This is a genomic window from Novipirellula aureliae (assembly GCF_007860185.1).
GTDB classification, from domain to species: Bacteria; Planctomycetota; Planctomycetia; order Pirellulales; family Pirellulaceae; genus Novipirellula_A; species Novipirellula_A aureliae.
Genome location: NZ_SJPY01000005.1, coordinates 402,879 through 457,743, shown reverse-complemented (window position 1 = coordinate 457,743; position 54,865 = coordinate 402,879). Strand labels below are relative to the sequence as shown.

General features: G+C 54.0%; 62 protein-coding genes, 1 other RNA gene and 1 pseudogene (2 of these 64 only partly in view). 32 read left to right on the top strand and 32 right to left on the bottom strand.

Annotated features, from left to right (window positions below):
* The 4 genes from Q31b_RS16980 to Q31b_RS16960 form a co-directional block, all read left to right on the top strand.
* A protein-coding gene (locus Q31b_RS16980; RefSeq protein ID WP_231617639.1) for a hypothetical protein crosses the window boundary here: on the top strand, nt 1-110 show its 3' end. The gene continues 118 nt to the left of window position 1, outside the view; 110 of the gene's 228 nt are visible here — the last part of the coding sequence; its start codon lies beyond the left edge, outside the window; its stop codon occupies nt 108-110.
* 432 nt (nt 111-542) lie between these two features.
* Nucleotides 543-1,130, top strand: a complete 588-nt coding sequence (locus tag Q31b_RS16970; protein ID WP_146600833.1) for a sigma-70 family RNA polymerase sigma factor — start codon at nt 543-545, stop codon at nt 1,128-1,130.
* Between the two features lie 15 nt (nt 1,131-1,145).
* A complete protein-coding gene (locus Q31b_RS16965; RefSeq protein ID WP_146600832.1) occupies nt 1,146-1,400 on the top strand; it encodes an anti-sigma factor family protein in 255 nt (84 codons plus the stop codon).
* Between the two features lie 122 nt (nt 1,401-1,522).
* The gene (locus Q31b_RS16960; RefSeq protein ID WP_146600831.1) at nt 1,523-2,230 is read left to right on the top strand and encodes a Crp/Fnr family transcriptional regulator; all 708 of its coding nucleotides are present in this window, start codon (nt 1,523-1,525) and stop codon (nt 2,228-2,230) included.
* 1 nt (nt 2,231) lies between these two features.
* Here Q31b_RS16960 and Q31b_RS16955 read toward each other — a convergent pair whose 3' ends face one another.
* Both Q31b_RS16955 and Q31b_RS16950 read right to left on the bottom strand, forming a co-directional pair.
* Entirely contained in the window at nt 2,232-3,101 is an 870-nt protein-coding gene (locus Q31b_RS16955; RefSeq protein ID WP_231617638.1) for a glycosyltransferase family 2 protein, read from the bottom strand.
* Between the two features lie 225 nt (nt 3,102-3,326).
* On the bottom strand, nt 3,327-3,683 hold the full coding sequence (locus Q31b_RS16950; protein ID WP_146600830.1) for a zf-HC2 domain-containing protein: 357 nt from the start codon (nt 3,681-3,683) through the stop codon (nt 3,327-3,329).
* Between the two features lie 245 nt (nt 3,684-3,928).
* Between Q31b_RS16950 and nrtS the strand changes: the two genes are divergently transcribed.
* Entirely contained in the window at nt 3,929-4,204 is a 276-nt protein-coding gene (gene nrtS, locus Q31b_RS16945; RefSeq protein WP_146600829.1) for a nitrate/nitrite transporter NrtS, read from the top strand.
* Nucleotides 4,205-4,287: 83 nt separating this feature from the next.
* Nucleotides 4,288-5,187 (top strand): DUF547 domain-containing protein, encoded by a 900-nt coding sequence (locus Q31b_RS16940; protein WP_231617637.1) that lies wholly within the window; start codon nt 4,288-4,290, stop codon nt 5,185-5,187.
* A gap of 269 nt (nt 5,188-5,456) precedes the next feature.
* On the opposite strand, the pseudogene Q31b_RS16935 reads toward Q31b_RS16940, so the two are convergent.
* The 5 genes and pseudogenes from Q31b_RS16935 to Q31b_RS16915 all read right to left on the bottom strand — a co-directional run.
* Nucleotides 5,457-5,758, bottom strand: a pseudogene (locus Q31b_RS16935) (efflux RND transporter permease subunit); the annotation flags it as partial.
* Between the two features lie 162 nt (nt 5,759-5,920).
* The gene (locus Q31b_RS16930; RefSeq protein ID WP_146600826.1) at nt 5,921-8,977 is read right to left on the bottom strand and encodes an efflux RND transporter permease subunit; all 3,057 of its coding nucleotides are present in this window, start codon (nt 8,975-8,977) and stop codon (nt 5,921-5,923) included.
* A 217-nt stretch (nt 8,978-9,194) separates the two neighbouring features.
* Nucleotides 9,195-10,580 carry an efflux RND transporter periplasmic adaptor subunit gene (locus Q31b_RS16925; protein ID WP_146600825.1) on the bottom strand — a complete coding sequence of 462 codons (1,386 nt, stop codon included), beginning with the start codon at nt 10,578-10,580 and terminating at the stop codon, nt 9,195-9,197.
* Between the two features lie 324 nt (nt 10,581-10,904).
* Nucleotides 10,905-11,459: a TetR/AcrR family transcriptional regulator gene (locus Q31b_RS16920; protein ID WP_146600824.1), complete on the bottom strand. Its 555-nt coding sequence runs from the start codon at nt 11,457-11,459 to the stop codon at nt 10,905-10,907.
* 293 nt (nt 11,460-11,752) lie between these two features.
* Complete coding sequence (locus tag Q31b_RS16915) at nt 11,753-12,058, bottom strand: IS4 family transposase (RefSeq protein ID WP_231617666.1); 306 nt, start codon at nt 12,056-12,058, stop codon at nt 11,753-11,755.
* A 22-nt stretch (nt 12,059-12,080) separates the two neighbouring features.
* On the opposite strand from Q31b_RS16915, the gene Q31b_RS29670 reads away from it, so the two are divergent.
* The gene (locus tag Q31b_RS29670) at nt 12,081-12,245 is read left to right on the top strand and encodes a cyclic nucleotide-binding domain-containing protein (RefSeq protein ID WP_390622331.1); all 165 of its coding nucleotides are present in this window, start codon (nt 12,081-12,083) and stop codon (nt 12,243-12,245) included.
* A gap of 107 nt (nt 12,246-12,352) precedes the next feature.
* Here Q31b_RS29670 and Q31b_RS16900 read toward each other — a convergent pair whose 3' ends face one another.
* Complete coding sequence (locus tag Q31b_RS16900) at nt 12,353-13,354, bottom strand: hypothetical protein (protein WP_146600822.1); 1,002 nt, start codon at nt 13,352-13,354, stop codon at nt 12,353-12,355.
* 201 nt (nt 13,355-13,555) lie between these two features.
* The gene (locus tag Q31b_RS29075; protein WP_231617636.1) at nt 13,556-13,819 is read right to left on the bottom strand and encodes a hypothetical protein; all 264 of its coding nucleotides are present in this window, start codon (nt 13,817-13,819) and stop codon (nt 13,556-13,558) included.
* 109 nt (nt 13,820-13,928) lie between these two features.
* Here Q31b_RS29075 and Q31b_RS16895 point away from each other — a divergent pair, with 109 nt between their 5' ends.
* The 5 genes from Q31b_RS16895 to Q31b_RS16880 all read left to right on the top strand — a co-directional run bounded on the left by Q31b_RS16895 (nt 13,929) and on the right by Q31b_RS16880 (nt 19,109).
* The gene (locus Q31b_RS16895; protein ID WP_197171701.1) at nt 13,929-14,702 is read left to right on the top strand and encodes a TVP38/TMEM64 family protein; all 774 of its coding nucleotides are present in this window, start codon (nt 13,929-13,931) and stop codon (nt 14,700-14,702) included.
* Nucleotides 14,703-14,929: 227 nt separating this feature from the next.
* A complete protein-coding gene (locus tag Q31b_RS16890) occupies nt 14,930-16,462 on the top strand; it encodes a mercuric reductase (protein WP_146600991.1) in 1,533 nt (510 codons plus the stop codon).
* Between the two features lie 84 nt (nt 16,463-16,546).
* Complete coding sequence (locus tag Q31b_RS29805) at nt 16,547-16,792, top strand: hypothetical protein (protein WP_231617634.1); 246 nt, start codon at nt 16,547-16,549, stop codon at nt 16,790-16,792.
* Nucleotides 16,793-16,795: 3 nt separating this feature from the next.
* A complete protein-coding gene (gdhA, locus tag Q31b_RS16885; RefSeq protein WP_231617633.1) occupies nt 16,796-17,899 on the top strand; it encodes an NADP-specific glutamate dehydrogenase in 1,104 nt (367 codons plus the stop codon).
* A 94-nt stretch (nt 17,900-17,993) separates the two neighbouring features.
* The gene (locus Q31b_RS16880; RefSeq protein ID WP_197171699.1) at nt 17,994-19,109 is read left to right on the top strand and encodes a CBASS cGAMP-activated phospholipase; all 1,116 of its coding nucleotides are present in this window, start codon (nt 17,994-17,996) and stop codon (nt 19,107-19,109) included.
* Here Q31b_RS16880 and Q31b_RS16875 read toward each other — a convergent pair.
* The 3 genes from Q31b_RS16875 to Q31b_RS16865 form a co-directional block, all read right to left on the bottom strand.
* Nucleotides 19,062-20,753: a hypothetical protein gene (locus tag Q31b_RS16875; protein WP_146600820.1), complete on the bottom strand. Its 1,692-nt coding sequence runs from the start codon at nt 20,751-20,753 to the stop codon at nt 19,062-19,064. The two genes, Q31b_RS16880 and Q31b_RS16875, sit on opposite strands and share 48 nt — an antisense overlap.
* Before the next feature lie 23 nt (nt 20,754-20,776).
* Nucleotides 20,777-21,328, bottom strand: a complete 552-nt coding sequence (locus Q31b_RS16870; protein ID WP_146600819.1) for a hypothetical protein — start codon at nt 21,326-21,328, stop codon at nt 20,777-20,779.
* Between the two features lie 99 nt (nt 21,329-21,427).
* A complete protein-coding gene (locus Q31b_RS16865; RefSeq protein WP_146600818.1) occupies nt 21,428-22,291 on the bottom strand; it encodes a DUF547 domain-containing protein in 864 nt (287 codons plus the stop codon).
* 277 nt (nt 22,292-22,568) lie between these two features.
* Between Q31b_RS16865 and Q31b_RS16860 the strand changes: the two genes are divergently transcribed.
* The 4 genes from Q31b_RS16860 to Q31b_RS16845 all read left to right on the top strand — a co-directional run bounded on the left by Q31b_RS16860 (nt 22,569) and on the right by Q31b_RS16845 (nt 26,507).
* On the top strand, nt 22,569-22,862 hold the full coding sequence (locus Q31b_RS16860) for a hypothetical protein (protein WP_146600817.1): 294 nt from the start codon (nt 22,569-22,571) through the stop codon (nt 22,860-22,862).
* Nucleotides 22,863-23,018: 156 nt separating this feature from the next.
* The gene (locus tag Q31b_RS16855) at nt 23,019-24,194 is read left to right on the top strand and encodes a methyltransferase domain-containing protein (RefSeq protein WP_146600816.1); all 1,176 of its coding nucleotides are present in this window, start codon (nt 23,019-23,021) and stop codon (nt 24,192-24,194) included.
* Between the two features lie 87 nt (nt 24,195-24,281).
* Complete coding sequence (gene arsS, locus Q31b_RS16850; protein ID WP_146600815.1) at nt 24,282-25,328, top strand: arsenosugar biosynthesis radical SAM (seleno)protein ArsS; 1,047 nt, start codon at nt 24,282-24,284, stop codon at nt 25,326-25,328.
* Nucleotides 25,329-25,400: 72 nt separating this feature from the next.
* Nucleotides 25,401-26,507 carry an inorganic phosphate transporter gene (locus tag Q31b_RS16845; protein WP_146600814.1) on the top strand — a complete coding sequence of 369 codons (1,107 nt, stop codon included), beginning with the start codon at nt 25,401-25,403 and terminating at the stop codon, nt 26,505-26,507.
* 189 nt (nt 26,508-26,696) lie between these two features.
* Here Q31b_RS16845 and Q31b_RS29375 read toward each other — a convergent pair whose 3' ends face one another.
* Nucleotides 26,697-26,819, bottom strand: a complete 123-nt coding sequence (locus tag Q31b_RS29375; RefSeq protein WP_261343865.1) for a hypothetical protein — start codon at nt 26,817-26,819, stop codon at nt 26,697-26,699.
* A gap of 96 nt (nt 26,820-26,915) precedes the next feature.
* Between Q31b_RS29375 and Q31b_RS16835 the strand changes: the two genes are divergently transcribed.
* Nucleotides 26,916-27,587 carry a hypothetical protein gene (locus Q31b_RS16835; RefSeq protein WP_146600812.1) on the top strand — a complete coding sequence of 224 codons (672 nt, stop codon included), beginning with the start codon at nt 26,916-26,918 and terminating at the stop codon, nt 27,585-27,587.
* A 12-nt stretch (nt 27,588-27,599) separates the two neighbouring features.
* On the opposite strand, the gene Q31b_RS29370 is transcribed toward Q31b_RS16835, so the two are convergent.
* A complete protein-coding gene (locus Q31b_RS29370) occupies nt 27,600-27,734 on the bottom strand; it encodes a hypothetical protein (protein WP_261343864.1) in 135 nt (44 codons plus the stop codon).
* A gap of 295 nt (nt 27,735-28,029) precedes the next feature.
* Between Q31b_RS29370 and Q31b_RS16830 the strand changes: the two genes are divergently transcribed.
* Nucleotides 28,030-28,770, top strand: coding sequence for a hypothetical protein (locus tag Q31b_RS16830; protein ID WP_146600811.1), 741 nt, complete (start codon nt 28,030-28,032; stop codon nt 28,768-28,770).
* A gap of 261 nt (nt 28,771-29,031) precedes the next feature.
* Nucleotides 29,032-29,781 carry a glycosyltransferase family 2 protein gene (locus tag Q31b_RS16825; protein WP_146600810.1) on the top strand — a complete coding sequence of 250 codons (750 nt, stop codon included), beginning with the start codon at nt 29,032-29,034 and terminating at the stop codon, nt 29,779-29,781.
* A gap of 142 nt (nt 29,782-29,923) precedes the next feature.
* Here Q31b_RS16825 and Q31b_RS16815 read toward each other — a convergent pair whose 3' ends face one another.
* A complete protein-coding gene (locus tag Q31b_RS16815) occupies nt 29,924-30,379 on the bottom strand; it encodes a hypothetical protein (protein ID WP_231617632.1) in 456 nt (151 codons plus the stop codon).
* A gap of 777 nt (nt 30,380-31,156) precedes the next feature.
* Here Q31b_RS16815 and Q31b_RS16810 point away from each other — a divergent pair.
* Nucleotides 31,157-31,900, top strand: coding sequence for a DNA alkylation repair protein (locus Q31b_RS16810; protein ID WP_146600809.1), 744 nt, complete (start codon nt 31,157-31,159; stop codon nt 31,898-31,900).
* A 22-nt stretch (nt 31,901-31,922) separates the two neighbouring features.
* Here Q31b_RS16810 and Q31b_RS16805 read toward each other — a convergent pair whose 3' ends face one another.
* A complete protein-coding gene (locus Q31b_RS16805; RefSeq protein ID WP_146600808.1) occupies nt 31,923-32,429 on the bottom strand; it encodes a GNAT family N-acetyltransferase in 507 nt (168 codons plus the stop codon).
* Nucleotides 32,422-32,703, bottom strand: coding sequence for a type II toxin-antitoxin system TacA family antitoxin (locus Q31b_RS16800; protein ID WP_146600807.1), 282 nt, complete (start codon nt 32,701-32,703; stop codon nt 32,422-32,424). Before Q31b_RS16800 ends, Q31b_RS16805 begins: the two co-directional genes overlap by 8 nt.
* A 143-nt stretch (nt 32,704-32,846) precedes the next feature.
* On the opposite strand from Q31b_RS16800, the gene Q31b_RS16795 reads away from it, so the two are divergent.
* Both Q31b_RS16795 and Q31b_RS16790 read left to right on the top strand, forming a co-directional pair.
* Entirely contained in the window at nt 32,847-33,443 is a 597-nt protein-coding gene (locus tag Q31b_RS16795; RefSeq protein ID WP_146600806.1) for an HD domain-containing protein, read from the top strand.
* Nucleotides 33,444-33,452: 9 nt separating this feature from the next.
* On the top strand, nt 33,453-33,911 hold the full coding sequence (locus Q31b_RS16790; protein WP_146600805.1) for a DUF1569 domain-containing protein: 459 nt from the start codon (nt 33,453-33,455) through the stop codon (nt 33,909-33,911).
* A 388-nt stretch (nt 33,912-34,299) separates the two neighbouring features.
* Here the strand turns inward: Q31b_RS16790 and Q31b_RS16785 are convergent, their stop codons facing one another.
* Both Q31b_RS16785 and Q31b_RS16780 read right to left on the bottom strand, forming a co-directional pair.
* Nucleotides 34,300-34,926: an SOUL family heme-binding protein gene (locus tag Q31b_RS16785; RefSeq protein ID WP_390622332.1), complete on the bottom strand. Its 627-nt coding sequence runs from the start codon at nt 34,924-34,926 to the stop codon at nt 34,300-34,302.
* Between the two features lie 372 nt (nt 34,927-35,298).
* The gene (locus Q31b_RS16780) at nt 35,299-36,069 is read right to left on the bottom strand and encodes a nucleotidyltransferase domain-containing protein (protein WP_146600803.1); all 771 of its coding nucleotides are present in this window, start codon (nt 36,067-36,069) and stop codon (nt 35,299-35,301) included.
* 109 nt (nt 36,070-36,178) lie between these two features.
* Between Q31b_RS16780 and Q31b_RS16775 the strand changes: the two genes are divergently transcribed.
* The gene (locus Q31b_RS16775; RefSeq protein ID WP_231617631.1) at nt 36,179-36,760 is read left to right on the top strand and encodes a hypothetical protein; all 582 of its coding nucleotides are present in this window, start codon (nt 36,179-36,181) and stop codon (nt 36,758-36,760) included.
* Nucleotides 36,761-36,906: 146 nt separating this feature from the next.
* Here Q31b_RS16775 and Q31b_RS16770 read toward each other — a convergent pair whose 3' ends face one another.
* Both Q31b_RS16770 and Q31b_RS16765 read right to left on the bottom strand, forming a co-directional pair.
* On the bottom strand, nt 36,907-37,782 hold the full coding sequence (locus tag Q31b_RS16770) for a nucleotidyltransferase domain-containing protein (protein ID WP_146600989.1): 876 nt from the start codon (nt 37,780-37,782) through the stop codon (nt 36,907-36,909).
* Nucleotides 37,783-37,978: 196 nt separating this feature from the next.
* On the bottom strand, nt 37,979-38,314 hold the full coding sequence (locus Q31b_RS16765) for a polysaccharide lyase (protein ID WP_146600801.1): 336 nt from the start codon (nt 38,312-38,314) through the stop codon (nt 37,979-37,981).
* 167 nt (nt 38,315-38,481) lie between these two features.
* Here Q31b_RS16765 and Q31b_RS16760 point away from each other — a divergent pair, with 167 nt between their 5' ends.
* Nucleotides 38,482-39,351 (top strand): hypothetical protein, encoded by an 870-nt coding sequence (locus Q31b_RS16760; RefSeq protein ID WP_146600800.1) that lies wholly within the window; start codon nt 38,482-38,484, stop codon nt 39,349-39,351.
* Nucleotides 39,352-40,102: 751 nt separating this feature from the next.
* Here the strand turns inward: Q31b_RS16760 and Q31b_RS16755 are convergent.
* Nucleotides 40,103-40,549 (bottom strand): UPF0158 family protein, encoded by a 447-nt coding sequence (locus tag Q31b_RS16755; RefSeq protein WP_146600799.1) that lies wholly within the window; start codon nt 40,547-40,549, stop codon nt 40,103-40,105.
* A gap of 521 nt (nt 40,550-41,070) precedes the next feature.
* Here Q31b_RS16755 and Q31b_RS16750 point away from each other — a divergent pair.
* The 5 genes from Q31b_RS16750 to Q31b_RS16730 all read left to right on the top strand — a co-directional run bounded on the left by Q31b_RS16750 (nt 41,071) and on the right by Q31b_RS16730 (nt 48,244).
* Nucleotides 41,071-42,819: a DEAD/DEAH box helicase gene (locus Q31b_RS16750; RefSeq protein ID WP_146600798.1), complete on the top strand. Its 1,749-nt coding sequence runs from the start codon at nt 41,071-41,073 to the stop codon at nt 42,817-42,819.
* On the top strand, nt 42,816-44,747 hold the full coding sequence (locus Q31b_RS16745) for a bifunctional DNA primase/polymerase (RefSeq protein ID WP_146600797.1): 1,932 nt from the start codon (nt 42,816-42,818) through the stop codon (nt 44,745-44,747). The genes Q31b_RS16750 and Q31b_RS16745 overlap by 4 nt, the downstream gene beginning before the upstream one ends.
* 385 nt (nt 44,748-45,132) lie before the next feature.
* Nucleotides 45,133-46,587 (top strand): DMP19 family protein, encoded by a 1,455-nt coding sequence (locus Q31b_RS16740; protein ID WP_146600796.1) that lies wholly within the window; start codon nt 45,133-45,135, stop codon nt 46,585-46,587.
* On the top strand, nt 46,587-46,823 hold the full coding sequence (locus Q31b_RS16735; RefSeq protein ID WP_146600795.1) for a hypothetical protein: 237 nt from the start codon (nt 46,587-46,589) through the stop codon (nt 46,821-46,823). The genes Q31b_RS16740 and Q31b_RS16735 overlap by 1 nt, the downstream gene beginning before the upstream one ends.
* A 110-nt stretch (nt 46,824-46,933) precedes the next feature.
* Nucleotides 46,934-48,244 carry a DNA modification methylase gene (locus Q31b_RS16730; protein ID WP_146600794.1) on the top strand — a complete coding sequence of 437 codons (1,311 nt, stop codon included), beginning with the start codon at nt 46,934-46,936 and terminating at the stop codon, nt 48,242-48,244.
* Nucleotides 48,245-48,253: 9 nt separating this feature from the next.
* Here Q31b_RS16730 and Q31b_RS16725 read toward each other — a convergent pair whose 3' ends face one another.
* From Q31b_RS16725 to Q31b_RS16695, 7 genes are all read right to left on the bottom strand, one after another.
* Nucleotides 48,254-48,574 (bottom strand): hypothetical protein, encoded by a 321-nt coding sequence (locus tag Q31b_RS16725; protein ID WP_146600793.1) that lies wholly within the window; start codon nt 48,572-48,574, stop codon nt 48,254-48,256.
* 12 nt (nt 48,575-48,586) lie between these two features.
* Complete coding sequence (locus Q31b_RS16720; protein ID WP_146600792.1) at nt 48,587-48,808, bottom strand: DUF4314 domain-containing protein; 222 nt, start codon at nt 48,806-48,808, stop codon at nt 48,587-48,589.
* Between the two features lie 11 nt (nt 48,809-48,819).
* Entirely contained in the window at nt 48,820-49,053 is a 234-nt protein-coding gene (locus Q31b_RS16715) for a hypothetical protein (protein WP_146600791.1), read from the bottom strand.
* A 241-nt stretch (nt 49,054-49,294) separates the two neighbouring features.
* On the bottom strand, nt 49,295-49,528 hold the full coding sequence (locus Q31b_RS16710; protein ID WP_146600790.1) for a hypothetical protein: 234 nt from the start codon (nt 49,526-49,528) through the stop codon (nt 49,295-49,297).
* 9 nt (nt 49,529-49,537) lie between these two features.
* On the bottom strand, nt 49,538-50,032 hold the full coding sequence (locus Q31b_RS16705; RefSeq protein ID WP_197171695.1) for a winged helix-turn-helix domain-containing protein: 495 nt from the start codon (nt 50,030-50,032) through the stop codon (nt 49,538-49,540).
* Between the two features lie 29 nt (nt 50,033-50,061).
* Nucleotides 50,062-50,123, bottom strand: an RNA gene (locus Q31b_RS16700) — hammerhead ribozyme type II.
* A 59-nt stretch (nt 50,124-50,182) separates the two neighbouring features.
* Nucleotides 50,183-50,434 carry a hypothetical protein gene (locus Q31b_RS16695; protein WP_146600788.1) on the bottom strand — a complete coding sequence of 84 codons (252 nt, stop codon included), beginning with the start codon at nt 50,432-50,434 and terminating at the stop codon, nt 50,183-50,185.
* A 65-nt stretch (nt 50,435-50,499) separates the two neighbouring features.
* Here Q31b_RS16695 and Q31b_RS28385 point away from each other — a divergent pair, with 65 nt between their 5' ends.
* Entirely contained in the window at nt 50,500-50,649 is a 150-nt protein-coding gene (locus Q31b_RS28385) for a hypothetical protein (RefSeq protein WP_197171693.1), read from the top strand.
* A 67-nt stretch (nt 50,650-50,716) separates the two neighbouring features.
* Here Q31b_RS28385 and Q31b_RS16690 read toward each other — a convergent pair whose 3' ends face one another.
* The 3 genes from Q31b_RS16690 to Q31b_RS16680 all read right to left on the bottom strand — a co-directional run bounded on the left by Q31b_RS16690 (nt 50,717) and on the right by Q31b_RS16680 (nt 52,480).
* A complete protein-coding gene (locus tag Q31b_RS16690; RefSeq protein ID WP_146600787.1) occupies nt 50,717-50,926 on the bottom strand; it encodes a hypothetical protein in 210 nt (69 codons plus the stop codon).
* 132 nt (nt 50,927-51,058) lie between these two features.
* Entirely contained in the window at nt 51,059-51,334 is a 276-nt protein-coding gene (locus Q31b_RS16685) for a hypothetical protein (protein ID WP_146600786.1), read from the bottom strand.
* A 285-nt stretch (nt 51,335-51,619) separates the two neighbouring features.
* Complete coding sequence (locus Q31b_RS16680; protein WP_197171691.1) at nt 51,620-52,480, bottom strand: amidoligase family protein; 861 nt, start codon at nt 52,478-52,480, stop codon at nt 51,620-51,622.
* 249 nt (nt 52,481-52,729) lie between these two features.
* Here Q31b_RS16680 and Q31b_RS16675 point away from each other — a divergent pair, with 249 nt between their 5' ends.
* Together Q31b_RS16675 and Q31b_RS16670 are read left to right on the top strand one after the other, a co-directional pair.
* Entirely contained in the window at nt 52,730-52,936 is a 207-nt protein-coding gene (locus Q31b_RS16675) for a hypothetical protein (RefSeq protein WP_146600784.1), read from the top strand.
* Nucleotides 52,926-54,865, top strand: the 5' portion of a protein-coding gene (locus tag Q31b_RS16670; RefSeq protein WP_146600783.1) for a terminase gpA endonuclease subunit. The gene runs 322 nt beyond the window's last position; the window shows 1,940 of its 2,262 coding nt (coding positions 1-1,940); it begins with the start codon at nt 52,926-52,928; its stop codon lies beyond the right edge, outside the window. Before Q31b_RS16675 ends, Q31b_RS16670 begins: the two co-directional genes overlap by 11 nt.

Genomic DNA, 54,865 nt, shown 5'->3' with positions numbered 1-54,865 from the left:
ACGATGGCAAACCGGAGTTGCGGTTCTCGGCAAATTGTCCCGACGAAGCGGCAATGGTCGATCGACTGATTGAGACCGAATACGATTTGTCGGAGGGAATGTACAACTAGCACTTCGTAACAAAACGTTTCATTTCAACATGGAGACACGAAGTGGCCAAGAAGAAAGCAACCAAAGCAGCCGTCAAGAAAACGCCTGCCAAAAAGAAAGCGTCAACGCTCAGCGACATCTACAATGAAGAGTCGCCCGGAAAGCAGATACGGACGGTGTGAAAATCAACGTCGCTGAGACCAAGCGAGTGCTAGCGTGCTTTTTCGACGTTCTCGAAGACTACAAGCCAGCCGACGCGTTCGACTTTGTCGCCAAGGGATTGAAACGTGCAGGCACGCGCAGGCGATAACGGCAAGCAAAATTTGATTGGACGGAAACGCAGCCCCCTATGTTCGTCCAATGAGCCGCATATGTGAGTTGCCTTACAATGCAGGTGTGATTATTCCTGCTATATTTGGCGGATTGTAGATCTCTCTGCGCATTTGGAACTGATGAAGCAATCTGTAAGATCCGATCCCAGCCCATCCGCCGATGCTTCGGTGTGGGTCGACGAGTATGGCGATTCCCTCTATCGCTATGCATTATCGCGGCTGCGCGATCCGGAGGCATCGGAAGAAGTGGTGCAGCAAACGTTTTTAGCTGGCCTGGAGCATCAGGATCAGTTTTCTGGAGCTGGCTCTCAACAGGGCTGGCTGATGGGGATTCTGAAACGCAAGATCATCGACTTCGTTCGGCAGCGAAATCGCTCGTCGCAATCAGACGACTTAGACACCCGCGATCCACTGGACTCGTTTTTTGATCGCAGCGGAAGCTGGAAAAAGAACGTTCGCGAGACGTTGCTGGAACCGCTTGATTCGGTAGATAGGAACGAATTCTGGCCGATTTTCCAAACGTGCTTGGGGACGCTGCCGAAGCGGCAATCGGGTGCGTTTATGCTACGAGAAATGGAGAATCTTGAAACGGCAGGAATTTGTAAGGAACTGGAGATCAGTGCGTCTAATCTGTGGGTGCTGTTGCATCGCGCACGTCTTCGTCTCGCCAATTGCATTAAATTGCGTTGGCTTCAAGAAAACGAGTAATCTGGCTCTGCCGTTATGCTTTCCTGCAAAGAAATCACCAAGCTGGTCTCCGAATCACTCGACCACCCGTTGCCATTGCGCAAGCGGATGTCAGTCTGGATGCACCTGAGCATGTGCCAGCTCTGCTCTGCGTTTCGCCGTGACCAAGTTGTTCTGCACGAGCGAATCATGGATGAAAGTGAACGTGTGACGCACGCTGAGAATGACCAAAGCGTCAATCTCTCCGCCGAGGCAAAACAGCGAATCCGCAAGTTCATGGAATCACGTTAGCCAAAGTAGCGATTCTTCTTGTAAGGAATAGCACACTGGCCCGTCTACCGGGCAGATTCGCGAGCAAACGGGCATGATGTATGCCGGCTGCGCGACTCTTCCGTGGTGGAGAGGGGAATGGTGTGCCTCAACAAGTCTGGCATTTGAAGAACAACGAGCTATTCAGAAAATTGCAACCGGAACAGTTGGAACGCCTGGAATCACGCAGTCGTTCGCGATCCTTTCCCGCACACAGTCCGGTGTACCTGCCGAGTCAGTCCGCCGAAAGTGTGTTCTTGCTGGCGAGTGGCCTAGTGAAGGTTTGCAATCTGACGAACGACGGCAAGCAGTCGATCTTGGCGTTTGTTGAACCTGGAGAGCTATTCGGCGAGTTGGCAATCTTTGACTCTGAGCAAAGAGACGAGTATGTCGAAGCGGTCGAAAAATCAACGGTTGTGATGATCCCCGCCAGCGAGGTGCAAGCATTGTTGGCTGCGAACCATGATGTTTCCATTGCACTTACAAAAATGATCGGGCTGCGTCGCCATCGTGTTGAGCGACGATTGAAGAATCTGCTTTTTCTCTCCAATCGAGACCGCTTGGTTCACCTGTTGCTCGACCTAGCGGAGCAGTTTGGCGTTTGCGATTCCGAAGGGATACATCTGCGGATCAAATTGGCTCATCAGGAAATCGCTAACTTGATGGGAAGTACTCGCGAAACGGTCACGATACTGCTCGGGCAATTGAAATCCGAGGGGATGGTCGATGTTGGCCGGCAACGGATTGTCTTGGTTCAAGCGGAACAACTAGCGATGTCAGTACACCGGAAAGCGCCAAGTCTGAACTCGTAGCCTAGGGTTCCAGCTTGGGTACTGTATTCCCAGGCTGGAAGCCTAGGCTACGTCGGCGCATCAGCCCGTACTTCGCGATCGTATAGAGAATCTTGTACCCTGCCTTGATCGTGCCACTGACGGTGCCGCTGATCTTGCTGGTGCCAACTCTTGTTCGATAAGGGACGGGAATTTCAAGGAAACGCAGCCCAATCCTTGCCGCTTTGATCTGCATCTCGATCGTCCATCCAAAGTTCTCGTCTTGCATTTGCAGTTCGCAAAGTCGACTGTAGTTGATCGCTCGAAAAGGCCCCAAGTCGGTGTAGCGAACGCCGAAAAACCCACGCATCAGAAAGCACGCGAGCTTGTTTCCAAAAACACTTTGAGGAGGCATTGCTCCCGGCTCCCGCTCGCCAAGCAAGCGTGAACCGAGAACGAAATCTGCGGTGCCGCTTGCAAGCGGGCCGACCAAGAGCGGTAGTAGATCAGAGTGATCGCTGTAGTCGGCGTCGACGAATGCAACAACTTTGGGAGCCGCTTGCCCCGCATTGATCAGCTCACGAAGCTTCGCCAACCCACGTAGGCATGCAGCTCCGTACCCGCGTTGCGACTCTGGGACAACGATCCCACCTGCCTGCTCTGCAACGAAAGCGGTGTCGTCCGTACAACCATTGTCGACCACGATGACTCCGGCGACGCAGGGCAAGTCACGCAAGACGAGGCCGATCGACTTTTCTTCGTTGAGTGCTGGAATGACAACCCAAACCGAGTCTCGGATATAGCCGTCAACGTCGATTGTTTTTTCAGCTTCGGTCAAGTGGACCGGTTGTGTTCCATTGCACATCTCTTCATCGTCGCATGAATGCAGCTTTGCGTCTGTGAGGTCAATCACATTCGCGGGCGGAATTCTTTTGCCGAACCGTATGCAGGCTCACGAAGTTGTGCGTTGCTGTTGGACGATTTGAGTCGCAAGGATCAATTGCAAGATTTGTGAGGAATCGACGGGCATCTCTATTGACGAGCTTTGGTCTTGTCAAATCGCTTTCGCTTTTCACGGCGGAAAGAGTCAATCAATCGCAATTGCTCAGACAACAACGTTTGCAACCAACACCATCGATCAACAGAACCACCAGGTCATCCAAACCGGACACTGCTGAAGGTGAGAAGTAAATGCCTGTTGTTGGTCTGGTGTCAATTGTCCCATCGCAAACTGCTGCATGGACGCTTGGACTGCGCTGCACGTCACGCCACCGAAGTTGAACTCTCGAAGCTGTTCTCGGTGAGCCGGTGAATTGGCTGATCCACCGAAGTTCCAAACGCCCAAGCCTAGCACTGCCATCACAACGATTGGAGCGCCAATGCGAACAATGGACTTACGTCGACGATCGGCGTTAAGCCGATTCCGCAAATCGCCGATGGTGCCTGGCGTGCATTCCTCCCAACTTGAATGAGCTTCAATATTTTGGCGGACCATGGACTCGTTCCTCTATTCATTGTGGAGGTGAACGTAGCCTGGGTTTCTAGCCTGGGTTTAGTGCGGTCCCAGGCAGGAAGCCTAGGCTACGTGATTGCATGTCTCTATCGTCGCCTCGCATCTGCCAAGCGTCTGTGTTGAATCTCACATGGCCTGGTTTTTATTTGCTGATCGACGATTCTGTAAGGAAAGCGTGACTCTTGCGTCGTCATTCCGTAGGATCACGCAATTCATAAAGCTCACGCATGAACTCTCCCATTGAAACACTCAAACAGTCAACCAGAAGCTCTAACACGAGCAATTGGATTCAACTCGCCTGCAACCCGTCCGTCGTCAGACGCGGAGTTGTGTATAGCTTGGTCGTTGGAACCCTGTTGGCCATCATCAATCAAGGTGATGTGATCATGCAGGGACGTCTGACTTGGTGGCACGGCTTGAAGATTGCTCTGACGTACCTCGTTCCCTACGCCGTCTCGACGCTTTCGAGTGTCGGAGCGATGCAAACTTCTGTAAGGAGTTGACCACTTCGGCGTCTCCTCTGGCACCTAGGGGAGCGACGAGTGTTGCTTCCAGTCAGCACGAAACCCCAGTCAGTATGCCCATCATGGAAATCGCGAATAACCAACCCGCAGGACGCTCAATCCCCAACAAGCGGCGCACAGTGATTCTAACCTGCGTTTCTCTATTGCTGGTCACTGCGGGAACCTTCGCTTGGCTCAATTTGGGAGCAATCGAGCGATCGTTGATTGGGTTGTTCGGACCACCTCAAGTCGATCTACGCGAAGCGTATTCCGCCAACGCCGCTGGACCAACCATGGATCATTCGTCATTTGACTCGCTGCTCAAGAAGCATGTCGACGACGATGGCTGGGTTGACTACGAAGGGCTGAAAGGGGAGGAATTGAAACTAGACAGATACCTCCAGTCTGTGGCCGCCGCACCGTTTGATGAAATGGGGCGAGACGAAAAGCTGGCTTTACTCATCAATGGCTACAACGCATCGACGTTGAAGCTGATCCTCGATCACATGCCAATCGACTCGATCCAAGGCATCTCCGAAGCGGATCGCTGGGACGCAGTGCGATGGAATATCGGTGGCAACCAGTGGAGCTTGAACCAAATTGAACACGAACAAATCCGACCCAAGTTCGCCGAGCCTCGTGTGCATTTCGCGTTGGTTTGCGCCGCCATCGGTTGTCCGCCACTGCGAAACGAAGCCTACGACGCGACTCGCGTCAACGATCAACTTCAAGACCAAACCGAGTACGTCCATGAGCATCAGACCTGGTTTGCGTTTGCTCCAGATTCAGGAGAGTTGCAACTGACAAAGCTCTACAGTTGGTACGGCGGCGACTTTGAACAAGCAACTGGAAGCGTATCCGCCTTCGCTGCAAGATATTCACCGGCACTGAAGCAGGCGATCGAATCCGGAGTCGCTTCGTCACCCTCATGGTTGCCATACGACTGGAAGCTGAACAGTCGAAAGAATAAGCAACCGCGATAGTCGCGAGGCATGCCATCTTCTGCGATGGACGTCGATTCTATTACGGTCGTATTGATGACGTCAGGGAGGCTCCTACCGCCATGACGTAGCCTAGGCTTCTAGCCTGGGAACCACAGCACCCCCAGGCTGGAAGCCTAGGCTACGTTCAGTCGAGGCGAACGATGTCGCTTTTTGCGAACAAGAAGCGTGGAACAGCCAACTTCATCGCCGAATAGAGTTGCCACCTCTGCCCGCGAGATCAATCACATTCTTGCCGTGAAACGAATCGCCTAAGATGGCATGCCGGACAACTTGGCGATGATAAAAAAACAACTGGTGCGAGGATTAGCACGAGTACGGTTCCGAAAATCAGTCCGAAGCTAAGACTGGTCGCCATCGGGATCAAGACTTGAGCTTGGCGTGATGTTTCCAGTAAGATCGGGAGCATGCCGCCGATCGTCGTGAGCGACGTTAGCAGCACGGGGCGACATCGCCTGCGACCGGTGTCGATGATGGCATCATTGAGTGACAGTCCATCGCCCAAGCGGCGGTTGATGAAGTCGATCAAGACGATTGAATCGTTGACGACGATAAAGAACCATTGATCCTGCCGCAGACGATAGACGGAATTTACAAACTTGCGCAGAAAAAACCAAGACTCGTCAAAAAGCCGACTGATCATTGTGACGATCTGCGATCCTTTGTGAATAACGGGAAGTGCTTGCGAGCGAGGTTCGTCGCCGTTACGGATCGATCACGCTTTGTTTTCGTCTGATTTGATTCGGAACATCAAAACGTAAAACAGCGGCACGACAAGCAGCGTCAAAATCGTCGACCCGATTAAGCCCGAGGCAACGGTGACTGCCATTCCCTTATAGAACGGATCCCAAATCAACGGCAACATACCAAGCACCGTCGTCCCAGACGCCATGACCACCGGTCGCAATCGACTCACCCCCGCATCGAGCACCGCCGTGTAGGGCGTGGTGCCGCTGGCCTTGTTCGCTTCCACTTCGTCAATCAGCACGATCGCATTCTTGATCAACATCCCGCTCAAACCAAGGTATCCCAGAATCGACATGAACCCGAACGGAAGCCCTGTCAGCAACAGCCCGGTTGTGACGCCCACGGTAATCATGGGAAGACACAAGAAGATGATGATCGGTTGGCGAAGATCGTTAAACAGGACGATCAAAATGACGAACATCCCGCCTAGACAAATAGGGAACATTGCCGCCAGCGGTTCCGTTCCATTCGCAGATGCCTCGAATTCACCGCCCCATTCCAGTTCGTAGCCTGCGGGCAAATCCATCTGCTCGATGCGCGGCATTACCTTTTTCAGCAACACCGATGCCAGTCCGCTTTGCGGGTTGCACTGTGCCGTGATTTCCCGTTCGCGGTGACGGCGGTGAATCAATGAGTCTTGCCAAGTGGATTCGCGAGACCAGTCCGACACGACCACATCGAGCGGCACGGATTCATTGTGAAGCAGGCTCCACGTGTAAATCTGCCTCGCATCCTGATAGGTATCGCTTTCCTCGCTATTGGATCGAAGAATCATCGGCAGCAGATCGTTTCCCTCACGATAAACGCCAACCACTTGCCCTCCGAAGTTCAGTCGCAACGCCTGGGCGAGATCGTTTCGAGTCAAACCGGTTTGACGTGCGGCTGCCTCCGAGAAATCGGGTCGCAACACGGTCGTCCGGTTCCGCCAATTGTCTCGAACGACGCCAGCCCCTTCTTCTCGCATGATGCTTTTTGCCTGTTCCGATAAACCACGCAACACTTCCGCGTCCGGACCTCGAAAGCGGGCCTCAATCGCATAGTCATACGGCGGCCCGTCCTTCCATCGCTCCACTACATACTCCGCGTCCGCGAACTCGGCATCCAAGTAGTCGTTGAGACGCTCCAGCACATCGTACATGTTTTCAAGTTTGTCGACCGACACAATCAGACTTCCAAAGCTTGCGTTGATGTCTTCCGGTGTGTACGTCAAGATGAATCTCAACGTTCCTTGGCCAATGAAGGCGGAAACTCGTTCAACCGAAGGCTCCTCGCTGAGGTGAGCTTCAATCTTCCGAATCGAGTCCGATGTGTGCGTGATGTGAGTTCCCTGCGGACGAAACAGCTTGACCGTGAACAACGGTTGGTTCGACTCGGGAAAGAAAAAACTTGGGACGTAGCCAAACGCGATCACTGCTGCGATGACAGCCCCCAAGATAACGGCAAGTGTTGCCGGCCAATAGCGAATAATGCGATCGAGAACGCGACGATAAAGGCGAAAGAACGGCATGTCATAGGGGTCAACGTCTGCACTCGAATCGGAAGACGCTTTCAGCATCCAAACGCAGAGCATTGGGGTGATCGTAACTGCGGTTAGCCAACTGATCATCAGCGAGCTGGCAAGCACCCAAAACAGCGAGACACAAAACTCACCGACGTTGCCTGGAGCAAGCCCAATCGCTGCAAAGGCTAACGCGGCGATAAACGTAGCACCCAGCAGCGGCCACTGAGTCTGTTGCACCGTTTCAATCGCAGCCGTCTCGTGATCGACGCCTCGTTTGAGTCGAACCAATACGCCTTCCACTACGACGATGGCGTTGTCAACGAGCATTCCCAGCGCCAACACCAAAGCCCCAAGTGATATCTTCTGTAACGTGATTTCGGCAAGCCACATGTAGATAAACGTGGCGAGAATAGTCAGAACGAGAACGATTCCGATCAGTAACCCGCTGCGCCATCCCATGAAAATCAGCAGCAGTGCAATCACAATCAACACCGATTCAATCAGATTGATCATGAAATCGTTGACGGCAACATTCACGGTGGCCCCTTGGTCGTAGAGAATCTCTACATTGACACCCGCCGGTCGCATCGACTGAAGCTCATCCAATCGGGCTTTGACCGAGTTTCCCATCACGACGGCGTTACCACCGGCAACGGTCGAGATCCCCATGCCGATCGCGGGTCGTCCGTTGAATCGCATGATCGACACGGGTGGATCCAAATATCCACGGCGAACTTCCGCAATGTCCCTCAGCCGCATGCCCGCGCCGGTCACGGGTGAGACGATCAGCAAATCACCGATGCGTTCTTCGGAATTGAACTCGCCCGTCGGTTCAATGCGAACATAGTTCTCGCCGACCATAACGTTCCCCGATGGTTGGACGATGTTCTGGGATTGCAGTAGTTGGAGTACCACCTGTGGCGAAATCCCAAGTTTAGCAATCCGAGCCTGAGCTACCTCGATGTAGATCACCTCAGGCTGTGTCCCCGAAAATGAGATCTTTGCCACGTCGTCGCATCGCAGCAATTGCTTTTTCAGCGATTCACCGTACTCCTTCAGATCTTCATACGAGTAGCCTTCACCGGTGATCGCGTAAAACAGTCCATAGACATCACCGAAGTCGTCATTCACAATCGACGGGCCGGCGCCGCTCGGTAACTCTGCCTGAGCATCGTTGACTTTTCGCCGCAGCTTGTCCCAGATTTGCTGCAACTCTTTTTCGCCCTGGTATTTTTCCTTCATATCGGCGTGGATGATCGAAAGCCCATCCTGTGATGTCGAGTGAATCTCGTCCAATTCGCCAAGCGACTGTACCGCCTCCTCCAATACATCGGTAACTTCCTGTTCAACCTGCTCAGAGGAAGCCCCAGGGTAAGGAGTCACGATGACGGATGTCTTGATCACAAAGTCGGGGAACTCCAGTCGGCCAAGATGAAGGTAGGAGTTAATCCCCATCCCAATGACAAGCAAGGTCAACACCAACGTAGTCGTTCGGTTCTTGAGTGCGATTTTTGCGGGGTTCATTGCGAGTACTTCAGGTCAATTCACTCAAAGGACATCGACCCAGCGTGGTGTAGGCTTGGAAATTTGAAATAGAGATTAGACGGACGACGGCATGCAATTGTGTTGCGATATTCTTGGTTTTCTGTTCTGTGGCCAACGGCCTTTTTCAACATAGCCAGGGGCTACGTTAAAAATGGCCTTTGGCCAAGAAGACGCCTGTTGCCAAACGTCCCTTAGTTCACTGAACCACCGCAACCGCCGTGGAAGATTGACTTTTTTCCTGCTCTCGTACGCTCACCTCTGCACCATCGTGCAAAAACGAGGCACCACCGGTAACGACCTTTTCACCCGGCAATAATCCCTCGGTAACCGCTTGCCGGATTCCGTCGACCAGCTTGCCCAATCGAATCATGCGCCGGTGAACCGTATTCCCCTCAAGTACCCAAACGAATCGGGACGCGGAGTGCTGGCTCTGCACAGCAGCCACAGGGACCGTCACGACCGCGTCGCTCGTTGCGCCTCCCGCCAGCGACGGAAGTGTTACATCAGCAATCATGCCCGGAAAAATGTTCACATCCGTGGGAGCGAGCATCGAAAAAGTAACCAAGTAGGTGCGGGTCGCGGAATCCGCTTCGGTATTGATTTCCTTGAATTGAGCTGACCATGACTGCTGGGGGATCGCGACCAATCGCACTTCGACGTCGACCGGATTGTCAATCGAACGATGCACAATTTCCTTTTCAGGCAAAGCCACATCGATCTCTAGCGTTGAAACATTGTGCATCGCTAAAACGACTTCCGAAGGGCCAACTTGTTCGTGGTTTTCGATCGACTGGCGGGTAATGATCCCATCAAACGGGGCTCGCAGAACCGTGTCTTGCTGTTGGTCTCGCGCGATCTTCAGTTGCGTTTCCATGATCCGAATGCTGGCTTCCTTGGCAGCGATGTCTTCTTGTCGAGCGCCGGCTTTTGCCTTCCGGAACTCTTGTTTCAACGCACGAAGCTCTGCCTCGGTGGAAAGCAACTCACTTTGAGAGCCATCAAATTCTGTCTGGGAAACTGCGTTCTGGTTCAACAAGCTTTGATTGCGCACAAAGACGGCTCGCAAATAACGATCGCGTGACTCCGCTGCATCAATTCGTGCTTGCAGAGCAAGTAGATCTTCTTCACGAGCACCTTTCCGCATGGCGGCTAATTCGGCCTCAGCCGACTGAAGTGTCGCGGTGGCGGCAGCGACTGCGTTGTCAAAGTCTCTGGGGTCAATCCTCATCAACACATCGCCGCGTTTTACGTGATCGCCTGGCTTCACATTGACCTCAACCAATGGACCACCAACGCGAAAAGCAAGATCGACCGACGCAGCCGCCCGAATGGATCCAGGATACGTTGTGACGGCCGCGAACGTTTCCGATCCGACCTCAACCACATCCACGGCATGAGGTTGCCGTGTTTCGGTCAGGGCAACCCCCTCCGCGTTTGCCGATCGACTCGATCCAGCGTACCCGTCGCTCACCCCAGCGAACCATTGAAAGGCAAGTGAGCCGATGCCGATCACGGTCATCGCGGAAACGAGCTTCCATCGTCGCTGAATGAAGCATCCAAGTTTTGTGTTTTGTAATTTCATTTTGTACGTCTGTCAATGTCGTCGAATGCCAACGAAGTGCTGGCGGGTCGTGTTCTTTATCGTAGTGGAGCTTGTTAATGCTCCTTTGCTTACCTTAAGGCGGCTTCGCCGCAACCAATACAAGCATGACGCGCAAGCGAGTGCGTCCGTATGTGTTTCGATGGAACGAACACACTCGCTTGCGCTTCGTGCTTGTATTGTGTATTGATCGTGTCGGAATCACATCAAACCGCGTGCTAACCGATGTAGTGGAGCTTGTTAAACCTCCTTTGCGCCGTCGGATCTTTAACAAGATTCACTGCAGATTGTTACTTGTGTCAGGTGCTATCGCTCAGGCTTCTGCAACCCACCCAAGCAAAACTTGAGAGTCGTCTTAACGAGTTCTTTCACCGGCAAGGGTTCGTCTTGTGCGACGTAAACTTCACAGAGTTCACAAATCGCTCCAAACAGCAACGTTGCATGAATCGTTGGATCGCAACTGCGAAAGACACCTTCTGTAATCCCTTGGTGAATGATCTTTGCCAGACGCGGAATGCCTCGCGAACGCGGCGGCTCGCTCGTCTTGTCGCCAATGTTCTCAGCAAAGAGGAAGTCGAACAGCCCGCGATTGGTCTCCAGATAGGCAAAGACAAAACCGAGTGTCTGACGAAGCTTGTCGACTGCCGCCACCTCCGATGCCAAGATCGTATCAAACTGAGAATCCATGGGATCAACCGTTTTCTCGTAAACGAAAACCAGCAAATCCTCTTTATTCTCGAAGTAGTTGTAGAGGCTCCCTTTGGAAACGCCCGCTTGTTCGGCAACGCGATCCATCGTTGTCGCCGCCAGCCCCTCATTGGTCAGAACTTGGACCGCCGCCTCATAGATACCTTGCTTCATGGCATCCCGGCGTCGTTCGGAAAGGCTCCTCTTCTCCACTGCTGTAAATCTCCCAAAAATCTTCCGTACTGGAACTGGATCAAACCTGCCAGCCACCGACAGGGGAACGGGACAGCAACAAATGTGACTCTCCAGTCCAGTTTTTGACCATGCGGTCAACTTGGCAAGGGCGAACACGAAAAAAAGCAGTGAAAGCGACGATTTGCCGCAGGCTTCTGGGTGCAGAACACTGACTACGCGGCGACGCCGCTTTTCGTAGTGGACGAGGCCACGAGCTGTTGATCACCCACAAGTCATTGGTCAGGTCCGAAGGCTCGCCAGCACATTGCAAAGTCTAGCATGCGGCGAGTGCCGCGCCAGATCACTTCGGCTCCTGGAGGACCATCGCCTTGGCGGTCATTGTAGCCGCCCAGGGTGGCTAGCACGGGGATGAACCTCGACAAGGTTGGAGCCTGCTTCGGTGGATCTTCGTTTTCGACCACCTTCCACACCGACTTCCATTCCGCTTCGCTGAACACCACGTCGCACGGAAGATCTGGACACTCGCGTCCCAGGAATGTCACGAACATGATCCGCCAAGCAATCACCTTGTAGAACATCAACGCGCGGATCCGCCGATCCTTGGCGTTTGTTGAACCTGGAGAGCTATTCGGCGAGTTGGCAATCTTTGACTCTGAGCAAAGAGACGAGTATGTCGAAGCAGTCGAGAAATCTACAGTTGTAATGATCCCCGTCATCGACCCGGACGTGTTGACCGGTTATCCATCTCGCCTCGTCACCGAGTAAGTACTCAATAACTCCGGAGATGTCATCGGGATGACCGAGTCGTTTGAACGGAGACAGTCTTGCTAGCTGTCACAGTTTCGTCCGTAAAATTGAGCTGAAATAGGTTGCTACTGATTACCAATAGTGGTTCGCATTAGAACCAGATTGTCATGCACGAGATTCGATGACCAAATGAATTGCGCATCCGAATCAGGTGCGTCAAACAAGTCTGTGAAATTAGTGTACGCCGGTTTGTTATCGACTCCGACAAAATCGTTGGTATAGGTAACTGCGTTCGGCCAACCACTATCGTCAAAGTCAGAAGCGGCCCAGTTTTCAGGAATCGGCCAGTGAGCCGCGAAATAGTTGGTTCCGTCTGCCGTGTCTTCGGTACTGCATTTCGAGCTGTCCCGAATGGTTCCCTTGCGAACCAGACATTCCTTCGTCTTGAGGGGTGCCGTGTAAAACGTTTGTGCTTTCCAGTTCGCATCGGTCACCGAAACGGTTTCGTCTGCTGCGTCTTTGACAACCGCTACCAATCCGGCGTCCCCTTGGTGAAACGGAGCACCTTTGAATTTCTCAAAACCCAGTCCCAGACGTTCCTCCCAATCGACGCCCATGATCCCAATGGTGAACGGTCGCTGCGTCCTGAAACGAATCACGCTACTGTTAAACGGCGTCATGGGAACGGCATCGACCGCCAACAGTTTGCCATTCACGGAGAACTCGAAATAGTTGTCGCCAAAAACGTAAGCCGTGAATACCTCGTCGCCGCCGGCGTCGATCACCGGAATCGCTTCCAGCTCAACGTCGGCAATGCCCTCAGGCTCGACCCCGTTTGCTTCGTTGTACAGGTCCGCCGCTTTGGTCGCCGCGTGGAAATGCGTCTTGGCAGGCACCGTCCACTCAGCCCCATCTGCCGACTTGATCGTTCCAACATTTGCCGTACGTGGATTGTTTCCCTTCCATTGGTAAAGCATGGTAATGCCCGACTGAGCTTCACCCTGTGTAAACGAAGGCTGAACGGGCGTAGCGTCCCGTTCTTGCGCGTCGGCAATTGGAGGGGTTGCCGCGATGACGCCGAGCAGAACTGAAGTCGCGACCGCGATCGAGAAAGACTGACGATTCATGAATTCACCCTAACGGACAAGTCGTAATATGAAGAGTTTTTTGGTCGATGCAGATTTTACGGAATCAGAGAATTCCGAGTACGTATCCATAGAATGACCAAAGAACATAAGCTACCGACGCTACGTCAGCCGTCAGCGACTCGCCGATTGCACCTGTGGTAGGGATTTCAAATACAGGCGTCTTAGATTGGTCATGCGTTCTTACTCTTGAGAGACAGTCGTAGCGACCATGCCACCGAGGAAATGGGGATCAAGCACAGAGACGAACCGCGAGCCTTTGAATGACCACAAACTGATCCAATCCGCCTGCAGGCTTATCCAATCTGAGCGTTCTGGCGTGGCATCAAGTCCGGTTGCTTGGGCAAACGAACAGCCAACGGTCTTGCTAGCGGAGGAAGTCGCATTCGCAATAGCAACTCCAGGCTGCGCGATATTCCCCGAGAATTCTACTCGTAGAAGCAGCATCTTGCTGTAAGGAGTCTGGACTTTCAACGTCACCCTTACGCAACGCCCGCTTCGAAACGAGTGCGGCGGAGCGTTCTGGGCGGTAAACATCTATAAATACGGAAAACCAATGACCACTGAGATTGAACAACCACGCGAGAACAGCAAGTCCGGGATGGCGAAGAAGGCTGGCGTCTTTCTAGTTGTCGCCGCCATTATTCTGGTTGCGTACACGCAATTCGGTGATCTGCTGAGTCTTGAAACTCTTGCAAAGCAGGAGTCTGAGCTGCGGGCGTTCCAAGCCGACCACCCGGTTTTAGTTTACGGCGCAGCGTTCCTCGTTTATGTCGTTGTGACTGGGCTTTCGTTGCCCGGTGCCGCCGTGCTGACACTTGTTTACGGATGGTATTTCGGGTTGCTTCGAGGTGTTGTGTTAGTCAGTTTTGCATCGACCGCCGGGGCGACAATGGCGTTCTTGCTAAGTCGATTCTTGTTTTGCGACGCGATTCAAAAGCGGTTTGGCGATCGTCTGCAAAGCTTCAATCAATCGTTGGAGAAAGAAGGCCCGTTCTTTCTGTTCACAATGCGGCTGATTCCGGCAGTGCCGTTCTTCGTGATCAACGCCGTAATGGGTCTAACACCGATCCGTACTCGAACGTTCTGGTGGGTTAGCCAACTGGGCATGCTTGCTGGTACCACTGTTTATGTTTACGCAGGATCCAGCGTTCCCGATCTGCAAACGCTCGCTGACAAAGGCATCGGTGCTGTCTTTACTCCAAGTCAGCTCACGCAAATTGTGATTGCCTTTGTGTTACTCGGTGTCTTCCCGCTGATCGTACGATTTGCGATGAAGTTCATCCGTCGTGCAAAAGCACAGCCAGCAGCCGAAAATCCAGCGGTGTAGCTTGCTTCATTCCTCAAGGCGGCTTCGCCGCAAAAAACGTAGCCTAGGCTTCCAGTCTGGGACCACGACACAACCCAGGCTGGAAGCCTAGGCTACGGCCAAATTACCCCAGAACAACATTAATCGCGGCGATAACTGATATAGAATCACTTGCTTCAGAAAGCTCAGGTATGAACTCTCCCATCGAAACTCTCAAACAATCATTCAAAATCGAAAGCGATACGTCGATGTCATCCGAACTTGTCCAGCTTCAACCAAACGACGAACACAATCAGAAACTCGAAGCGAACGTCCACCCACCCCAGTGGACCAATCCAACACCGAGTCGCCCCTACCATCTGGTAGTGATTGGCGGCGGAACCGCGGGTCTTGTGACGGCAGCCGGGGCGGCGGGACTGGGCGCACGCGTCGCGCTGGTCGAACGAGAATTGATGGGAGGCGATTGCCTGAACGTAGGCTGCGTTCCATCAAAGGGGATCATTAGTGCGGCGAGAGTCGCAGTGGGGGCAAAAGACGCCAGCGAATTCGGAATTGACGTGCCAGAGGTTTACGTCGATTTCGCCGCGGTAATGCAGCGGATGAGAAAGCTGCGTGCTGGGATTAGTCATAACGACTCCGCGAGTCGGTTCCGCGATCTCGGCGTCGATGTCTTCTTTGGCCAAGCCAGTTTTCTCGATTCCAACACGATCGAGGTGGGTGGCAGCGAACTCCGTTTCAAACGGGCGGTCATCGCCAGCGGTGCTCGCGCGGCCGCGCCGCCCATTGCTGGCCTGAATGACATTGAATATCTGACTAACGAGTCGGTGTTCTCGTTAACAGAATTGCCTCGCCGGTTGGGGATCATTGGAGCGGGGCCAATCGGTTGTGAAATGGCGCAATCGTTCGCCCAACTTGGCTCGGAGGTTTTTCTGGTGGAATCGGAGCACGGCATCATGCCACGTGAGGATCGTGAAGCCGCCGAAATCGTTCAAAAGGAGATGGTGCGTAACGGAGTGAAATTGCTCTGCTGCGGTCGTAACCTCGTCATCAAGAACGAAGGTGGGATCCGGCTGACCGTCGAGTCTCATGGAAAGAGCTACGACGAGCCCGTAGACCAACTGCTGGTTGCAGTGGGACGAGCACCGAACGTTGAAGACTTGAATTTGGAAGCTGTCGGTGTTGATTTCGACAAGAAGGGCGTCAAGGTCAACGACAACTTGCAGACCACGAATCCGCGTATCTACGCTGCCGGCGACGTTTGCTCAAAGTACCAATTCACGCATGCGGCTGACTTCATGGCCCGCATCGTGATCCAGAATGCTCTATTTGCAGTCGGACCGTTCGGCAAGAAGAAGGCCAGCGATTTGGTGATTCCTTGGGCGACCTATACGTCCCCTGAGATCGCTCATGTTGGCATGTACGAAAACGAAGCCGAGGAAGCAGGAATCGAAGTCGACACCTACGTCCAACACTTCAGCGACATCGACCGAGCGATTCTAGAAGGCCAAGACGACGGGTTCGTGAAAGTTCACACCAAGAAGGGGACCGATCAGATCATTGGCGCAACCATCGTTGCTGAGAACGCGGGTGACATGATTTCCGAAATCACGGTCGCCATGACGGGTGGACTGGGACTCGGCAAGATCGGCAGCGCCATTCACCCCTATCCAACTCAAGCCGAAGCGATCCGCAAGCTGGGCGACCAGTTCAGCCGTACGAAGCTAACGCCGCTGAGCAAGAAAATTCTCGGGCTGCTTCAACGACTCAATGTCGGCAGCTAATACGCATCCTCAATCACTGAACGCCAATTCGGAATCATGGTTAAACTCTTTGAATACACTCAAACACAAACTCGGAAAAGCAAAATGTGGAATGAACCCTGCAAAGAAACGGAATGCTTCATGAGCGGACTCGAACGGCGGAATCCAGGTGAACTGGAGTTTCACCAAGCAGTACGGGAGTTTACCGAAACCGTCATGCCGTTCGTTCAGGAAAACCGAAAGTACAAGGATGCTCAAATACTCGAACGCATGACGGAGCCGGACCGAATCGTCATTTTTCGTGTTGCGTGGGAAGACGAGAAAGGCAACATTCGAGCCAACCGAGCGTGACGCGTGCAATTTAATAACTCCATCGGACCGCACAAGGGCGGCATGCGGTTTGACCCTGACGTGACGTTGAGCGTCCTCAAATTCCTCGGCTTTGAACAAGTATTCAAGAACAGCCTGACCGGGCTGCCGATGGGCGGCGCAAAGGGGGGAGCCAATTTTAACCCGAAGGGCAAGAGTGATCGCGAGGTCATGCGATTCTGCCAGTCGCTGATGACTGAACTTCATCGCCATATCGGTGAGGACACGGACGTTCCAGCCGGAGACATCGGAGTCGGTGGCCGCGAAATCAGCTACCTGTTTGGGCAGTACAAACGACTCGAAAATCGTTTTGTGGGAAGCCTAACCGGCAAGGGATTGACCTTCGGCGGCAGTCTCGTGCGAACCGAGGCCACCGGTTATGGTTGCGTCTACTTCTGCGAGAACATGCTCAATCACGCAGGCGATAGCCTCCAGGGCAAGACGTGCGTTGTCTCTGGTTCGGGTAACGTAGCGATCTACACGGCTGAGAATGCGATCGAACTGGGAGCAAAAGTCGTCACTCTTTCCGACTCATCCGGTTTCGTTCACGACCCGGATGGCATTGATGCCGAAAAACTCGTGTTCATCAAGAGCCTGAAGGAAGTTGACCGCGGTCGGATTTCTGAATATGCCGATCACTTCAGCCGAGCCAAGTTTTATGCTGGTCAGCGGCCCTGGAGTGTTTCATGCGAAGTCGCGTTTCCATGTGCGACACAGAACGAACTGAGCCTTGACGACGCGAAAACGCTCATCGGCAACGGCGTCCTCGCAGTGGCCGAAGGGGCAAACATGCCGACCGAATTGGCGGGCGCTCACGCCTTCGTGAACTCCAAAGTTCTCTTTGGTCCCGCCAAAGCAGCCAATGCCGGTGGTGTTGCCGTATCGGGACTAGAACAAAGTCAGAACGCATTGCGACTGTCATGGCCCCGTGAGGACGTGGACACGAAGCTCAAGTCCATTATGAGCGATATTCACCAGAAATGCGTTAAACATGGACAGGCAAATGGTTACGTGAATTATGTCCGTGGGGCCAACATCGCTGGCTTCATCAAAGTCGCCGACGCGATGTTGGCGTATGGTGTCGTTTGACCAAATGCATTGGCGACTTTCTCGAATCTGTTCAATCACATCCACGACACACCGCTCGCTTTTCCGCCCGCCAATAAATTGTCGTAACACAACCATGGCACGTTTTCAGATTCTATCGTTGGCCGGAGGCGGCATTCGCGGTGCTTTCATCACATCGTTTTTGAATGACCTCGAACAGAGACTTGGTCGCCCGATGGCCGAATCGTTTGATTTGATCGCGGGTACTTCGACCGGAGGAATCATTGCGGCTGGATTGGCGATGGGGCTCCCGGCCTCGAAGATGCACGATTTCTATGTGCGACACGGCGCGGGAATCTTCTCAGCAAGACCACCCTATCGTGGCAAGGGGCTGATGCGATTCCTTTTCCCTTCAGCAAACTGGGTATTCAAGCGCAAGACAGGCAGCGGACTCGACGCGGCCTTTCGTTCTCGCTATTGCCCGCATGCGCTGCAAGAAGCGTTCGACGAAGGGTTCGGCGAATCGACCCTGAAGTCGGTCGAGTTCACACGCCTTGTCATTCCCTCGGTCAACCTAACCAAAGGTGAACCCCATGTCTTTCGCTCACGGCATCTGCCCAAAGGCGTGCGAGACCAGGATTTCAAGATTTCGGATGTGGTCATTGCCGCGACCGCTGCTCCTACCTATTTTCCACACCGACAAATTGGGGACTGCAGCTACGTGGATGGAGGTGTTTGGGCGGCCGATCCAAGCATGCTGGCCGTAGCAGAAGCGATGCGAATTCAGCAATTCGGTGGATGCGAACTCGACAAGACGTGCTTTAGCACCGACGACGTTCCTCTCCTTTCCGTTTGCACAGGTTTGGCCGAATATTCATTGACGCCTCCTGACTCTGATGCAGGCACATTGATTTGGGCACCGCGCATCGCTGATTTGATGGGCATGGCGCAGGTTCAAGGGATCCATCTGCCTTTGAGATTTTTGCTCGGCGATCGCTATCGGCATATCAATTTTAGGATGGCAGAAAAGTTCGGGCTCGCCGATGTCCAGCACATCCCCGAACTTTTTCGTCTCGGTTCAGCGCGGGCTGTCGAAGCTTTTGACACGATTAATGAAGAATTCTTCCAGCACAAACGCGTTCAATTCGAGCCATTCACCACCACGGACGGAGAAATCAACCTAGATGAGTTTGGGGATCGTAGCCTAGGCTTCCAGCCTGGGTACTATTTTTTTCCCAGGCTGGAAGCCTAGGCTACGCCACATCAAAACAACGAACCAAGGCGCGAACTCGATCCAAGTGATGATGAAGTCATAGAAGGCGACTCCCGTGTATCGTGTTCCTAGCACCGCCGTCGTTGGGAAATGGTAGTCCAGCCAAAACCGCAGATAGTAAATGGGAACGAGTCCACTGACGGCGAGCCACGCGCGGCCTCGGGCAAACGGCAACAGAGGCAAAGCCCAGGTCCAATACCACGGATTCAATGTCGGGCAAAGCAGCCAAAACCAGGCGATCGTCAGGAATGCCGCTTCACAAAAATGCGCAGAATCCTTTGCCGCGGTTCGCCAAGCGAGAGTGATCGCGAAGATAAAGAAGATAGCCGCGGTCATTGCACGCGCTATCATGAACGGGGCTTCGCTAGGATCAATGTCGAAACCCGCGGCAACCGAATCCACCATCGTGACGCGAACCGACTCGGGAATCACGGTGAACCAGGCGGTTTCATGGGGACCGCGCCCGGCGGTCGGCTTTATGTTCTCGATGATGATAAGGAATAGAAAATCGTTCATTTCCCAACGTCGAAGGAACGTCACCACGCCGAGACTGGGATCATGAACTTGCTCTCGATCCGAGACAGATCTTTCACCTGGAAGCATTGCTGATAGTAGTACCGCCGTCGTCACAGCAAATGCCACAGTCGGTGCGACGGTGAAACGCCAGCCTAATTTTCTCGCGAGGGAGAAAAAGACGAGCGGGGCGAGGATGATGGGGTAGAGCTTCGCACCGACCGCCAACGCGAGCACAATACTCGCCAGCACGGCGTAGCCTAGGCTTCTAGCCTGGGTCTTTTTGTTCCCAGGCTGGAAGCCTAGGCTCCGGACGACTAGGTACAAACCGAGCGTGGTCAAGAACACTGCGATGGCGTCCAAATGCCCACTGTTGGCAACCTCTTTCATGAGTAGCGGACACCACGCATAGATCACACAAAGTCCGATCGGTTTTGCGCATCGACGAAGGAGTCCAATCACGACGAATAGCGTCGCGATGTCGAACCCGATCAACCACGCCTTCATGATGAACACTCGCGTCATCACGGACGACGAATGTGGTGTTGTGAGATTGGCTGCTGCAAACACGGTTTGACTGGTCGGCGGATAGATCGTCGGCAGTTCAGGGAAATGCACACGATTCAAGATTTCTGCGAGTGCCGGATCATCGTCTCGCATCTTGGCCAATCGCGACAGATCCTCATCCTCGTTTGACGCTAGGTCGACAGAGCTCACTTGCCCAGGACTGTAACGAAACGGACTCACGCCGGCGGTGCTGACGGCTCCGTCCCAAAGGTAGCGATAGATATCGACTTCCTGGATGGGCAGCGAGAACAGCATCACCACGCGGAACACGATCGCCGATCCGATCACCAGTCTCAACATCCGCGCACTATGTCGCGTCCGCCATGCGATCCGGATCGCACCCAAATAGATCGCGAACGCGACTGCAAACAGGCAAAGGACTGCGATGATGGGCCGGTCCGTCGTCACGCTGTCAAAATCGAACTGCCAGCTCAATACCGCGATGATTCCATAGACGCAGATCGACAGACCAGCAAGTGCCGCCAGCAAGCCAACGCCTGTGTTTGGCTCAATCTCTTCATTGTGCGTCGAGTCTTCCGCCACATTCGTGCTCTGCGTTTAGTAGCCTAGGCTTCCAGCCTGGGTTTGATCGGCTCCCAGGCGAACTGGAAACAAGTGAAGTGTTCGTCCCCGTAATTGAATTCATCCGCTTTGGGATGCGAGGAATCGCGATACCCGCCCACGCCAAGGGTTTGAAGTATCTGGTTGTAGGCTTGCAGCTCGACCGGAATCCCGAACACACTCAGTTCCAAGTAAGCCAGTGTTCCATCGCTGGGAACGTGATCTCGCAATTGTGACAGCGGAACACCTTGACGCATTGGCAGCGATACGGCTGCAAGATCGTCCGATTGCCGACGTCGAATACGAATTTTGTCGTACTTTCCCCAAACCGTCTTCCCGGTCTCGTTATCGACCAGCCGCGAACCCAGCACTCCCGGAATCACGATCACTGGATTGCGTTCATAGTCTGGCCGCTGGGCAAGCGGGTTGTAGATCGCAGCGAGCGACGCGTTGGGTGTTTGAGCCACACAACTTGGTCCATGAGCGAACCAAGCAGTGATGGCGATCACTACCCAGGCAGCACGAATTGCATTGTCTTTTGTTTTAGGACGCAACATCGAGGTCATCCTTGACCAAATGAAGGGGACTGTAGCCTAGGCTTCCAGCCTGGGTTTCGCGGGGTTCCCAGGCTAGAAGCCTAGGCTACGTTTTGTGCATCAGTGGCGCGCTGTTCGAGCGGATGCCTGGTCGTTCAAGCCCCAGTCGTAATCGAGATGGGAGACTGATACCGAGTTCGCGATCGCTGCATCGTAGGCTTCGCGTGATGGCAAGTAGGGTGCAATTGTGCGGAGCTGGGCGGCTTGGTCGCGACCGAAATCTTCGCCGAACCAGTCAAGGATCGACGAGAGCTGGAACTTGCGGCCCGCTGCGTCGTGTTGAAAGTTGCCTGGGTTGGCAAAGAAGACTTTTGTGTTTGCGGTTAGCTGAGCATCCAGCTTCTCGGCCGTATAGGCTTCGGACAACAGTCGCGGACAACTACGTGAGGCACAAACGATGGCGAAGTGAATTCGTGGCTCGCCCATCTTTCGCAACACTTCATGTTCCATCTGGTTCAGAGAGTACGGCTTTCCGCCAACCGTTAACAGCAGGTCGTCCCAAATGTTGTAGCCAATCAGTTTCGCGGTGTGATTGCGAATGCTGGTCGTGGGATACTCACGGAGAATTCCATGTACCGTCACTGCGTTATAGGCGTTGATCCAAAAAGCGAGTTTGGCCGACTGGCTCGCCTGTGCGTTCGGGTTTGCTGACGAAAGGTGTCCCAAAAACGCTTCAAGTGCCTGTAAGTCCGCAGCGGACTGTTTCCACGCCGCGTAATTGACGTTTCCGTTCTCATCAACGTACCGGTTTAGCAAGGCATCCCAATTGCATGGGTCGATCTGGTCCATCGAAACTTGCTGATTCGCAGGCACACTGGCGCCAACGGTAACCTTTGGCCCGGCCAAACACGGGTGAGTCGACAGCAGCGTAAGGGCACCAGCGGCCAACGCGATCATGGTGTAAGAGGCAAAGGGTTTTCTCATTGGGAGTCTCCGTTCGTTCATTGAGGCAACTGAAAAGAATGGCTTCCGCTACGCCATTCGCTATTCAATGGCCATCGGAATGCATTTTCCGCCCAAGAGTCGCATTTGCAGACGGACGTGTCTGTGAGTCTCAATACAATTGCCGGTGAAACGACAAGTTGCTCCATTGCTAACAGACATTTCGCCGATTGAACTACAACTGATCCGGAACCGTGTCCGCCATGAATTCGTCCGGTGCGAACGCAACCAACTCAGGGTCTTGCCACGAAGGGATAAAATGAAACGATTGAAGAGTCGTCGATGTGGCTGGCTGATAGGTGTACCTGTCTGTGCAGCCGCATTCGCATGTGGTTTCGTCGTGTGGTCGCTGCTTTTGCCCCAAGTACCGGCTGTCACGGCGGAGCCCTTTTCAACGGACGCGGACGTCGACCTGATCTACAAACATCACGAGCCGGTCGGTTGGGTGTTTGGTCGGGTGGTCGGTTTTCAAGGCGCAGACAAGCCCATGCTCCCGCAGCGATCGTATCCGCCAATGACTGGTGCACCATTAGCCCGTTCTGCGAACCGCTAGAATCGCATTGTCTGGTGTTGTGGCGACGCAAAGTGACTACGAAAAACTTTTCTTGATTTCTGTAAGTTTCTTGTAGGTCAACCGTCTTCCCTTGCGAACTGCCTCGCGTTTCTCAGTGCGGCAAACACAACTCGCATCCGAAAGGAAGTCGGTCCTATGAAACTAGCCTTGTCCAGCGATCAACAAGTCGCCGAGTCGTCGGTCTACCAGCGGTACGCCGCTGCCGCTCAAGCCGTCGAACCTGCGCTTTGCTGCCCGGTCGAATATTCGACCGACTTGCTGAAGGTGATCCCCGAAGAAATCATCGAACGAGATTATGGATGCGGCGATCCCACGCCCTTCGTTCGCTCAGGCGAAACAGTGCTGGATTTGGGTAGCGGAGGTGGCAAATTGTGTTACATCGCTGCCCAAGTTGTTGGTCCCGAAGGGCGTGTAATCGGTGTCGATTGCAACCGTGAAATGCTGGGACTCGCTCGCAAGCACGCGCCGGCAGTGGCCAAGCAACTCGGCTACGCAAACGTAGACTTTCGGTATGGCCTGATTCAGGATTTGGCTCTCGATCTGGATCAACTTGCTGGAGAATTGTCAGAACACCCTGTGAACGATCCGGCTGGCTATCTGGCTCTTCGCCACACCGAGGAACGTTTACGTCGCGAGCAACCACTTGTCTCTGACGATTCAGTCGACTGCGTTTTGTCGAATTGCGTTCTGAATCTGGTGCGGCAGCAGGACCGCCGACAATTGTTCGCTGAAATCTTTCGCGTCTTGCGTCGCGGAGGCCGCGCGGCGATCAGCGATATTGTGAGTGACGAGAGTGTTCCGGAGCGATTGCAACAAGACCCGGAGCTTTGGTCTGGATGTATCACCGGCGCGTTTCGCGAAGATGAGTTTTTGAAAGCGTTCGAGGACGCAGGCTTTCACGGAATCGAGATTGTCAAACGACAAGCTGAGCCATGGCGGACTGTCGAGGGAATCGAATTCCGCAGCGTGACGGTCGTTGCGCACAAAGGAAAGCAAGGTCCTTGCTTGGAACGCGGGCAAGCGGTGTCGTATCGCGGCCCATTCAAGAAAGTTCAGGATGACGACGGTCACACCTATTCTCGGGGCGAGCGGATGGCCGTTTGTGACAAGACGTTCCAACTGCTTCAGCAAGAGCCTTACGCAGAGATGTTCGACGCAATCGAGCCACGCGAGATGGTTCCACTGGAAGACGCGAAGCCATTCGATTGTAGGCGTAATGCGCGACGACATCCAAGAGAGACGAAGGGTCTCGAATACCACGCGACGACGGACGCCGTCGATGGTTGTAGCGACGATGGCCCGTGCTGCTAGCGAACGTAGCCTAGGTTTCCAGCCTGGGTATTCTAAACATAATCAATCGTCCCAGGCTGGAAGCCTAGGCTACGCAATGGAACCAACATGCAATTATCTCTTCTACGACAAAAAAGCGAACTCGCCAATGCAGCCATGCAGCGAGAAATACTCGAAGGCGAGACGACGCCTCGACAGCCGTACTTCGATCAGCAATTACGAACGAGCGGATTGTCGCCGCTTCGCGCCACCGGCATCGAGGTCTTGCAGATCAATGTTGGCAAACTGTGCAATCAAACCTGCACGCATTGCCACGTGGATGCGGGTCCGGATCGCCGTGAGAGCATGACGCGCGAAACCACCGAAGCCATCATTGAAGTGCTGGGAAACAACGACATTCCGACGCTGGACATTACCGGTGGTGCACCGGAGATGAATCCCAATTTCCGTTGGCTTGTCGAGCAAGCTCACAAGCTTGGACGCCGCGTGATCGACCGTTGCAATCTGACGATCCTGATGGCCAATGGCTTCAAGGATCTTCCCGAATTCCTTGCCAGGCATGACGTCGAAGTGGTTGCTTCGTTGCCCTGCTATTTGGAAGAAAACTGTGATAGCCAACGTGGCGATGGAGTTTTCAAACGCTCGATCAATGCGCTGCAGCGGCTCAATGCACTTGGCTACGGGCATCCGGGTTCAGGGCGAAAGTTGACTCTCGTTTACAACCCGACTGGAATCTCGTTGCCACCTTCGCAAGACAAACTCGAATCGACGTTTCGTGACGAGCTGAAATCGCGATACGACATTGTCTTTTCGGAACTGCACACGATCACCAATCTGCCCATCAGCCGGTTCCTCGATGATCTGCTTCGTAACGATCAGCTCGACGAATACATGCAGAAACTGATCGACAGCTTCAACCCGGTTACTGTCGAGGGTGTCATGTGTCGCACAATGGTCTCGGTCGATTGGCAAGGAAAATTGTTCGATTGCGATTTCAATCAGATGTTGCACATGGGATTGCCTGCGAACGTTTCGCAACACATTTCTGACTTCGATCCCGCCAGACTTAGCGACCGAGTGATCCAAACCGGCCGACATTGCTTCGGCTGCACGGCCGGATGCGGGTCTGGATGTCAGGGAGCGGTCGTAGCCTAGGCTTCCAGCCTGGTGGCACATTTTTCACTCGTCCCAGGCTAGAAGCCTAGGCTACGTTTTCGGAGTTTTTGTATGATCGTCTTTCTTGCCCTCGTTGCCGGCATCTTGTTAGCGTACGCCAACGGTGCGAACGACAACTTCAAGGGCGTCGCGACTTTGTATGGCAGTGACACGACGACGTACCGCCGAGCGCTCGTGTGGGCGACGGCTACGACAGCGGCCGGTTCATTGACGGCGGTTTGGCTCGCTCGCGAATTGCTGGCTCGATTCTCCGGCAAGGGGATCGTGCCGGATGCACTTGTTGCTCAGAGTGAATTCGGCGTTGCAGTCGCGTTGGCTGCGGGGGCGACGGTCATGCTCGCTAGCCGCTTTGGGTTTCCGATTTCTACAACCCACGCGCTCGTAGGCTCGATGGTCGGAGCGGCTGGTGCTTCAACCTACAGCGTTGATTGGCACGTACTTTCGTCAAAACTGATGGCACCGCTGCTGCTGAGTCCCCTGATCGCGATCGCTGCAACAGCGGCTCTCTATTTGACTTTTCGTCGAACTCGGATCGCGATGGGGATCACCAAAGAAACATGCCTTTGCAGCGGTCGTGAAGTCGTTGAGGTCGTGCCGATCGGGGCGGGAGTAATGGCAATGGCTCGTGCAGACGAGCTTTCGATTACGCTAGGGACCAGCGTAAGCTGCCGAGATCATTATGCCGGTAATCTTGTGGGTGTCGACGCTCGTCAGTCGCTCGACACCATGCATTTTCTTTCCGCCGGAATGGTGAGTTTCGCGCGTGGCTTGAATGACACGCCAAAGATCGCCGCGCTGCTATTGATTGTTCCAGCCCTGAATTCACTCACCGCGACAGTCTTCTGCGGCTTGGCGATCGCGATCGGTGGCTGGTTCGGTGCGAAGAAGATCGCCGAGAAACTGAGTCATGGGATCACCGAAATGAACGCAGGCCAGGGGTTCACCGCAAATCTCGTCACGTCGGTCTTGGTCGTGTTCGCAAGCCGCTGGGGGTTGCCCGTATCGACCACCCATGTTTCCTGCGGTGCACTGTTTGGAATCGGAACCGTGACAGGTCAAGCACACTGGAAGTCGATCGGTCAGATTCTGCTTGCCTGGATCACGACGCTACCTGTGGCCGCAACAATCGCTTGGATTGTTTTCCAGTTGCTCGTATGAATATAGCCCAATTCGGAAGTCAACTTATTCGACAGCCTATAGAGAGACTCGCTGTTTCGCAGCCGTATCGTGTCATTATATTCTCGCGGTTTCCCGAACCAGGGTTGACGAAAACTCGAATGATCCCGGCGCTCGGACCCGAGCGTGCGGCACAATTGCAGCAGGCACTCACAACGCCAAGGCGTGTTGTCAATCGTAATACCGACACTCAATGAGGAGCGATGGATCGAACCAACGCTGGAGCGAATCGGCGGATGCTCCGATGTTGAAGTGATCGTCGCGGACGGCCTCACAGACGAGAAAAGTTTTCAAGACAAAACTTTCTGTTGTAAGGAAACCTCATTGGTTTCGTCTTTCTTGTGCTGTAAGAAAACTACCTCGTCACTCGATTCTTCAAAGAGAAACAAGATGAACCGCATCCAACCAAAAACTCGCCGGTCGATCACTCGCCCATTCGTGATCGCCTTGACCGCACTGGCGTTCAGCTCGCTCCTCGCGATTGACGCTCATGCTCAGTCAGGTACGCGAACTCAACCGTCAGCTAGCCCTTCAACCGCTCCGTCTGGTAGCAGTACGAAGACGAACGCCAACTCGGTCGGACTGCAAGGTTATTGTCCAGTGTGCATCATCGAAATGAAAAAGTGGGTGAAGGGGGACGCACGGTTTGCGGCACAGCACGATGGCAAGACCTATCTGTTTCCAGGTGAAGAACAGAAACGAATGTTCGTCAATGCCCCGGCCAAGTACACGCCAGTTCTCGGCGGCGACTGTGTCGTTGCACTCGTAGAAATGGGAAAACGTGTCCCAGGCAGCCTCCAATTCGCTGCATTGCATGAAGACCACCTGTACCTTTTCTCCAACGAGAAAGCGAAAGGCATGTTTCAAGCGAACAAGGAAAAGTACGCCCACGCCGATATCGCACTCGGAGGCAAATGCTCGGTGTGTCGTATCGAAATGAACCAAGATGTTGACGGACGGGCCGAGTTCACCAGCCTCTACAAAGGCATGCGATACCTGTTCCCTGGCCAAGAACAGCAACAGATGTTCAATCAGAACCCGAGTAAGTACGAAGTCAAGTAACGTCGTCGGCTATTAGTTTTCAAACACGTCCGTGCTGGGATGCATCGCGTACCAAGCAAACCAGAACGCATGCATCCAGTGCAGCGATGGGTCTGCGTCGACAACTCGCAGTGTGTTGGTCTTGCGATCAACCTGAATCACGATCATGGCCTCACCCAACGAATCGCGTCAATCCATCGGCTGGGGCTCGCTGAGCCATCGTATTGGCCCGCGATTTCCCGTCCTTTGTCCAAACGCCGAGAAAGGGCGTCTTGGGCGGGAGTTGATTGTTTGTAGGTGTTGCCGGGGATATCAATTGATTCGTCGCAAAATACCGTGCATACGAATTCAGTCGGTAATTGCGACGATGGGTGAGCAACGAGGACTCGAACACTTCGACGGCAAAAACCAAGATTCAATATCTGCCTTCTAGAACAACTTAGTTCAAACTGCGAGCATGCCAATGAGTTCCTTTGTCCGAGTAGTCCGCCGCTGGCCGAACGCGGGATTCGGATCCTATCTTCTCACGACGATTGATACCGTTGCTGCGATTTTTGAGGCAGATTTGATTCCTGTGGTGAACTATCGCCACCGAAAGTCGATGCAACTGTACCGCACTTACGAGGGTGAGAACGTCTGGGACACGTTCTTTCACCAGCAACATTCTGTTGCCGAAGCAGTCGAGTGCCCTGAACTAACCGTTGATTTTGGAAAAAGGCAGAAGGTACCATGCCTGACCTACTATGAAGCGCGGTCCACCTTTCAGTCATTCGTGCAGCCGCGAGAGACGGTCGATCACTTTGCTACTCAACGAATGAACTACCGAATCGGACAGGGTGTTGAGTACGACTGCATCTATTTTCGCGGCACGGACAAAAAGAAAGAGCGACGTCTGGTCCCCTTTGAGCGATATGACTCAATCCTTGATGCGACCAACGGCCCGCTGGTCGCACAGACGGATCAGCAGTCCTTTGTCGACTATGTAAAAAAACGGAAGCCGGACGTGATCATCTTTCCAGAGTTGCGGTACTCCGCGACCGAGTCACCGCTCCACCAAGACTCTAGCCCAGGATTCCGAAAGGGCCTGGAGGCGTGGACTGTTGTTCGTATTTTGGCAGGAGCCCGACGACTCTATGCCAGTCGATCGAACATTACGACAGTCGCCAACCTCATGCGGAAGAATCCCGCTGAACACTTGAATTAGAGCATTTTGCAAAAAGCCGTAGGCTGCTTATTTAGTGGCTGTGGCTTCCAGCCGCAGCGTTCTTCTCAACTGGGGCTGGAAGCCCCAGCCACGTCAAAAATCAAAATGGTCTAGAAAAGCGAACCTCTTCTTAACTCCGCTGCTTCACAACAGTAGCAATCGCGGCGTCGTCAGATCAATCGCTGCATCTCCATTCAATGACCCATCGGGCAATGAGTCGCTGGTAAGAAACCATGTCGTTCAAAAAAGGAGGGAACCTCTTTGGCAATCCGAACGTCTGACATCACATTCTGCATAAAAACGATACACCGTCCGTGGTCCTGCCACCGGTTGGTCCAGTCGCTGCGCGAACACATCGCCGAGCCCACCATCGTCGTCGTCGATGACGGTCGGCCCGAGCTTCGTTTCAGCGAGAAGTATCCCGAAACCGCTAAGCACTGCACGGTCATTAATCTCGACCGGCGCGATGTGGGTGTTGGAGTCGGGCGTAACACAGCGATCGACGCGGCGCAGACCGAGTATATCTTTCTGCTCGACGATGATCACGTTATCACCGCGGACTTTCACATCGACCGCGTTTGCGAGTACTTCGCCGAACACGAACTCGACATCTTGGCAGTGCGTCAAGGAGGCGGCGGTCGACCTATGATGTTATCACCATTGATGAACGGCAAACGCATCTGGATGCATCGTGGTGAGAAGAGACGTGTCGGCACCGTCGCCTGGTGCGACATGGTCAGCAACGCGTTTCTGGCTCGCAAGGAAACGATCGGGACGCTCCGTTGGGACGAAGCCCTAAAAACCTACGAGCATTGGGAGTTTTTCTACCGAGCGAGCCACCTTGCCGAACTGCAAATCGCGGTCGCCACCGATTGTTCTGTCGTCCACGCACGTGTTGCCGGCACTGGCTACCGCGACCTGCGTGGAAGATCGAAGTTCCGTGCGATGGGACTTCGCAAACACGGTTTCCGATTATTGCGATATCCAGGAGGTCAAATCGTCCGTGCATGATCAAGCTACCTTCTGCATCAAGACGATTCATCGACCGCAGTGTTGTGCCGCGCTCGTTCGTAGCATCTACGACCACTAAGGCGATGCACAAACGAGAGTCCGGATACTGAGACGGTCTAGAAGTGACACAGCAATGCGGCTCTTAGCTCAACTCCGATGGGTCTGACTCTATCGGTAGTGCGTTTAGACGTCGGGTGCCGCTGGTGAAGATGCCAAAAGCAACCGACACACCAACAATCAATCCGATCATTACAATCGCTGGTCCTTGCCCATACGGACCAGCGAATAGAAACAAAACGCCAGGAGGCAAGAGGACGGCAAACGCAGAGAAAAGAAGCTGGCGATGAGGTATTGTTGGGTCATGCGGCCAGTTACGTGAGCGAAAACGGTAGACCAAACCGCCAAGAATACATCCTAACAGAACAACGGCAAATCCAATCGGATTCTGAAGTGCAAGAAAAGGTACCGAACCGAAGCCACCGACAAGCCCAAATCCGGCAATGTAGAGTGCAGGTCCGCGGCGAAGTCGCGAAGCTGCCACGTGTGTCTGATCTTTCGAATTCACCGTTGTTGGTGGTGCGTATGGATTGCTGGTCATAAAGATGAAGGATCAAAGAGCGAATTATTATGGATTTGGCGGCACTGTTTTGGTAGTTCGTGAATTCAGAAAGTCAAAGCCTCAGCGGTACTGGTGTCATCTTCACGAATAGCAAGGAATCTGATCGCAAACTGCCTTATCGAGTTGGATGAGGTCCCTCGTGATTCTGCCTGCGACTGAGCTCGACACTTTCGGATCCGCGGTTAAGTAGTAAGACGTCCGGCGGCGGCCCCAGAACGGCCCACAGCATATAGGGAGGACCGTCCCGCTTTGACCATGTCGAGAAAGGGAGCACTTCGGTGGAACTTTGTAGAACAATTGGATCTCCGGTCAAGTGATGTGGGCCGCGTAGTCTGATGACCAATACATTCTTATCTTCAACCCACGCCTCGATCGGTTGGTGCGGGCCTAGGTCACAAGCGGCGGGAATGGAATACTCTGTGACGAATATTCCTCGCTGCTTTGCCTGTGCGATCGAATTTGAAGAAGAGCCCACTGTGGGTGAGTTGCAACCTAGAAAAAAAGTCACAAGCAAAAATGCTGTCGCGGAAATTTGTCTCACATAAAGCTCTCTGAATAACCAGGTCGTCCCGGCACGGCTTTTGGTAACTCGCCGCTGCCGATTGGTGGCGATTCTGCCAGTGACGCTGCCGATCAAACCACCAAGGGAACTAGGACTATGCAGTCGTTCGTGCCTTTCGAGGATAGTCCACGACCAGTATAACTCAGACCTCATGTCGACTTCAACACTCACTCTAAGACAGCGGAGATCATAGCGTGACGGCGAAGCAGGTTCTTTCGGCGCTTCGTGAGGTGGCTCGCGAAGATAAGGCTGCGTTTCTGCCTGGGTTCTTTCAGGCTGTGCCCGGTGGGTACGGCGAAGGCGATCGGTTTCTCGGTTGCGTGGTTCCGGATCAGCGGAAGGTGGCTCGGCAGTTTCGTGATTTGTCACGTGACGATCTTGTAAAACTGTTTGCTTCGCCTTGGCATGAGTGCCGGCTGACGGGAATGTTGATTCTGGTTGGTCAGTATGAGCTGGCGGCGAAGCCGAAAAATCCTCATCGCGATTTTGAATGTCGAGAAATCGTGGACTTCTACTTGGCTAACCTGGACGCGGTGAACAATTGGGACATTGTTGATACGACGGCTCCGAAAATTCTCGGAGCTTGGCTGGTTGAAAACTACGATGAACGAGGCGTTCTCGATCGGTTGGCGGCGAGCGATGTGTTGTGGGAGCGGCGCGTGGCGGTGTTAGCTACTTTCTCGCTCATCAAGAACGACGAGTTTGAGGAGATCATCGAGCTTGCCGAGCGTCTGATGAGCGATGGGCACGACCTGATGAACAAGGCGATCGGATGGATGCTTCGCGAAATGGGCAAACGCGATCAATCGCGATTAGAAAAGTTCTTGAAGAAACATGCCAAGACAATGCCGCGAACGATGCTGCGTTACTCAATTGAAAAGCTGTCGAGGGAAGAACGAACGAAATGGATGGATAGAAGTTTGAAGGGTGAGGGGTGAACAGATCGCCGTTTGACCGACGCTAAGAAATGGAGTTGCGGATATCCTTGAGCAACATCATTAGATGAAGGTCGTTCGTGGGAGACGATTCAAATCCGAACTTCCTGTAGAAGGCCTGGGCTTGCTTATCCTTGGCGTGAACTAGCATCGCTCGCAGTCCGCCAATCTCCGACGCTTGCAACGTTCTTAGTACTGCGTCCTTGAGTAGCCCTTTGCCGATTCCGTTTCCTTGTTCGGTTACATCAACGGCAAGTCGCGCGAGCAGCATGATCGAAATCGGGTGCTGCGGCAGTCCCTTGGCGACTCGCGAAGTGGCAGTTCTGACTTCGATACTGCCGAAGGCGAGTGAGTAGAAGCTGACGACCTTTTTTCCTCGACAGGCAACGTAAGTGCGGGCAGATCCTGATTGATGGTTCGTTCGCGCGAACCGCACTAAGTACTCATTCAATGAAGCATCGCCACAATCAAAGCCGTCGAGCCGGTGTGATTTCAGTAGCGGAACCGGTGCTTCGAGTTGCGGTTCAGTCATCGAAAACGCCCGACTCCAAAAGCAGTTTCCTCATTGCAGGAATCTTTTTGGGCGGGGCATCGAGCGCCTTGCAGAACCTCTTCCATTGCTTCTCGTCCAAATGAAACTGGCTTTGGTCAGCAAGAATCGCCTGAGCTTCCGCGTAAGCTCTCTCTAGCACAAAGCCGCTCACGGTCGCTCCGGTGGCAATCGCAGCTCGAGAAATCACGTCCTTCTCATGCTCACTGACACGGATATTCAATCGTGTGGATTTACTATCACTGACGCTTGACATTTTGAGCCTCTATGCTGAGTCTACTGGCGTGAGTACATTGTATGCACGCGGTATCCAGGAGTCAACTGAAGTAGTGGATCTTGTTAAAGATCCTTCCAGTCCAGGATCTTTAACAAGATCCACTACAAGCACAACGAAATTCAATGATCGACCAAGTCGAAACAATCGTGCGGGAACGCATGGACGGACAGGCCGCCGGTCATGGCATGGATCATGTGCTTCGGGTGCTGGTGTCGGCTCGGGAGATTCAGGCTGATGCTGGTGGTGACTTGGGCATTGTCGAGTTGGCGGCTTTGCTGCATGACGTCGGCGATGCAAAGTTCCATGACGGCGTTGAACGGAGTGCCGAGTTTGCTCGCGAGATTCTGAGCGGCCTGGGTGCGGACGATGATTTGATCGAACATGTCGCTCACATCGTCGACAACATTTCGTTTCGCAAAGGGGAATCGGCCAAGCCGCTATCGCTAGAAGGCAAGATTGTGCAAGACGCGGATCGGCTGGACGCACTTGGTGCGATCGGGATCGTGCGGACGATCGAGTACGGCGCGGCATTTGGCCAGCCGTTCTATCTTCCTGATGCCGGCGATGCGAAGACGGGTGTTGGGCACTTCCACGAAAAGCTGTTCAAGTTGAAGGATTTGCTGAACACCGATGCGGCTCGGCGGATGGCGGAAGAACGAGAGTCGTTCATGCGAACGTTCTTGGACCAGTTCTTGCGAGAGAGCGGCGTGTCGCGTTAAACTGACCGCATGGAACAACTGCGTGAACTACACTTCGACGATCTGAACGCGGCGGCTGAAGAGACGCGGTCGCTACTGAAGAGCGGATACAACCGCAGTGGCAACTGGTCCCTGGGGCAAATCTGCCGTCACCTGACACTCGTGCAAGATCCGAGCGTCGATGGTTATCCGAAGTGGATGTCGCTCTTCGCGTTTTTGCGTCCTGTGATGCGGCGGATGCTCTTGCCGAAAATTCTTAGCGGCGATTCACCTCGTGGAATTCGTACAGCGTCGATGTTTGTTCCGCCGGCCGATCTGGATGACGCGCGAGAAGTTGAGGCTTTTGCTGCAAGCGTGGCTCAGTTCTACGCCCACGTTGGTGACTATGCTCCGCATCCAGCGTTTGGGCGATTGCCGCGTGAGCGGATTGAGCAAATCCATACTGCACATGCCGCTCACCACTTGCGTTTTCTAACACTCCGCGACTGATGTTTTTTCGCGTCCTATGAGTACCTTCGAGCTTGAGCGGTGTTTCATGTTCGTGTGACGTATCGTCGGCCGAAAATGTTTTTTGCAGAAGATGAGATTTTTGGCGAACCATCGGGATGCGAAAGCGTCTAAGCCCTCACACGCTTACGATGTTCCGCACGAGGGTAAGAGCTATCCGCCGCCCGCAATTGTCGCTTTGGCCGCACGGATACTTACCGGATTTCTTCCTGAGCCGGGTTTTCGAGCTGGAAAGGGGACGAAGTGCTTTCAAATACTTGAACGAAATGGCTTTCAGATTTCTAGGAAGAAAGCGTGAAGGTTAAGTTGCCAAGTCGATCATCCAAGTACTCGGTTGGAAAGGAAATAGGTGGTGCCGTTTACTCATGAACTACTTCAACCGGATGAGGATTTCGTTGCGACGCATTGGGCCGGGCGTCCAAGGTGGGTCGTAGGACGCGGATTCAACTCCGTTAGATTCGGGTGAGTCGTCGGGAACGAGGCCTTTCGAATCCATCCAGGCGCGAAGTTTGGCTTCGTTCTCTTTGGCGAGCTTGGCGTTGAGTCGGCCAGAGAAACGGACGACCGCGAAACGGCCGCCAGCTCGCTTGTGAACGTCGACGTCGGGGCCCGTGGGCGATGGCACGCCTTCGACGGCGACCTCCTTCGGCATCACGAATCCCATTTGGACTTCCGAATCGGTTTTGTCGTTCTCCATGAGCGGTTTGCTTTCCATGAAGACCGGCGTTGTCATGGAGATCTTCTGTTCAGATTCGTTCGCGCCCGATATGTAGCGGAACAGTTTCATGAAACTGCCGTCGCGACCCTGGGCGTCGATCTTGGTGGACGTGGCGACCAGCATCAGGTCGGGGTATTCCCGGACTTCAAAGTTGTCGTCGGATTCGATGACCTTGTATTCGGCTGATTCATAGGCGGCTCGCGTGGTTCTGTTCCACGCGAACACTCCCATTAAAACCAATACCGCGATACTCGTGAAATACACCATTCGTTTTCGCATCATCTAATCACCTGACGAAAATTATGTAGTGACGATTCAGAAATCGAATCGTTCACTATGGAAGGATAGATGTCTGGCAAGGAGGGATGAAGTTTTAGGGGTGAGGGGTGTCCAAGTCGGTTTATCGAGTGCGTCGTACCAGTCTCGCCAGGTCATGGAAGGAAGTTTGAAGAGTGAAGGGTGAAGTTTGAAAATCTAGCTTTCGAATTTGCGAAACTTGCTGCGAAAGTGGTCGCGGATTAATAGGTAGTGGATCTTGTTAAAGATCCGGTGGGGGAACGGGATCTTTAACAAGATCCACTACGAAGAGGGGAACGGGATCTTTAACAAGATCCACTACGAAGAGGGGAACGGGATCTTTAACAAGATCCACTACGAAGAGGTTGGGCTAAAGTTTCCAAGACGCAGGCGAACGAGCAAATCGTTCAGAGCCGGCCTTGCCGTAGGCAGGTCGCGTAGATTGGATACTTCATACGCGGCTTCCAATTCAGCGGTCAGTCGTTCGTACTGCGTCGTGTGAAAGTCCAGATCAGCCGCACTGAGCGTTCCCTTCTCGGGGCCGGATTGCTTTTGGGCAATCAGGTCTCCGAGGAATGGCAGCTTGGCGGTTTCGTTACGCTTGACAAGGTTGGCTTCGACTTCGCCGGTGCGCATCAGATGGATGCCCGTCAGCAGGACGCGGTAAACGTACAGCAGCGGTTTGACCCTTGGCGGTGATTCTTTGCCGAACAGCTTCCACTGGGTTGCGGCGAAGCCGAGGTAGTGATGGGCGTGATGCTTGGTGATGCAGTCGGCGGCGATCGACTTCAATTCCGCGAACTCGTCGGCCTCAAAGACGACCAGAGGCGAAAAGATCTGTTCGAGCACGTAGCCGTTTCGGCGGAGCATTAGAGCGAAGAATTTTGATGCGTCGTGTGTGACCAAGTCGATTTCTAACCCATCGTAGATGCCTTCCTTTTCGACGGTTTGGTCGCCATCATCCAGTCCCAACACCGTTTCAATAGGCAGCAGATGAACGCCGCGAAGATCGAAGTCGGAATCGGGCGATGGGAAGCCGTACAGATGCGCACCGCTGATCGTGGCGAACAACAGCGGGTGAGGATGCACACTGACGTGCTGCATCATTTTGTCGTAGTCGATCATAAGTGTAGTGGATCTTGTTAAAGATCCTGGGCGTGGGGAAAATTGGTATAACGGTGGGATCTTTAACAAGATCCACTACGGGTAATACGGGTATTACGGGGGATTGAGGATGTCGAAGCGTGATCATTTGAAGCGACTGCCTCTGGAACGTTACCGTGGACAGGCGATGGTCCATTGGTCGCTAACCATTCGCGGACGAAGAACAGGTTGGTTGACGGTTCCTTTTTATTATCGCTTTCGTGAATTGTTGGCACACGCTTGCTTCAGGTATGGGTTCGCTTGTCCGATGTTCTGTTTGATGCCGGATCACTTTCACATGCTTTGGGCGGGATTATTCGATGGCTCGGAACAGTTGTTGGCGATGAAGCATTTTCGTAAGTCGGTGAATCAGTCATTGAAACGGATCAAGTTTGATTTGCAGGATCAAGCGTACGATCACGTCCTGGCGGAATCTGAACGGATCGATAATTCGTTTCGCGAGGTTTGTGACTACATCGCTCGCAATCCTGAGCGAGCGGGGTTGGTTCCAGTCGATGAATACGCAAGCTACCCGTTTACCGGAGTAGTGGTTCCTGGGTATCCGCGGCTTCGACCGTTTGACGCGAGCTTTTGGGACGAGTTTGATCGAACGGTGTCCTATCTTATAAAGGAAGGTTTGCTGCGGTTTGAGATGGGTAGTGGATCTTGTTAAAGATCCTGAGGGTTGGAGAAATTGGTATAACGGTGGGATCTTTAACAAGATCCACTACGGGTATTACGGTATAACGGTGGGATCTTTAACAAGATCCACTACGGGTATTATAACGGTGGGATCTTTAACAAAATCCACTACGGGTATTACGGGAGATTGGTGTCGATAGCTCGCTGGCGTGCTCGGATCAGAAACGCATTGGCGCGTTCGTAGTCGGGGCGGTCGGGGAGCGTGGTGGTTTTGAACGCGGATTCAAATTCGGACTGCAGGCGTTTTCGCCATCGGTCTGCTTCGTCGAACGACATCTCGCCGCGTTTGATCGTGAGTAGGCTCTCGCGATGCTCGCCGACATCGACGATCATCACGCCTTCGCGAAGAACATATGTGCCTGACAGCAACAGTCGGATCAAATGCATGACGTGCTTCCACTTCACGCGGCCTTGATTGCGAATGTCGGTTTGCATCTTCTTGAATTGTGACGCGACGTAGCCTGAGAACGTTTGGAAAACGAGCTTCGACAGGAACGCTTCTCGCATCGCCAGCAGTTCTTCGCCGAGCGGCGTAACGTTTTCGACGATGGGTGAATAGAGACATTCCAAGACGTTCGGGTTCGCCTTGAGCGCCAACACGATGAACTTCTGCAGCTCCCAGTACACCTCCTGCGTTTCATCGTTCTCGAGTTGCTCGGGAACGCCGTACAACGACCAATGCAAATCAGCCGGCGGCAGATAGACGCCGCGGCGGTCTGTGTCGGAGGCTTCATCGTCGAGACCGTATGCCCGCGAGCCGATCACGCAGCGATAGATGACTCGTTCGAACAGCCCATCGCTGGCCAGCGGTGCACTACGATCGCGAATTTGGCTGGCTTTGAATTCTGACAGACGAACGAGTTGGTCGTGATGAATCGGAGCCTCGAACCCATCGCTGAACTTCACGCGATAGGCGTGCGTGCGATCAACAGGCGAGCGAACAATGACTCCAACCGCACCTGCCGGATGTGCAATACGATCATTCACAGCCATCACGTCTTTTTGGGCCACGACCTGAGTGCCAACGGAGTAGATTAGGTTTTCGTTCAAGATTCTGATCCGTTAGCCACGGTTGCTTGGGCCAATTTGAGTTGTTTGACATAGTCAAAAATGCGGTGATCCGGCTCCATGCCCGACCAGTGCAAGCAGCGATTTGACACTAAATTGTAAGTTGTGGTTCAGCGGTTTCTCACAATGATCGTGTTGCAGCAGGCATTCTACCAAATCGACGAATTGCTAGGCCGGTCATATAGACGTGGTAGTCGAACTTAGCAGTCCAGGTGCCGCCGTAGTAGAGGTTCAGCCAGGCGGTTTCGATCTTAAGAGTATCCGCGTCGCGCATCCGCACATCGTTCTTCTCGAAGACAAGTTTTTCATCGACCCAGCCTTGCAGAATCCCGTCGTTCTTCCCGAGCGTATTCTGTCGCGTTTGCTGCTCGATGCAATAGGGTTTTTGGTTTATAGATGGTATCGTGTTCGGAGCCTTGTGGTCGGCAGGGATCATCTGGAAATAGACGAATACCATGTCCATTTCTAATAATCAATTGCCGGGCGTCGCAGCCCAATCCGCAAGGTGACAATGTTTACGTCGCGGTTGGGGTCAGCGTATCGAACGTCTCGATGATTGTTGGCGATGACGGCGGCGAACCGTCCCACTCATTCACAGCTCCTTTTTCAAAAATCAGTCACCAAATGCAAACTTTTCAAACAACCATTGGCAGACGGTCTGGGTGGCCGTGGCTCTCGACGCTGCTCTTATCAGCGTTGGCGATCAGTTCGGCAAAAGCGGATCCGAATGAAATCGATGCGGAAAGCTGGCGGAACCAAAAGTTGAAGGAAATTGCCACGAAAATTCAAGATGCTCAATCAAGCGAGGATCGGCTCGAATACGTTGCGAGACGGTCTTGGCTTCAGCAATGGGAACCTGGACAGATGCTATCGGCGCCGACACAAGCACCCGCCGAACCAGCCTTGGTCGAGGAACCGTCGCTGGGCGAGTTAGAAGGGCCACCAGGAATCGAACCGCAGGTTTGGCAGCGGATGATCTCGTCCCAGACAGAATTGTTGGCGATTGATACAGACGATTCTCGGAAGGAAAACCTCCGCAGGATCATCGCGTCAGCAAGCCAACTGGAAGAGTGGCTGTCCAACAAGCTTCCTGTTGAATCCCAGCAATTGCCCGCACCAACAGCATGGGTGCTTGCCTTCACTCGATACCGACTCGGCCGAGCGTTGGCTTATCGAGAACTACCGAGCGTGAGAGAGCGATGGCCGATTTCAGAACCAGTTCAGTATCAGAAACGACTCTTGGAGGCTTACCAGAGGTTGCTGGATCAGACAAAAGGCGTTCGTCCGGAGTTCATTCTTTTGGAGGATCGGATTTTGCGGCGATCAAGTAAAAGAGGTCGGGCCTTGGAATTGCTTGAATCGCATCAGGGGGTAATTCAAGCAAAATGGTACCTGAAGAAGAGGCGAGATTTGCTAGAGGAACTTGGATGGCAACCGCCCTATCAAGAAGCGGCCCGAATCTACTTCGAAGCAGGCTACCGCGATGACCCGTGACCAATCGTTCGTCTTCACCGCTTACCGCCAACCAGGCGACTTCGACGATAGCCTGAATGACATTCACCAGTGGTACGACGCGACATAACCCAGAGCCCAAACATGCAACTTCCCGCTGGGTTATTCGCTAACCGACGTTCTTCCCATAACCCGAATGCCGAGACATCCCGCCAGATCTGCGAACCGTCTGGCCCACGCAACTTCTCTGGACGTTCAAACACGTCTCGGACCCGGAAGTAAATTAAAGGTCGGCATGCTCAGCATGCCGGCCTTTTTGCTTTTTTACCCAGTAAATCGCGGTGTTTCGTCGTGGTGTCTCGGATCAATCCGTTCTTCGTTTCTTGGCAAGCCGAGATAACCCGACGACCTCCAGGTTATGGGATCGGGGTGATTTGGCCCGATTTCTTGACTTCTTCGTTTCTCTGTCGCTCCGGGTTAACGAATGTCCGACTCCCTGGGGTCGAATCGGATTCGAAAAGGATTAACGTGGCAAATCGCTGGGGTTTTGAGCCATTTTCAATTGAGGGGGTGGCCAGCCAGCCATTTGCGGAAATTTCTCCGCAGAGAAACAGAGAAAAGCCGGGTAATGACAAATGACGCCCATGCAACCCTACACGACCGATACCTCCGTCGAAGCCGAGGCGATTCAACTGGAGCTGTTGCGGCGAATGTCGCCGGCGGATCGAAACTTAAGAAGCAGAGAAACATCATAACTTTCTCCGAATCGCTCAATTCGTTCAGGAACGTTTGGTTATCCGCCGTCCGAATCGTCCCTTGTATAGCGAATGTCGTTATCGGCGCACCATTGCAGGATCGCAGTTCGTTCATGCTCAGCCTCGTATTGGTGCCAAGACTCGAGCAGGTCATTCCGATCGAGCAAATCCTTGAAGCGGCGAAAACCACCGCGTCCACGAAAAGCGTCGCGAACATCATCGAGCAACGATGGTGCAGTTTCGGATGCGAATTGAATGGCGAGCTGCGAGCCAAGACCAAAATCGCGTGTGTCGGGTATGGCAACATAGCGAGCCGTGTCGTCGAAATCGTCGGGTTCGTCGTCGGAATCACCCAGCATCGAGAAGTAGAGCGAGTTTCCCGTATGACGATCAAGATACGCATCGTTGGAGCGATCGTCGAAGTTTGCGTATTCGAACGCCATTTCGATCGTATCGAAGGCGAATACAACGTTGGGTCTTGTCATCGAGAGCAACCTAATTGGCAGAAACGAGGTAAGCGGATTTCGGTTGGGAAACGGCACGCATCACCGGGCGGCGGGGGCACGGCAACCATTTGTGAAAACGGACCTCCGCCGCTTCGTGTGCATGCGATGGTTCGTCATTTGTTGGCGTGGCGATTGCGCTGTTGGTCGAGTGTGTTTTCGTGGGCTAAAAGCTGCGATAGGTCATCGGGCCTTATCTCCCGACGATCGAGCGTGAAGCTAGTATGAGGTTTGTCTGGATTGAGGATTTTCGTGTCCTGGCCGACCGCCAGGGCCAACAAAACACCCAGGCAAAACACCCAGGGACAGCAAAACACCCAGGGACAGAGCATGATTTTGGTGGATTCACAAAACACCCAGGGACAGAGCATGATTTTGGTGGATTCATAACACCCAGGTAACACCCAGGGACAGAGCATGATTTTGGTGGATTTGCCTTTTCCCTAACCGAGGTATACGATTCCTGGTGATTCTGCTGATGCTTTTCTCTCGGGAGGTGTGTGATGGTTCGGTTGGCACGTAGCGAGGTGTTTGATCCGCAAGAGGTCGTTATCGCCCATCTGTACAATCGGACCTGCCGACGCTGTTTCCTGATGGGAAATGACCAAGTGTCCGGCAAAAACTTCGACCACCGGAAAATCTGGATCGAAAAGTATCTGCAACAGTTTGCGGTCGTTGTCATTCCGACCGCTGGCGGCAAAACGCCTACGATCGCGACGATCTGTGACGACGCGGTCAATCTCTGGCAAGGCCGCGTCTTGATCCTGGCTCACGTCAAGGAACTTTTGCAACAAGCTGCTGAGAAGTTGACCGCGGTTTGCCCGAGCGTCCACTTTGGTGTCTTTTCGGCCGGCCTCGGCAAACGCCAAACCAATGGCGATGTCGTCATTGCCGGCATCCAGTCCGTGCATCATCGAGCCGAAGAACTGGGGCACTTTGATTTGGTCCTGGTCGACGAATGTCATCTGGTGCCCAAAGAAGGCACCGGCATGTATCGACGGTTTCTGGCCGATACCAAGCGAATCAATCCGAACTTGCGTGTTGTCGGGTTCACCGCGACGCCGTATCGACTGGACAGCGGTTCGATCTGTGACGCAAGCGGTCCGTTGCACGAGATCGCTTATGAAGTCGGCGTGATGGACCTTATTCGCGATGGTTACCTCTGCCGTCCAACCGCTAAGGCAGCCAAACAGAAAGCTGACACCTCTTCATTGAAGGTTCGCGGTGGTGAATTTGTTGCTGGCGAGACCGAAGCGTTAATGAACACTGAACCGATGGTGGAATCCGCGTGTGACGAGATCATCGCGGCAACCATCGATCGAAACTCATGTTTGATCTTTGCTGCGGGCGTCGACCATGCTCATTCGATCGCTCTCGCTTTGAAGCAGCGAGGTAAAGAGTGCGAAGTTGTGACTGGCGAAACCAGACAAGACAAACGAGATCAAACGCTTGACGACTTTCGCAACCAGCGATGCAAGTACCTCGTCAACGTCGGTGTTCTGACCACAGGCTTTGATGCCCCCACAATCGACTGTGTTGCGCTTCTGCGTCCCACGATGTCGCCTGGACTTTACTACCAAATGATAGGCCGCGGCTTTCGATTGTATCCCGGCAAAGAAGATTGCTTGATTTTGGACTTTGCCGGCAACGTGATGCGTCATGGTCCGGTGGACTGTATCGCACCACCGACGCCGCAGCGAGATGATCGGCCCAAAGCCAAAGAGTGTCCGCAATGTGGCGCCATCGTCGCGGTCGCCAAACGGGAATGTCCATCCTGCAACCATGAATTCCCGGTTATTGCGGAACCCCGTGTGATCAGTCACGCCAATCGGCCTGCCTCGGCAGCGGTGTTGTCGGAGGACATCACCGAGCAAACGCACGAGGTCCAAGACGTACTCTACAGCGTTCACACCAAACGCGACGCCGAAGAGGACGATCCGAAGTCGATGTGCGTTGAGTATGTCATCGGAATCAACTTTCATCACCGCGAGTACGTCTGTTTTGAGCACACTGGGTTCGCTCGCACCAAAGCGGTTTGGTGGTGGCGAGAGCGATCCAATGAACCGGTGCCCGACAGCTCGGCCGAAGCGGTTTCGTTGGCAACCCGCGGCGCACTCGCATTTCCTGAAGAGATCACGATTCGAAGTATCGCTGGCGAAAAATTCGATCGGATCATCGACGCCAGGCTAACCGACAAACCGGATGCGTGTCTCGCCGGCATGGATGACTACGATGACGAGGTTCCGTTTTGACTTTCCAAGCAACTCTCTCCAAACTTCACGACGCCGCGCTCACGCTGGCCGATCTCGGCTACGCGGTATTTCCTTGCGCGTCAGGCACCAAGCAACCGATCACGCCGCATGGATGCAACGACGCGACGAACGACCTGGATACCATCGAGGATTGGTGGCGAAAATCGCCTTCGGCCAACATCGGCGTTTCGACCAATGGCATCTTCGTGCTTGACGTTGACGTCGGTAGCCATTGGTTGCTCGAAGATCCCGAGCGGTCGATGGACCTCGCCGTTGCACCGTTGTCGTTAACCGCACGAGGCGGCCGGCAATACTTCTTTCGCCGTCCCGAAGGCGTCGCGTGGAAGAACTGGAACAGCGAGCTTGCCAAGTTCGTCGACATTAAAGTCGATGGCGGTTACGTCGTTGTTCCGCCGTCGGTCCTCAAAGGCGGTGGGCGGTACCGCTGGGCACCGACAATGGAACTCGACGTCGGTCCGGAAGATCTGCCGTTGCCGCCGCAGTGGTTGGTCGATGATCTCAATCGTCTATCCGACGGCAACTCATCCGATCGTGTCACCACGACCGAGGTCGGCGGCAACCGAATCCCCGCCGGCCAACGCAACGGCACACTAGCCCGACTGGGCGGCACGATGCGGCGAGCCGGAATGTCGGTCGACGAAATCGCTGCCGCCATTCAGGAAACGAATCGAGTTCGCTGCGTTCCGCCAATGGATCGCGATGAGGTCGATCGGATCGCGGCCAGCGTTGCTCGGTACGAGCCTGATCAAATCAATGTCGCTACGATCGAGAATCACTTCGAGCAAGATCGCCGGGCTGCCGAAGAGAAACTGTTCAACATCGTCTCCAGTCGCGATCTCGACGCGTCGCAGTACGATATGGAATACCTCATCAACGGAATCCTCGTCCGAGGACAACCGTCGATGATCGCCGGCCCAAAGAAAACGCTCAAAACCAATATCAGCGTCGACCTAGCGTTATCGCTCGCCGAAGCGACACCGTTTCTTGGTAAATTCGATGTCAATCTAGCCCGACGCGTCGGCGTGATGTCAGGCGAGTCCGGTGCGGCAACGATTCAGGAAACCGCACGCCGAGTCGCGCGTGCCAAGCAGCTCCGTTTGGCAGATTGCGACGGAGCTGTATGGTGTTTTGACGTTCCGCAACTGACCAACCAAGAACACATCGACGCAATGAAACGCGTGATTGAGGACCACGCACTTGACGTGTTGATCCTCGATCCGACCTATTTGATGATGCTCGGACTGGGCAACGACGCCGGCAACCTGTTCATCGTGGGCGGTCTGCTCAAATCTATCGGCGAATTGGCGCAAGAGACCGGCTGCACGCCGATCCTGTGTCACCACCTCAAGAAGAGCATTGCCGACCCATACGAACCAGCGGAACTGGAAAACATCGCGTGGGCTGGCTTTCAAGAGTTCGTCCGTCAATGGATCTTGCTTAACAGACGCGTCAAATACGATCCCGGACGTGGCGGCCATCACGAACTATGGATGAGTGTGGGTGGCTCGGCCGGCCACAGCGGTTTGTGGGGCGTTGATGTACAAGAGGGAACGCGTGACGACCCCGGCGGACGTCGTTGGGACGTGAGCGTGCTGGAGGCGAGTGATGCGTACGAACTCCGTGAGCAGGCCGGTGACTTGGTATCGGAAGAAAAACAAGAACGACGGAAACAGTCAAAATTTGATCGCAGGAAACAACAGATTGTTGAGTCACTCAGCACTTTCCCAATGGGGGAATCCCTTCGTGGAATTAGTGCAAACGTCTGTATGCGAGACCGTACAGCCAAGGAAGCATTGGAGATTCTGATCGATGAAGGAGTAGTAGAAACGTGCCAGTGTCAAAAGGGTCGAAGCAAGTTTACCGGATACAAACTGGTCTCCCAAAACGGAAATACAAACGATGCTTAACGTGCCGCCCCGGGTTTTAACGCGCGCCCCGGCGGCGCGTTTTAACGTGCCGCCCCCAGTGGGCGACGCGTCGCCGTCAGCGCGTTCTGACGTGCCGCCCCCGGGCGTATATATATACGCCCGGGGCGGCGCGTCGTTGGCACGGTGGCGGCGAGTAAATCGGGGCGCGCGTTGGAGCGAAGAAAATGAGTGGGTCCTCCGCGGCCAAACACTTCTTGTGGGGGCTACCGGAACAGCAGCCTTATTAGGCACAGTTAGTTTTGATTGTCCGAACGAGAATTATTGGTAGAATGCCGCTGATCTTACCTTCGCGTCGGACTTCAATTACGTCCGACGTAAGTGTTCGCAACGCAGATGATCAGATCCGTAAAGAGGGAAACAAAACGTGGCCAAGTTTTTAATTGTCGTCATCATTCTTTTTGCTTTTGGTCTCGCAATTCGACATTTCGCCAGGACTCGCGCCGGCCAAACGGAAAAGTCACCGGGGTTCAGGGAGTTTGTGAAGAACCCGGAGCTCTGGAATGATATGATCGCCGGGCATGAAGAGACCGACGCAACCGCAGAGCTGGCAAACTCATGGAGCGTCGAGGAAATTCGCAGCAATGTGGAGAGATATGTTTTCGCCCCTGAGTCACCACGAGAACTTTGGGAACTCGGCCGAGTCCTCAGATCTCTATCGCCTCGGACAAATGACGCGCTGATGTCAATTTTGGCTGACGAGTCGAAGCAAGGGCAGCTGGCAAAGCTGCAGCAGGGAGATCTTCTGGAGGAGGCTCCCGTCATGCGCATCTGTGAGTTATTCGACGGCAACATGCCTGTGCAGGCTATCCCGTTGCTTCGGCCATTTCTTTCTCACGAGTCCGACGAAATTCGTAAGAACTGTGTTTTGGCAATCGCCGAAACAGGCTTGCCGGAATCGTTGCCCGCCGTCGAACGAGCGATTGAAGACAAGGACGAATATGTCCGCTCTTATGCCTTGATGGGGATGAAAAGAGCGATCGAAGCGAATGAGCTTTCACCGACTGTCTCCACAGGTGCTCTGCCATTCCTTGAGTCTCTGGTTCGACGAGATCAAAACGTCGAAGATGCCGCTCGCATCCTGACGCAACTTGACTCAGCCCGTGCTGCGTCGTTCCTTCTTTCGGACGAAATTTTGAATGACAATCGAAGGTATCTCCACGAAATCCTGCGAGTGATCAATCAGTTCGATCTGGAAATTGGGCGAGATAGGGTCAAGTCGTTGATCCAGACCTACGCCGGCCGAGAGATGAAGTATCCCAACAACTACGCTCTGGGTGAGTCGCTCGCATTGCTCGGTGTACACAAAATGGCCGAGGATGCCGCTCTCCTCGAGGAATTTAGCAATCACCCCGACGACAAGGTGTCCGAGGGCGCGGCTCGCGGGTTGATCGCCAGCCATGGCCTGCAAAACTTTGAAGAACGGATCTGGGAAAAAGAGAAATCTGGCGGCTGGGAGTCTCTCAACAAAGACCAGCAAATGTACCTCGCAGTGTTTTGGCTGGATGCAGAGGTTAATAACGGAGGACATTCTCAGTACTTTTTCAACTCCGCGGGCAGCAACTGGGCGGTTGCGCAAGACGGGTTGAAGGCTATGGGATTTACCGAGCGGCTAGCAATTTTCAATGGCGTATTGAGCTTATTCGGGGAAGAGAAGCCATTCCGCAACCGAGACGAGCGACATGAACAACTTGCTTCCGTCTACGCAAACAACGAGGAGGCTTTCGACAAATTCGACTCGAAATACTATGCAGCCATTGAGAGTGTTGAAGTTCTGTTGCGACGATTTGTGATTCAGAACGCTGAGAGTTTTGTGCAGTAATGGCTGGTGTTGTCGAGTTGTTTCGGAACGACTTTTGTGATTCACTACGACACGCCAGAGATTATGTAAAAGCAAATGCGGCGATGGAGCCGTCGACCAACGATGTGCTGCTTCGCGCCCGCCAACACAACACGCCAATCGTCGTGTGGCGAGACGGCAAAGTCGTTGAGCTCGATCCATTCTCGCTCGAGTTCGGTGATGTCCGCGAAGAGCAACCGCCGGCAAACGAAAAGTAAGTCGCCGATCTGTAATCGGTGTTTCAAAAAATGACCTAACCAACCACCCATTTAGCCAACCACCAAACGACCCCTTTTCCGTTTCTTCACCTCTGGAAAAGGACACTGCTATGCAGGTCGAAATGTGGTCGCTTGATCGAATCAAGCCTTACGAGAATAATCCGCGTTTGAATGACGATGCCGTTGACGCGGTCGTTCAGAGCATCAATGAGTTCGGTTTCCGCCAGCCGATCGTCGTTGACACCGACGGCGTCATCATCGTTGGTCACACCCGGTTCAAAGCCGCCAAGAAAATCGGGTTGACCGATGTCCCGGTTCACGTCGCACGGGACATGGAACCCGACGCGGTCCGCGCCTACCGGATCGCCGACAATCGTACTGGCGAGAACGCCGAATGGGATTTTGATCTACTTCCACTCGAAATGGGAGCGTTGCAAGACGCAGGTTTCAATTGTGAACTGCTCGGTTTCGATGCCGACGAACTGTCGATGCTGCTTGATCCCGGTGTCGGCCAAGGATTGACCGATCCCGATGATGTCCCTGAGCCGCCCGACGACGCTATCACTCAACGTGACGACATTTGGATCCTCGGCGATCACCGTTTGATGTGTGGTGACTCGACCAGCGTCGAAGACCTGGACCGGCTTTTGAATGGCGCGACGATTCAATTGTGCAATACAGACCCGCCGTACAACGTGAAGGTTGAACCTCGTAGCAAGAACGCAATCGCGGCCGGCAACAGTTCCTTCGAAGCTGGCAAGGGCAAGACCAAAGACGGTCCCAAGAAGATGCGTGCCAAGGACCGACCACTGGCCAACGACTTTGTTTCGGACGAGGAGTTCGATCGGCTGTTGAAAGCCTGGTTCGGCAACATCGCTCGCGTTTTGGAACCCGGCCGATGCTTCTATATCTGGGGAGGCTTTTCGAACATCGCAAACTATCCACCCGTGTTGTCATCAAACGGCTTGTATTTTTCGCAAGCCATCATCTGGGACAAGATGCACCCGGTCATGACGAGAAAGGATTTCATGGGTGCCCACGAATGGGCATTCTACGGATGGCGTGAAGGGGCGGGCCACAAGTACTTCGGCCCAAACAACGCGACCGATCTTTGGCACATCAAAAAGATTCCGCCACAACAATTGGAACACCTGACCGGCAAACCGGCGGAACTCGCTGTGAAGGCAATGCAGTATTCGTCTCGCAGGGGCGACAATGTGCTTGACTTGTTCGGCGGCAGCGGATCAACATTGATCGGCGCGGAGCAAACCGGACGCAAGGCGTTCTTGATGGAACTCGATCCGCCGTACTGTGACGTGATCGTCGACCGCTACCAACGATTCACCGGCAAACCAGCGATATTGGAACGGACCGGCGAATCACCGATCCCCGTCGGCAAGCGTGAGGAGAATATGCGCTGAGGTCGCCTACTAGAATTCCTTGCAGGACCAAGTTCCGTCTTCAAAGACATAAACGTACTTGGCACCACAGTTCCTTGCGAATTCGATCAGTGCCGCGATGGTTGGCATCATCGCGGTCGGATTACCGTCAGCAAAGTACTCCGGTTCGCCGGTCTCTCGTTGTAGGCAACGAAGATCGCCGCCGCGGACGAGTGTCTGGGCCTCGGTTTGGTTTGCAAAGTGTTGCATCAGTATTGCTCCAGTGTGGTCAGGATATCCGTCGTAGTGAAGGTAAACCGCGTCGTAGAATCCGTCAGCGCGGCGGACAGCAATGGTCGCACGTGTGGACATGGATGTTGCTCCTTAGTTCGTTTTGTCGGCCTCGGTGGCAACGATTGCCACTTGGTCCGGTGGAATGGAAAGCATCAGTGACCGGTCTGTGTCCCAATCGACATCGACCTGCGTCCAGTCGCCGTGAGGATAGACACCGACGACCGTTCCGGGCGTTCCGGCGGGAATCGGGTCGAAATCATCGGTCATCGAAATTAAGCGTACGCGGTCACCCGCCTTGAGATTGTTTTGCATCGTTTCGGTTCCTAGTTACGAGCGTTGTTGGTTTCGTCGACCAAAGCGGCCACTTCCGAAAGTTGAGCGTTGACCAAGTTCAACGCTCGCACGTGCGTCCATCGCAAGGCCTTGTTGTCCGGCCGAATCATTCGGTCGAGTTGCAACTCGATGTGTTGCAGCAGGTCGCGTGAAATCTGATGAGCGTTTTCGTAAGCCGCAGCCGGTTCGATTGGCCGCGCATTCAAGGTTTGCACTTTCGTCATTTCGTTTCTCCGTTCGTGTTGTTTGAAAAGTCGTTCGTACAACCACACATGAGCCATGGATTTGCCAACACATCAAGCGAAGTCTTCGAAACATTCCAAAACTTCAACATGTTTGTCGTCGGAATACGATTGCCCGCGACGTTGCCGCGTGTGGCGTCGCTCGGGTGCGCCGCGTTGTTACGCCAGTCACGACGAAACGCCCGCACGTTTTGAACGTCGGGCGTTGTCGGCGATGTTCGGACTAGAAGCCGAGCGGCACCAAAACATGGGCGTTCCTGCCCGTGATCGCGAACTCTTCGCCGGCTATTGTCCTCGCAAAGATCACGTCTCCGTGGCGGACCAAGTATTCCACCAAACCGGCTTCAAAGTTGTAGCCGGCAATCGACCGCAGTTCGTAACCCATGTCGGGTTCGGGCGCTGCGGTTTCTCCTTCGGCCAAGTCGTTGACCTGGCGGACGTCGCAAATAAACTTCATGGCTTCGTCCTATGCTCTCGCCGTGAACCGGCCTCGTTCCGTTTTAACGAAGCGGCTTTCATCGCCGCGTTTCATGTCGCGGAGGATCGCCGAGTACAGCGTGGCGTGCGGAGTCTTACCGCCAGGGCTTTCCCACAGTCCGGCGTCGACCATCGCGGTAATCATCTCTTGCGAGTTCATCGGTTCGCCGCTGTCGGTCAGAACCTTCAACGCGGCTTTGACGCAAGAGAGCTTCTTTTCGCCACCGGCGTTATCGTTCGTTTTCTTCTCGACGCGTTTTCGTGCCCGCGTTTCGCTTGCGGGCGTTTCGGTTGCCGGCGTCACAGTGGCTCGCGCCAAACCGTGCAACCGACCGGCCGTTTTGATTCGCACCTTCTTTCCCGTCGAAAGATTCGTGGCGTCCCAGCCTCCATTATGGTTTTCTGCTTCAATACGCACCGTCACCTTTTTGTTGGTGACCGTTGCGAAGTATTCGCCGCCAATCTTTACGTCTGCCTTCTTCATCGTTCGTTCTCCGTTTGGGTTTCGTTCGTGGATGGCTGCCATCGTCAGGCCGCGGGAACCACCCGCGACAACGCCCGTTTGCGTTTCGGCTTTCGTTCTTGCGAGTCGTGCCGCGGTTCCGTCCGCGGCGTTTGCCTCGCTGCGTGCGGGTTACACAACCGCGCCCAAGAGGCTCTTGTTGAGCCGGTCGAGCATCTCGCAAAAGATGTAGTGCTCTTCCAAAAGCGGGCCGTTCGGTCCCAGGTCCGCGTCGGCCTTTTCGAGGGCGTCGACCAAGGGGCGAAGCTCGTCGGCAATCTTGTAGTACGACTGGCGAATCTCTTGGTAGGTCTCCGGGTCGAGCTTTCGAATCTCGGTGCGAAGGGCGGCGACTTTGGTCTTTTGGGCTTCGTTCATGGACATGGTTTTGTCTCTCGTATAAAAGGGTTTGAACTCGTTTTGCCGTTTGGCGTTAAAACACATGAGCCATGCATTTCGCAACACAGCAAGCGAAGCCTGGGAATAATTCGCAGTCTTTTTCGATGTTTCCAAACGCCGCCGACGTTCGCGTTTGTGGGCCGGAAAAAGATGTCGGCATGGTTTGCCGTTTGTTGGCAACCTCGCGTAACTCGGGCTAACATCGGCGGCGATTCAACGAGAAACGGCCGCGTTGGCGAGCGCGGCCGAAAGGTTGCGGGTGGGAATCTATTCGCCGGCTGGAGCAACGAAATCCTTCAATTCCTTGAGCCGTTCGCAAAGGTGCTGCAGCGATCCGACGTGTTCCCAATTGATGGGATGGTCGGCATCGGGGGCCGGCATGTCTTCGACGAGTTGGTGAAGGTCTTCGAGCAAGGTCAATGCCCGGACATGCGCGGTGGTGTAAGCGTCTTCGACTCGAGCGGTGTTCTTTGCCATAGTTGGGTCTCCGTTGTTGGAAAGAGGAAATGCGTTTGTGTTGACATACATGAGCCATGCGGTTTCAGAACAAGCAAGCGGAGTTCGGGAAAGTTTCTAATGGTTTCCCAAACTCACTTTCGCTGGCCGCGATTAGCAATCGCGGCATGTCTCCCAAGCCCGTTTGCTGCCGTAGCAGATCTGGCCCCCTTCCACGATGTAGATCGTGTTGTCCTCGGCAACGTCTTGGTCGTCGAAGTACTCGCTGGGGTCGTCTTCGCTGGCCTGGTTCATTTCGATGCCGCTGGTAACACCAGCGATGTGGTTCTCGAACGGCCAGTTCTCCTGCGTCATCAACCGTATCTCGGCGTCGCCGCCGTGTTCTTCTGCGTATTCGGTCAACAGGTTGATCAGGGTTTCAAGCGTCATGTTTGGTTCTCCGTTTGGGTGAAAGTAAATGCGTTTCGTATGTCCACACATGAGCCATGGATGTCGGATTATCTCAAGCTAGTTTCGAGAGGAATCTGCAGTCTTTTTCATTGTTTCTGGATCTCGCCGACGTGGCCCACGAACGCACCGTGTGTAGCAAGCGATAACAGTGGCCTTCTATTACTTACCTATGCCGTTTCGCCCCCACGTTGCCCAAAGTTCCCACTAGAAACGAAGAGACGCCGCGATCTAGTTCGCGGCGTCAATCGGGCGGGGAGCCGGCCGTTAAGCCGCCCGGTCATACTTACGGGCCATTTCCAAAAGTTTCCTTTTGGTTGCCTTCCAGTCGCAGGTTTGGTCGGCGGCCGAAAGTTCGCCGAACCGTTTGTTTCGCAGTTCGCCCTTGTACCAACCCTTGGTCCAGCCGAGCCGGTAGAAGAGCCGGTTCAGTTCCGTTTCGCCTTCGCCCGCGCCGGGGCGATCCCAGCAGCTCTTGGTTCCAGGTTTTTTCGCGTAGTCCCATCCGCTGCAGCGTTTTGTATTCAAGGCGAGCTCTACCAAGCCGATGCACATTTGAATGTAGCCGAGAGCCTTGGCCTTGTTGGTCGTACCGGCGAAGGCCCGGAATTCGATTCGGTTTCGGCCGCGAGCCAAGTGTGTCAGGTTCAAAAGGTGGTAGCGGTCCGATTCGCAGCGTCGTTTGGCTTCGTCTTTGTTGCCGTAGGCTTTGACCGTTTTGGCCCAGTTGGTTCGTTCGCGTCGTTTCGTTCCCGTCGATGCGTAGATGGCTCGTTCGTGGTTTCCGACCAAGCTGATCAGGCGGGAAAGGGCCGCGGCGTCGCCGTTGAATTCGATCGTGACGTGTACGCCGCAAGAGTAGTTTACCCGTGCGCCGTGTTCGTTGATTTTGTCGAGGGCGTCTTCTACTTGGCGGAGCCCTTGGTAGCCGCGAAGTTTCGGCGATACGAATTCGCATCCTTTGCGGTTGGGGGCGAGCGTTCGAATGCTGCTGTCGCGTTCGGCTTTCCATCCCGTCGGCAGCCAAGGGACCTGCGTTCCGTTGTGGTATCCGCCGATCGGCGTTGTGTCGTTCGAGGGCAAGGTCGTTTCGAATTCGATACCGAAGGCGATGTTGTTGGCGTGCATGTTTGTGTCTCCGAAGGGTGTGTAATTCGTTCGTGTTAATACACATGAAGCCATGGCTTTCGGGACACCTCAACTCAATTCTGGCAGTAATGTTTCAGTAATCTTTAGGTTCTTTTGTTCGCCCACACGCCCCCAGTTTTGGCCCAACATGGCCTTCCAAAACATGCGGCCGACCATGGAAAACATGCATTCATTCGCGACAGTCGCCGACCTGTGCGGCCTGTTGCCAAATTCCCCTAGAGGCTCGTTATGGAAGACAAACCGAAACCCATCAATGTCAAACGGCTACCGGTGGAACAGCTCGCCAAATTGTTAAGCAGTGCCTACAGACAACGCGTGCCGCTTGAGAAAATCACTGCCGACATTGAATCCGGCGCACCAACCAACGCCGACGGAACGGTCAACGTCGTTGACTACACCGCTTGGCTATTGCAGGAGAAACACCGTGGCGATTGATATTCTTAGAATGAAGCCGAGCGAGTGCTGTCGAACGCTCAATAGCACTTCGCTGGCAACGGTGATCAACGAACGGCAGCTCTATCGCTACCGAACCGAAGCAGGCCTTCGCATCGGTGACGGAACGCACGTGAACTTGTTGCAGTTCACTGCTTGGCTAATCGAGAAACGCCACACACCAAACCCGCCTGCCGATGCAGATCCCTACGGCAAGGTTAAAGACAAGGCTCGAGCACGAAACGCTGCGATCGCTCTGGCAGGTCGCGACATCGGTGGCTTGCCAGTCGTTGAGGATCCGCAGCGTAAAACGATGGCAGCCAATAGCTTTCGCTTTTTCTGCGAGGCGTATTTTTCGCTGACGTTTCACCTGCCTTGGTCGCCGGACCACTTGAAGGTGATCGAGCGCATTGAAGAAGCCGTCGTTCGCGGCGGACTATTTTCGCTAGCGATGGCACGCGGTAGTGGCAAGAGTTCGCTTGCGGAGGTTGCCTGCATCTGGGCAGTGCTCAATGGCTATCGTGATTTCGTCTGCCTGATCGGTAGCGACGAAGGTCACGCTTGCGACATGCTCGATTCAATCAAAACCGAACTGGACGCCAACGAACTGCTACTGGCCGACTACCCAGAGGTCTGTTTCCCAATCCAAGCGTTGGACGGCATCTCCAACCGGGCCAACGGACAACTCTATCAAGGCAAACGAACCCAAATCGGCTGGACCGCGAAAGAGGTCGTTCTACCGACGATCGCTGACAGCAAGGCGAGCGGCGCAATTATCAAGGTCGCCGGATTGACCGGACGCATCCGCGGCATGAAGTTTAAACGCCCTGATGGCAAGACAGTAAGACCTTCGTTGGTTGTCTTAGATGACCCTCAGACGGACGAGTCCGCGAGATCACTTTCGCAATGCGCGAACCGTGAAGCGATCCTCGCTGGCGCGGTGCTTGGACTCGCCGGACCTGGCAAAAAGATCTCCGGCATCATGCCATGCACAGTGATCCGCCCCGGCGACATGGCTGACAGCATTCTGGACCGCGACAAGCATCCCGAGTGGAACGGTGCGAGGACACGAATGGTCAACTCGTTCCCAACCAACGAAACGCTGTGGGAACGCTACGCCGAGATTCGTGCCGAAGGTTTGCGTGCTGGCGACGGTGGCGCTGCGGGTACGGAGTTTTATCGCCAGAACCGCCGGGCAATGGACGAAGGTGCTGAGGTTTCATGGAAACAACGCTTCAATCACGACGAGCTGTCGGCGATCCAACACGCAATGAATTTGAAGCTGCAAGACGAAGCGGCCTTTTTCGCCGAGTACCAGAATGAACCATTGCCGGTAGAAACCGTAGATGCCGACCAACTCACCGCCGAGCAAGTCGCCAATAAGATCAACGGAATGAGTCGGTGTTGCGTCCCGATTTCCGGCAACCATCTCACTGCTTTCATCGACGTCCAGGGCAAACTACTGTTCTACGTTGTCGCCGCCTGGGAGGACGATTTCACCGGCTACGTCGTCGATTACGGATCATTCCCCGATCAGAAGCGTCCCTACTTCACGCTCCGCGACGCCAGGCACACGCTCGCGACCGAAGGCACCGGCCTCGAAGGCTCGCTCTATGCCGGCATGGAAAAGCTGACCACCGACTTGCTCGGCCGAGAATGGCAACGCGACGACGGCGCGGCTATGAAGATCGAACGCTGCCTCATCGACGCCAACTGGGGCCACTCCACCAACGTCGTCTACCAGTTCTGCCGACAAAGTCCCCACGCATCGATCCTTCTTCCTTCACACGGTCGTTTTGTTGGCGCATCCTCTAGTCCTTTCAGCGAATACAAACGTCGGCCTGGCGATCGAGTTGGCCTCAACTGGCGAGTCCCCTCGGTCCACGGCAAGCGAGCGATCCGCCACGTCATTTACGACACGAATTGGTGGAA

Excerpts from the sequence above, each read along its gene's own strand:
- Q31b_RS16970 (WP_146600833.1), top strand. The coding sequence starts at position 543 with ATGAAGCAATCTGTAAGATCCGATCCCAGCCCATCCGCCGATGCTTCG.
- Q31b_RS16965 (WP_146600832.1), top strand. The coding sequence starts at position 1,146 with ATGCTTTCCTGCAAAGAAATCACCAAGCTGGTCTCCGAATCACTCGAC.
- Q31b_RS16950 (WP_146600830.1), bottom strand. The coding sequence starts at position 3,683 with ATGGTCCGCCAAAATATTGAAGCTCATTCAAGTTGGGAGGAATGCACG.
- nrtS (WP_146600829.1), top strand. The coding sequence starts at position 3,929 with ATGAACTCTCCCATTGAAACACTCAAACAGTCAACCAGAAGCTCTAAC.
- Q31b_RS16940 (WP_231617637.1), top strand. The coding sequence starts at position 4,288 with ATGGAAATCGCGAATAACCAACCCGCAGGACGCTCAATCCCCAACAAG.
- Q31b_RS16930 (WP_146600826.1), bottom strand. The coding sequence starts at position 8,977 with ATGAACCCCGCAAAAATCGCACTCAAGAACCGAACGACTACGTTGGTG.
- Q31b_RS16925 (WP_146600825.1), bottom strand. The coding sequence starts at position 10,580 with ATGAAATTACAAAACACAAAACTTGGATGCTTCATTCAGCGACGATGG.
- Q31b_RS16920 (WP_146600824.1), bottom strand. The coding sequence starts at position 11,459 with ATGAAGCAAGGTATCTATGAGGCGGCGGTCCAAGTTCTGACCAATGAG.
- Q31b_RS16915 (WP_231617666.1), bottom strand. The coding sequence starts at position 12,058 with ATGTTCTACAAGGTGATTGCTTGGCGGATCATGTTCGTGACATTCCTG.
- Q31b_RS16900 (WP_146600822.1), bottom strand. The coding sequence starts at position 13,354 with ATGAATCGTCAGTCTTTCTCGATCGCGGTCGCGACTTCAGTTCTGCTC.
- Q31b_RS29075 (WP_231617636.1), bottom strand. The coding sequence starts at position 13,819 with ATGCTGCTTCTACGAGTAGAATTCTCGGGGAATATCGCGCAGCCTGGA.
- Q31b_RS16895 (WP_197171701.1), top strand. The coding sequence starts at position 13,929 with ATGACCACTGAGATTGAACAACCACGCGAGAACAGCAAGTCCGGGATG.
- Q31b_RS16890 (WP_146600991.1), top strand. The coding sequence starts at position 14,930 with ATGTCATCCGAACTTGTCCAGCTTCAACCAAACGACGAACACAATCAG.
- Q31b_RS29805 (WP_231617634.1), top strand. The coding sequence starts at position 16,547 with ATGTGGAATGAACCCTGCAAAGAAACGGAATGCTTCATGAGCGGACTC.
- Q31b_RS16880 (WP_197171699.1), top strand. The coding sequence starts at position 17,994 with ATGGCACGTTTTCAGATTCTATCGTTGGCCGGAGGCGGCATTCGCGGT.
- Q31b_RS16870 (WP_146600819.1), bottom strand. The coding sequence starts at position 21,328 with ATGTTGCGTCCTAAAACAAAAGACAATGCAATTCGTGCTGCCTGGGTA.
- Q31b_RS16865 (WP_146600818.1), bottom strand. The coding sequence starts at position 22,291 with ATGAGAAAACCCTTTGCCTCTTACACCATGATCGCGTTGGCCGCTGGT.
- Q31b_RS16860 (WP_146600817.1), top strand. The coding sequence starts at position 22,569 with ATGAAACGATTGAAGAGTCGTCGATGTGGCTGGCTGATAGGTGTACCT.
- Q31b_RS16855 (WP_146600816.1), top strand. The coding sequence starts at position 23,019 with ATGAAACTAGCCTTGTCCAGCGATCAACAAGTCGCCGAGTCGTCGGTC.
- arsS (WP_146600815.1), top strand. The coding sequence starts at position 24,282 with ATGCAATTATCTCTTCTACGACAAAAAAGCGAACTCGCCAATGCAGCC.
- Q31b_RS16845 (WP_146600814.1), top strand. The coding sequence starts at position 25,401 with ATGATCGTCTTTCTTGCCCTCGTTGCCGGCATCTTGTTAGCGTACGCC.
- Q31b_RS16835 (WP_146600812.1), top strand. The coding sequence starts at position 26,916 with ATGAACCGCATCCAACCAAAAACTCGCCGGTCGATCACTCGCCCATTC.
- Q31b_RS29370 (WP_261343864.1), bottom strand. The coding sequence starts at position 27,734 with ATGATCGTGATTCAGGTTGATCGCAAGACCAACACACTGCGAGTTGTC.
- Q31b_RS16830 (WP_146600811.1), top strand. The coding sequence starts at position 28,030 with ATGAGTTCCTTTGTCCGAGTAGTCCGCCGCTGGCCGAACGCGGGATTC.
- Q31b_RS16815 (WP_231617632.1), bottom strand. The coding sequence starts at position 30,379 with ATGACCAGCAATCCATACGCACCACCAACAACGGTGAATTCGAAAGAT.
- Q31b_RS16805 (WP_146600808.1), bottom strand. The coding sequence starts at position 32,429 with ATGACTGAACCGCAACTCGAAGCACCGGTTCCGCTACTGAAATCACAC.
- Q31b_RS16800 (WP_146600807.1), bottom strand. The coding sequence starts at position 32,703 with ATGTCAAGCGTCAGTGATAGTAAATCCACACGATTGAATATCCGTGTC.
- Q31b_RS16795 (WP_146600806.1), top strand. The coding sequence starts at position 32,847 with ATGATCGACCAAGTCGAAACAATCGTGCGGGAACGCATGGACGGACAG.
- Q31b_RS16790 (WP_146600805.1), top strand. The coding sequence starts at position 33,453 with ATGGAACAACTGCGTGAACTACACTTCGACGATCTGAACGCGGCGGCT.
- Q31b_RS16785 (WP_390622332.1), bottom strand. The coding sequence starts at position 34,926 with ATGCGAAAACGAATGGTGTATTTCACGAGTATCGCGGTATTGGTTTTA.
- Q31b_RS16780 (WP_146600803.1), bottom strand. The coding sequence starts at position 36,069 with ATGATCGACTACGACAAAATGATGCAGCACGTCAGTGTGCATCCTCAC.
- Q31b_RS16775 (WP_231617631.1), top strand. The coding sequence starts at position 36,179 with ATGTCGAAGCGTGATCATTTGAAGCGACTGCCTCTGGAACGTTACCGT.
- Q31b_RS16770 (WP_146600989.1), bottom strand. The coding sequence starts at position 37,782 with ATGGCTGTGAATGATCGTATTGCACATCCGGCAGGTGCGGTTGGAGTC.
- Q31b_RS16765 (WP_146600801.1), bottom strand. The coding sequence starts at position 38,314 with ATGGTATTCGTCTATTTCCAGATGATCCCTGCCGACCACAAGGCTCCG.
- Q31b_RS16760 (WP_146600800.1), top strand. The coding sequence starts at position 38,482 with ATGCAAACTTTTCAAACAACCATTGGCAGACGGTCTGGGTGGCCGTGG.
- Q31b_RS16755 (WP_146600799.1), bottom strand. The coding sequence starts at position 40,549 with ATGACAAGACCCAACGTTGTATTCGCCTTCGATACGATCGAAATGGCG.
- Q31b_RS16750 (WP_146600798.1), top strand. The coding sequence starts at position 41,071 with ATGGTTCGGTTGGCACGTAGCGAGGTGTTTGATCCGCAAGAGGTCGTT.
- Q31b_RS16735 (WP_146600795.1), top strand. The coding sequence starts at position 46,587 with ATGGCTGGTGTTGTCGAGTTGTTTCGGAACGACTTTTGTGATTCACTA.
- Q31b_RS16730 (WP_146600794.1), top strand. The coding sequence starts at position 46,934 with ATGCAGGTCGAAATGTGGTCGCTTGATCGAATCAAGCCTTACGAGAAT.
- Q31b_RS16725 (WP_146600793.1), bottom strand. The coding sequence starts at position 48,574 with ATGTCCACACGTGCGACCATTGCTGTCCGCCGCGCTGACGGATTCTAC.
- Q31b_RS16720 (WP_146600792.1), bottom strand. The coding sequence starts at position 48,808 with ATGCAAAACAATCTCAAGGCGGGTGACCGCGTACGCTTAATTTCGATG.
- Q31b_RS16715 (WP_146600791.1), bottom strand. The coding sequence starts at position 49,053 with ATGACGAAAGTGCAAACCTTGAATGCGCGGCCAATCGAACCGGCTGCG.
- Q31b_RS16710 (WP_146600790.1), bottom strand. The coding sequence starts at position 49,528 with ATGAAGTTTATTTGCGACGTCCGCCAGGTCAACGACTTGGCCGAAGGA.
- Q31b_RS16705 (WP_197171695.1), bottom strand. The coding sequence starts at position 50,032 with ATGAAGAAGGCAGACGTAAAGATTGGCGGCGAATACTTCGCAACGGTC.
- Q31b_RS16695 (WP_146600788.1), bottom strand. The coding sequence starts at position 50,434 with ATGTCCATGAACGAAGCCCAAAAGACCAAAGTCGCCGCCCTTCGCACC.
- Q31b_RS28385 (WP_197171693.1), top strand. The coding sequence starts at position 50,500 with ATGCATTTCGCAACACAGCAAGCGAAGCCTGGGAATAATTCGCAGTCT.
- Q31b_RS16690 (WP_146600787.1), bottom strand. The coding sequence starts at position 50,926 with ATGGCAAAGAACACCGCTCGAGTCGAAGACGCTTACACCACCGCGCAT.
- Q31b_RS16685 (WP_146600786.1), bottom strand. The coding sequence starts at position 51,334 with ATGACGCTTGAAACCCTGATCAACCTGTTGACCGAATACGCAGAAGAA.
- Q31b_RS16680 (WP_197171691.1), bottom strand. The coding sequence starts at position 52,480 with ATGCACGCCAACAACATCGCCTTCGGTATCGAATTCGAAACGACCTTG.
- Q31b_RS16675 (WP_146600784.1), top strand. The coding sequence starts at position 52,730 with ATGGAAGACAAACCGAAACCCATCAATGTCAAACGGCTACCGGTGGAA.